Source organism: Nocardia barduliensis, from assembly GCF_013315795.1.
Lineage (GTDB): Bacteria > Actinomycetota > Actinomycetes > Mycobacteriales > Mycobacteriaceae > Nocardia > Nocardia barduliensis.
Window position 1 is genome coordinate 1 of record NZ_JABLTE010000027.1, and the last position, 56,930, is coordinate 56,930.

At 69.6% G+C, this 56,930-nt stretch carries 55 protein-coding genes (1 of these 55 running past the window's edge); 34 read left to right on the forward strand and 21 right to left on the reverse strand.

All coding sequences use genetic code 11. The annotated features are described in order from the left end of the window. The first annotated feature begins 183 nt into the window (after nucleotides 1-183). A complete protein-coding gene (gene secA / locus HOV91_RS14010; protein WP_174185820.1) occupies nucleotides 184-3,048 on the forward strand; it encodes a preprotein translocase subunit SecA in 2,865 nt (954 codons plus the stop codon). Nucleotides 3,049-3,136: 88 nt separating this feature from the next. Here secA and HOV91_RS14015 read toward each other — a convergent pair whose 3' ends face one another. Genes HOV91_RS14015 through HOV91_RS14025 form a run of 3 tightly spaced genes read right to left on the reverse strand, consistent with a single transcriptional unit; the run spans nucleotide 3,137 to nucleotide 6,160 of the window. Then, a complete protein-coding gene (locus HOV91_RS14015) occupies nucleotides 3,137-3,628 on the reverse strand; it encodes a hypothetical protein (RefSeq protein ID WP_174185821.1) in 492 nt (163 codons plus the stop codon). 10 nt (nucleotides 3,629-3,638) lie between these two features. Next, nucleotides 3,639-4,142, reverse strand: a complete 504-nt coding sequence (locus HOV91_RS14020) for a hypothetical protein (RefSeq protein WP_174185822.1) — start codon at nucleotides 4,140-4,142, stop codon at nucleotides 3,639-3,641. Beyond that, entirely contained in the window at nucleotides 4,139-6,160 is a 2,022-nt protein-coding gene (locus HOV91_RS14025) for a peptidoglycan DD-metalloendopeptidase family protein (RefSeq protein WP_246350083.1), read from the reverse strand. Before HOV91_RS14025 ends, HOV91_RS14020 begins: the two co-directional genes overlap by 4 nt. Nucleotides 6,161-6,433: 273 nt before the next feature. Here HOV91_RS14025 and HOV91_RS14030 point away from each other — a divergent pair, with 273 nt between their 5' ends. The 17 genes from HOV91_RS14030 to HOV91_RS14110 all read left to right on the forward strand — a co-directional run bounded on the left by HOV91_RS14030 (nucleotide 6,434) and on the right by HOV91_RS14110 (nucleotide 24,225). Further along, on the forward strand, nucleotides 6,434-7,048 hold the full coding sequence (locus HOV91_RS14030) for a helix-turn-helix transcriptional regulator (RefSeq protein ID WP_174185823.1): 615 nt from the start codon (nucleotides 6,434-6,436) through the stop codon (nucleotides 7,046-7,048). A 12-nt stretch (nucleotides 7,049-7,060) separates the two neighbouring features. Continuing rightward, nucleotides 7,061-7,684, forward strand: coding sequence for a Pvc16 family protein (locus HOV91_RS14035; protein WP_174185824.1), 624 nt, complete (start codon nucleotides 7,061-7,063; stop codon nucleotides 7,682-7,684). Continuing rightward, complete coding sequence (locus HOV91_RS14040; protein WP_174185825.1) at nucleotides 7,681-9,726, forward strand: ATP-binding protein; 2,046 nt, start codon at nucleotides 7,681-7,683, stop codon at nucleotides 9,724-9,726. The genes HOV91_RS14035 and HOV91_RS14040 overlap by 4 nt, the downstream gene beginning before the upstream one ends. Nucleotides 9,727-9,861: 135 nt before the next feature. Beyond that, nucleotides 9,862-11,991: a PASTA domain-containing protein gene (locus HOV91_RS14045; protein ID WP_174185826.1), complete on the forward strand. Its 2,130-nt coding sequence runs from the start codon at nucleotides 9,862-9,864 to the stop codon at nucleotides 11,989-11,991. Nucleotides 11,992-11,998: 7 nt separating this feature from the next. Further along, nucleotides 11,999-12,784: an eCIS core domain-containing protein gene (locus HOV91_RS14050; protein ID WP_174185827.1), complete on the forward strand. Its 786-nt coding sequence runs from the start codon at nucleotides 11,999-12,001 to the stop codon at nucleotides 12,782-12,784. Nucleotides 12,785-12,825: 41 nt separating this feature from the next. Then, complete coding sequence (locus tag HOV91_RS14055) at nucleotides 12,826-14,355, forward strand: phage tail sheath family protein (protein WP_174185828.1); 1,530 nt, start codon at nucleotides 12,826-12,828, stop codon at nucleotides 14,353-14,355. Between the two features lie 28 nt (nucleotides 14,356-14,383). Beyond that, nucleotides 14,384-14,827, forward strand: a complete 444-nt coding sequence (locus tag HOV91_RS14060) for a phage tail protein (RefSeq protein ID WP_174185829.1) — start codon at nucleotides 14,384-14,386, stop codon at nucleotides 14,825-14,827. Nucleotides 14,828-14,835: 8 nt separating this feature from the next. Next, nucleotides 14,836-15,261 carry a hypothetical protein gene (locus HOV91_RS14065; RefSeq protein ID WP_312884606.1) on the forward strand — a complete coding sequence of 142 codons (426 nt, stop codon included), beginning with the start codon at nucleotides 14,836-14,838 and terminating at the stop codon, nucleotides 15,259-15,261. Continuing rightward, a complete protein-coding gene (locus HOV91_RS14070; RefSeq protein WP_174185831.1) occupies nucleotides 15,258-15,413 on the forward strand; it encodes a DUF6760 family protein in 156 nt (51 codons plus the stop codon). Before HOV91_RS14065 ends, HOV91_RS14070 begins: the two co-directional genes overlap by 4 nt. Nucleotides 15,414-15,418: 5 nt before the next feature. Beyond that, on the forward strand, nucleotides 15,419-17,935 hold the full coding sequence (locus HOV91_RS14075; RefSeq protein ID WP_174185832.1) for a hypothetical protein: 2,517 nt from the start codon (nucleotides 15,419-15,421) through the stop codon (nucleotides 17,933-17,935). 21 nt (nucleotides 17,936-17,956) lie between these two features. After that, complete coding sequence (locus HOV91_RS14080; RefSeq protein ID WP_174185833.1) at nucleotides 17,957-18,394, forward strand: phage tail protein; 438 nt, start codon at nucleotides 17,957-17,959, stop codon at nucleotides 18,392-18,394. A gap of 1 nt (nucleotide 18,395) precedes the next feature. Beyond that, nucleotides 18,396-19,145 (forward strand): CIS tube protein, encoded by a 750-nt coding sequence (locus HOV91_RS14085; protein WP_174185834.1) that lies wholly within the window; start codon nucleotides 18,396-18,398, stop codon nucleotides 19,143-19,145. Between the two features lie 6 nt (nucleotides 19,146-19,151). Continuing rightward, nucleotides 19,152-20,978 (forward strand): VgrG-related protein, encoded by a 1,827-nt coding sequence (locus tag HOV91_RS14090; RefSeq protein WP_174185835.1) that lies wholly within the window; start codon nucleotides 19,152-19,154, stop codon nucleotides 20,976-20,978. 20 nt (nucleotides 20,979-20,998) lie between these two features. After that, nucleotides 20,999-21,280: a PAAR domain-containing protein gene (locus tag HOV91_RS14095; protein WP_174185836.1), complete on the forward strand. Its 282-nt coding sequence runs from the start codon at nucleotides 20,999-21,001 to the stop codon at nucleotides 21,278-21,280. Between the two features lie 4 nt (nucleotides 21,281-21,284). Further along, nucleotides 21,285-21,713, forward strand: a complete 429-nt coding sequence (locus HOV91_RS14100; protein WP_174185837.1) for a GPW/gp25 family protein — start codon at nucleotides 21,285-21,287, stop codon at nucleotides 21,711-21,713. Then, nucleotides 21,710-23,686 carry a putative baseplate assembly protein gene (locus HOV91_RS14105; protein WP_174185838.1) on the forward strand — a complete coding sequence of 659 codons (1,977 nt, stop codon included), beginning with the start codon at nucleotides 21,710-21,712 and terminating at the stop codon, nucleotides 23,684-23,686. The genes HOV91_RS14100 and HOV91_RS14105 overlap by 4 nt, the downstream gene beginning before the upstream one ends. Further along, nucleotides 23,683-24,225: a phage tail protein gene (locus tag HOV91_RS14110; protein ID WP_174185839.1), complete on the forward strand. Its 543-nt coding sequence runs from the start codon at nucleotides 23,683-23,685 to the stop codon at nucleotides 24,223-24,225. Before HOV91_RS14105 ends, HOV91_RS14110 begins: the two co-directional genes overlap by 4 nt. Here the strand turns inward: HOV91_RS14110 and HOV91_RS14115 are convergent. Continuing rightward, nucleotides 24,143-27,037, reverse strand: a complete 2,895-nt coding sequence (locus HOV91_RS14115; protein ID WP_174185840.1) for an AfsR/SARP family transcriptional regulator — start codon at nucleotides 27,035-27,037, stop codon at nucleotides 24,143-24,145. The two genes, HOV91_RS14110 and HOV91_RS14115, sit on opposite strands and share 83 nt — an antisense overlap. A 393-nt stretch (nucleotides 27,038-27,430) precedes the next feature. Between HOV91_RS14115 and HOV91_RS14120 the strand changes: the two genes are divergently transcribed. Then, nucleotides 27,431-27,808, forward strand: coding sequence for a YybH family protein (locus HOV91_RS14120; RefSeq protein WP_312884607.1), 378 nt, complete (start codon nucleotides 27,431-27,433; stop codon nucleotides 27,806-27,808). A 15-nt stretch (nucleotides 27,809-27,823) separates the two neighbouring features. Here the strand turns inward: HOV91_RS14120 and rsgA are convergent, their stop codons facing one another. The 3 genes from rsgA to HOV91_RS14135 form a co-directional block, all read right to left on the reverse strand. After that, the gene (gene rsgA, locus HOV91_RS14125) at nucleotides 27,824-28,705 is read right to left on the reverse strand and encodes a ribosome small subunit-dependent GTPase A (RefSeq protein ID WP_217440345.1); all 882 of its coding nucleotides are present in this window, start codon (nucleotides 28,703-28,705) and stop codon (nucleotides 27,824-27,826) included. A 116-nt stretch (nucleotides 28,706-28,821) separates the two neighbouring features. Beyond that, nucleotides 28,822-30,114, reverse strand: a complete 1,293-nt coding sequence (gene aroA / locus HOV91_RS14130) for a 3-phosphoshikimate 1-carboxyvinyltransferase (protein ID WP_174185842.1) — start codon at nucleotides 30,112-30,114, stop codon at nucleotides 28,822-28,824. A gap of 642 nt (nucleotides 30,115-30,756) precedes the next feature. Further along, the gene (locus HOV91_RS14135; RefSeq protein ID WP_174185843.1) at nucleotides 30,757-32,265 is read right to left on the reverse strand and encodes an aldehyde dehydrogenase family protein; all 1,509 of its coding nucleotides are present in this window, start codon (nucleotides 32,263-32,265) and stop codon (nucleotides 30,757-30,759) included. A gap of 165 nt (nucleotides 32,266-32,430) precedes the next feature. On the opposite strand from HOV91_RS14135, the gene HOV91_RS14140 reads away from it, so the two are divergent. After that, complete coding sequence (locus tag HOV91_RS14140) at nucleotides 32,431-33,219, forward strand: SOS response-associated peptidase (protein ID WP_174185844.1); 789 nt, start codon at nucleotides 32,431-32,433, stop codon at nucleotides 33,217-33,219. Between the two features lie 255 nt (nucleotides 33,220-33,474). Here HOV91_RS14140 and HOV91_RS14145 read toward each other — a convergent pair whose 3' ends face one another. Next, nucleotides 33,475-33,768 (reverse strand): hypothetical protein, encoded by a 294-nt coding sequence (locus HOV91_RS14145; protein WP_174185845.1) that lies wholly within the window; start codon nucleotides 33,766-33,768, stop codon nucleotides 33,475-33,477. Between the two features lie 72 nt (nucleotides 33,769-33,840). Beyond that, a complete protein-coding gene (gene ybaK / locus HOV91_RS14150) occupies nucleotides 33,841-34,335 on the reverse strand; it encodes a Cys-tRNA(Pro) deacylase (RefSeq protein WP_174185846.1) in 495 nt (164 codons plus the stop codon). A 173-nt stretch (nucleotides 34,336-34,508) separates the two neighbouring features. Here ybaK and HOV91_RS14155 point away from each other — a divergent pair, with 173 nt between their 5' ends. Then, complete coding sequence (locus tag HOV91_RS14155; RefSeq protein ID WP_498072313.1) at nucleotides 34,509-35,213, forward strand: sigma-70 family RNA polymerase sigma factor; 705 nt, start codon at nucleotides 34,509-34,511, stop codon at nucleotides 35,211-35,213. Further along, nucleotides 35,210-35,500 (forward strand): mycothiol system anti-sigma-R factor, encoded by a 291-nt coding sequence (rsrA, locus tag HOV91_RS14160; protein WP_438822659.1) that lies wholly within the window; start codon nucleotides 35,210-35,212, stop codon nucleotides 35,498-35,500. Before HOV91_RS14155 ends, rsrA begins: the two co-directional genes overlap by 4 nt. A 77-nt stretch (nucleotides 35,501-35,577) precedes the next feature. On the opposite strand, the gene HOV91_RS41240 is transcribed toward rsrA, so the two are convergent. Next, complete coding sequence (locus HOV91_RS41240; protein WP_022597109.1) at nucleotides 35,578-35,652, reverse strand: 50S ribosomal protein bL37; 75 nt, start codon at nucleotides 35,650-35,652, stop codon at nucleotides 35,578-35,580. A gap of 90 nt (nucleotides 35,653-35,742) precedes the next feature. On the opposite strand from HOV91_RS41240, the gene HOV91_RS14165 reads away from it, so the two are divergent. Next, the gene (locus tag HOV91_RS14165; protein WP_174185847.1) at nucleotides 35,743-35,958 is read left to right on the forward strand and encodes a biotin/lipoyl-binding carrier protein; all 216 of its coding nucleotides are present in this window, start codon (nucleotides 35,743-35,745) and stop codon (nucleotides 35,956-35,958) included. Between the two features lie 21 nt (nucleotides 35,959-35,979). Further along, nucleotides 35,980-37,494, forward strand: coding sequence for a sensor histidine kinase (locus tag HOV91_RS14170; RefSeq protein ID WP_174185848.1), 1,515 nt, complete (start codon nucleotides 35,980-35,982; stop codon nucleotides 37,492-37,494). A 429-nt stretch (nucleotides 37,495-37,923) separates the two neighbouring features. Here HOV91_RS14170 and HOV91_RS14175 read toward each other — a convergent pair whose 3' ends face one another. Together HOV91_RS14175 and HOV91_RS14180 are read right to left on the reverse strand one after the other, a co-directional pair. Beyond that, the gene (locus HOV91_RS14175; protein ID WP_011211115.1) at nucleotides 37,924-38,178 is read right to left on the reverse strand and encodes a WhiB family transcriptional regulator; all 255 of its coding nucleotides are present in this window, start codon (nucleotides 38,176-38,178) and stop codon (nucleotides 37,924-37,926) included. 252 nt (nucleotides 38,179-38,430) lie between these two features. Beyond that, a complete protein-coding gene (locus tag HOV91_RS14180) occupies nucleotides 38,431-39,375 on the reverse strand; it encodes a diacylglycerol/lipid kinase family protein (RefSeq protein WP_174185849.1) in 945 nt (314 codons plus the stop codon). A 196-nt stretch (nucleotides 39,376-39,571) separates the two neighbouring features. Between HOV91_RS14180 and HOV91_RS14185 the strand changes: the two genes are divergently transcribed. Continuing rightward, on the forward strand, nucleotides 39,572-39,997 hold the full coding sequence (locus HOV91_RS14185) for a hypothetical protein (RefSeq protein WP_312884609.1): 426 nt from the start codon (nucleotides 39,572-39,574) through the stop codon (nucleotides 39,995-39,997). Here the strand turns inward: HOV91_RS14185 and HOV91_RS14190 are convergent. Genes HOV91_RS14190 through HOV91_RS14215 form a run of 6 tightly spaced genes read right to left on the reverse strand, consistent with a single transcriptional unit; the run spans nucleotide 39,976 to nucleotide 45,512 of the window. Next, nucleotides 39,976-40,683: an endonuclease V gene (locus HOV91_RS14190; protein WP_312884610.1), complete on the reverse strand. Its 708-nt coding sequence runs from the start codon at nucleotides 40,681-40,683 to the stop codon at nucleotides 39,976-39,978. The genes HOV91_RS14185 and HOV91_RS14190 overlap by 22 nt on opposite strands. A gap of 5 nt (nucleotides 40,684-40,688) precedes the next feature. Continuing rightward, nucleotides 40,689-41,165, reverse strand: coding sequence for a GNAT family N-acetyltransferase (locus tag HOV91_RS14195; protein ID WP_174185891.1), 477 nt, complete (start codon nucleotides 41,163-41,165; stop codon nucleotides 40,689-40,691). 50 nt (nucleotides 41,166-41,215) lie between these two features. Continuing rightward, nucleotides 41,216-41,818 carry an acid phosphatase gene (locus HOV91_RS14200; protein WP_174185851.1) on the reverse strand — a complete coding sequence of 201 codons (603 nt, stop codon included), beginning with the start codon at nucleotides 41,816-41,818 and terminating at the stop codon, nucleotides 41,216-41,218. 48 nt (nucleotides 41,819-41,866) lie between these two features. Beyond that, complete coding sequence (locus HOV91_RS14205) at nucleotides 41,867-42,403, reverse strand: nitroreductase/quinone reductase family protein (protein ID WP_174185852.1); 537 nt, start codon at nucleotides 42,401-42,403, stop codon at nucleotides 41,867-41,869. Between the two features lie 40 nt (nucleotides 42,404-42,443). Next, a complete protein-coding gene (locus HOV91_RS14210; protein ID WP_174185853.1) occupies nucleotides 42,444-43,673 on the reverse strand; it encodes an Rv3212 family protein in 1,230 nt (409 codons plus the stop codon). 27 nt (nucleotides 43,674-43,700) lie between these two features. Beyond that, nucleotides 43,701-45,512 (reverse strand): DEAD/DEAH box helicase, encoded by a 1,812-nt coding sequence (locus HOV91_RS14215; RefSeq protein WP_312884613.1) that lies wholly within the window; start codon nucleotides 45,510-45,512, stop codon nucleotides 43,701-43,703. Nucleotides 45,513-45,920: 408 nt separating this feature from the next. On the opposite strand from HOV91_RS14215, the gene HOV91_RS14220 reads away from it, so the two are divergent. Genes HOV91_RS14220 through HOV91_RS14230 form a run of 3 tightly spaced genes read left to right on the forward strand, consistent with a single transcriptional unit; the run spans nucleotide 45,921 to nucleotide 48,619 of the window. After that, complete coding sequence (locus HOV91_RS14220) at nucleotides 45,921-46,778, forward strand: SCO6745 family protein (RefSeq protein WP_174185854.1); 858 nt, start codon at nucleotides 45,921-45,923, stop codon at nucleotides 46,776-46,778. A gap of 56 nt (nucleotides 46,779-46,834) precedes the next feature. Then, entirely contained in the window at nucleotides 46,835-47,890 is a 1,056-nt protein-coding gene (locus tag HOV91_RS14225; RefSeq protein ID WP_174185855.1) for an alpha/beta fold hydrolase, read from the forward strand. Nucleotides 47,891-47,917: 27 nt separating this feature from the next. Then, nucleotides 47,918-48,619 (forward strand): ferritin-like fold-containing protein, encoded by a 702-nt coding sequence (locus HOV91_RS14230; protein WP_174185856.1) that lies wholly within the window; start codon nucleotides 47,918-47,920, stop codon nucleotides 48,617-48,619. A gap of 4 nt (nucleotides 48,620-48,623) precedes the next feature. On the opposite strand, the gene HOV91_RS14235 is transcribed toward HOV91_RS14230, so the two are convergent. After that, complete coding sequence (locus HOV91_RS14235; protein ID WP_174185857.1) at nucleotides 48,624-49,457, reverse strand: helix-turn-helix transcriptional regulator; 834 nt, start codon at nucleotides 49,455-49,457, stop codon at nucleotides 48,624-48,626. Between the two features lie 102 nt (nucleotides 49,458-49,559). Between HOV91_RS14235 and HOV91_RS14240 the strand changes: the two genes are divergently transcribed. Then, a complete protein-coding gene (locus tag HOV91_RS14240) occupies nucleotides 49,560-50,099 on the forward strand; it encodes a YceI family protein (protein WP_174185858.1) in 540 nt (179 codons plus the stop codon). Nucleotides 50,100-50,345: 246 nt separating this feature from the next. After that, nucleotides 50,346-50,573 carry a DUF3107 domain-containing protein gene (locus tag HOV91_RS14245; protein WP_043730757.1) on the forward strand — a complete coding sequence of 76 codons (228 nt, stop codon included), beginning with the start codon at nucleotides 50,346-50,348 and terminating at the stop codon, nucleotides 50,571-50,573. Nucleotides 50,574-50,652: 79 nt separating this feature from the next. On the opposite strand, the gene fasR is transcribed toward HOV91_RS14245, so the two are convergent. Next, the gene (fasR, locus tag HOV91_RS14250; protein WP_040869167.1) at nucleotides 50,653-51,318 is read right to left on the reverse strand and encodes an HTH-type transcriptional activator FasR; all 666 of its coding nucleotides are present in this window, start codon (nucleotides 51,316-51,318) and stop codon (nucleotides 50,653-50,655) included. A 461-nt stretch (nucleotides 51,319-51,779) separates the two neighbouring features. On the opposite strand from fasR, the gene HOV91_RS14255 reads away from it, so the two are divergent. From HOV91_RS14255 to HOV91_RS14270, 4 genes are all read left to right on the forward strand, one after another. Then, nucleotides 51,780-52,775, forward strand: coding sequence for a DUF3152 domain-containing protein (locus tag HOV91_RS14255; protein WP_312884611.1), 996 nt, complete (start codon nucleotides 51,780-51,782; stop codon nucleotides 52,773-52,775). 139 nt (nucleotides 52,776-52,914) lie between these two features. After that, on the forward strand, nucleotides 52,915-54,099 hold the full coding sequence (moeZ, locus tag HOV91_RS14260) for an adenylyltransferase/sulfurtransferase MoeZ (RefSeq protein WP_174185860.1): 1,185 nt from the start codon (nucleotides 52,915-52,917) through the stop codon (nucleotides 54,097-54,099). Nucleotides 54,100-54,154: 55 nt separating this feature from the next. Beyond that, a complete protein-coding gene (locus tag HOV91_RS14265; RefSeq protein ID WP_043696695.1) occupies nucleotides 54,155-55,006 on the forward strand; it encodes a TIGR02569 family protein in 852 nt (283 codons plus the stop codon). Between the two features lie 320 nt (nucleotides 55,007-55,326). Continuing rightward, on the forward strand, nucleotides 55,327-56,496 hold the full coding sequence (locus HOV91_RS14270; RefSeq protein WP_217440349.1) for a CHAP domain-containing protein: 1,170 nt from the start codon (nucleotides 55,327-55,329) through the stop codon (nucleotides 56,494-56,496). A gap of 43 nt (nucleotides 56,497-56,539) precedes the next feature. On the opposite strand, the gene HOV91_RS14275 is transcribed toward HOV91_RS14270, so the two are convergent. Beyond that, a protein-coding gene (locus HOV91_RS14275) for a hypothetical protein (RefSeq protein WP_174185862.1) crosses the window boundary here: on the reverse strand, nucleotides 56,540-56,930 show its 3' portion. It continues 152 nt past the right edge of the window; only the last 391 of its 543 coding nucleotides appear in the window; the start codon falls outside the window, past its right edge — the gene reads right to left on this strand; its stop codon occupies nucleotides 56,540-56,542.

Sequence of the window (56,930 nt, forward strand, 5' to 3'; positions counted from 1 at the left end):
ACAAAGGGGCCGCGAACACCCAGCGCCGCAGGCGCTGGCAAAACCAACACAGCCAACACAGCTGCACATCGGGCAGACCATTACCATGAAACGTGCAGCGGATTCCGCGCAACCGCGTGGGCCGCACCGGCCCGGGGGCCGACGACACGTTTTGCCACACCGACCAGAGGACTGACGAGACCCGTGCCTGCGCTGACACTGACGAGGTTGCTACGGATTGGTGAGGGTCGCACCGTGAAGCGGCTCTCGCATTTCGCCGACCAGGTCCTCGCCCTCGAACCGGAGTACGAGGATCTCAGCGACGCGGAGCTGCGGGCCAAGACCGACGAGTTCCGTGAGCGCTACGCCGAGATGGTCGAGGAGGGCGAGAGCGATCCGCTCGGCCAGCTGATGGCCGAGGCGTTCGCGGTCGCGCGTGAGGCGTCTTGGCGCGTGCTCAGCCAGAAGCATTACAAGGTGCAGATCATGGGTGGTGCCGCGCTGCACACCGGCAATATCGCCGAGATGAAGACCGGTGAGGGCAAGACCTTGACCTCGGTGCTTCCGGCCTACCTCAACGCGATCAGCGGCGACGGCGTGCACGTGGTCACCACGAACGATTACCTGGCCAAGCGCGACTCCGAGTGGATGGGCCGCGTGCACCGGTTCCTCGGCCTCGAGGTCGGCGTGATCCTTTCCGGCATGAGCCCGGCCCAGCGCCGGGTGGCCTACAACGCCGACATCACTTACGGCACGAACAACGAGTTCGGTTTCGACTACCTGCGCGACAACATGACCCACTCGCTGGACGATTTGGTGCAGCGCGGGCACAACTTCGCCATCGTCGACGAGGTCGACTCCATCCTGATCGACGAGGCGCGTACTCCGCTGATCATCTCCGGCCCCGCCGACGCTTCCTCGAAGTGGTACGCCGAGTTCGCCCGCATCGCGCCGCTGCTGAAGAAGGACCTGCACTACGAGGTCGACATCAAGAAGCGCACGATCGGCGTGCACGAGGCGGGCGTGGAGTTCGTCGAGGACCAGCTCGGCATCGACAATCTCTACGAGGCAGCCAACTCGCCCCTGGTGAGCTACCTGAACAACGCGATCAAGGCCAAGGAGCTCTACACCCGCGACAAGGACTACATCGTCCGCGACGGCGAGGTGATCATCGTCGACGAGTTCACCGGCCGCATCCTGGTCGGGCGCCGCTACAACGAGGGCATGCACCAGGCGATCGAGGCCAAGGAAGGGGTGGAGATCCAGCCGGAGAACCAGACCTTGGCCACCATCACGCTGCAGAACTACTTCCGCCTCTACGACACGCTGTCCGGCATGACCGGCACCGCCGAGACCGAGGCCGCCGAGCTGCACCAGATCTACAACCTCGGCGTGGTACCCATCCCGACCAACAAGCCGATGGTCCGCGCCGACCAGTCCGACCTGATCTACAAGACCGAGGAGGCCAAGTTCTCCGCCGTGGTCGACGACGTCACCGAGCGGCACGAGAAGGGCCAGCCGGTGCTGATCGGCACCACCAGCGTCGAGCGCTCGGAGTACCTGTCCAAGCAGTTCACCAAGCGCGGCATCCCGCACAACGTGCTGAACGCGAAGTTCCACGAGAAGGAAGCGGAGATCATCGCCGAGGCCGGACGGCCGGGCGCGGTGACCGTCGCGACGAACATGGCCGGTCGCGGTACCGACATCGTGCTCGGCGGCAACCCGGACATCATCGCCGACATCCTGCTGCGCAAGCAGGGTCTGGACCCGGTCGAGACGCCGGAGGAGTACGAGCGCGCCTGGCTGCCCACGCTGGACCAGGTCAAGGCCCAGACCGCCGAGGACGCCGACGCGGTGCGCGAGGCGGGCGGCCTCTACGTGCTCGGCACCGAGCGGCACGAGTCGCGCCGTATCGACAACCAGTTGCGCGGCCGCTCCGGTCGTCAGGGCGATCCGGGCGAGTCCCGCTTCTACCTGTCGCTGGGTGACGAGCTGATGCGGCGGTTCAACGGCGCGGCGCTGGAAGCGATCATGACGCGGCTGAATCTGCCCGACGACGTGCCGATCGAGGCGAAGATGGTGTCCAAGGCCATCAAGAGCGCGCAGACCCAGGTCGAGCAGCAGAACTTCGAGATCCGCAAGAACGTCCTCAAGTACGACGAGGTGATGAACCAGCAGCGCACCGTCATCTACGGCGAGCGCAACCGGATCCTGCGCGGTGAGGACATGGAGGGCCAGGTCCAGGGCATGATCACCGACGTGATCACCGCTTACGTGGACGGCGCCACCGCCGAGGGCTATGTCGAGGACTGGGATCTGGACAAGCTGTGGACGGCGCTGAAGACGCTGTACCCGGTGAGCCTGGACTACCGCGACCTGGCCGGCGAGACCGAGGTCGGTGAGGCGGGCGAGCTGACCCGCGAGGAACTGCTCGAAGCGCTGCTGGACGACGCGCACGACGCCTACGAGCGGCGCGAGGCCGAGATCGATGGGCTCGCCGGCGAGGGCAGCATGCGCAATCTCGAACGCCAGGTGCTGCTGTCGGTGCTCGACCGCAAGTGGCGCGAGCACCTCTACGAGATGGATTACCTCAAGGAGGGCATCGGCCTGCGTGCGATGGCGCAGCGCGACCCGCTGGTGGAGTACCAGCGCGAGGGCTTCGACATGTTCACCGCGATGCTCGACGGCCTCAAGGAGGAGTCGGTCGGCTTCCTGTTCAACCTGCAGGTCGAGGTGCAGCAGCCGCAGCCGGAGGGTGTCGCGGTCGACGCGGGCCTGCGTTCGCCGGTCGGGGCCATGACCGCTCCGCGTCCGCTGCCGACCGAGGAGGCGCCCGCCGCGAACGGGCACGGCGCGCCCGCGGCTTTGCGTGCCAGGGGCATCGATGACACCGCCGCGCGCGGTTTCAGTTACTCCGGGCCCGACGAGGGCGGCCGGGCCGCGGTGCACAGCGACGCCGAAGAGTACGGTGCGGACGGCGGTCCGCAGCCCACCCGTCGCGAGCGCCGTGAGGCGGCCCGCGCGGAGGCCAAGGGCCGGCGCGGCCCGAAGTCCCGTCGCCGCCACTGATCCGCTGAATCACGAAGGCGCCCAGGGTTTCCCCTGGGCGCCTTCGTTTTCCGCATCGCCCTCTGCCGCAGCGGGACGCCGGTGCCGCTCAGACGACTTCGATCGAGGCTATGCGCCACCCCTGGTCGGTGCGTTGGACGAAGACGCGCGCGTCGAGGCTGGTGGTTTCGACGATCGTCCCTTCGGGTGTCTTGACCGCCTGGGTGATCATCACGAGCCGGTCGATGCGGTCCGCGGTGTCGGGATCGTGTTCGGTGCCCATGACCAGGACGGTCGCTTCCACGGTGGCGCGGTCGCGGGCCCACTGGTCCCATTGCGCGCCGGGGCCCCGTTCGGTGTTGTTGCCCGACTTGGCCGCCAGGTCCGTGGTGAGCCAGGGGGACGCGCGACGATAGGCGTCGGCGCGGCTCTGGTCGGGGCCGGGGCGCCAGGTGAACATGGTCTGCAACCCGGAGCGGATGGCGGCGATCGCCTCCTTGTCGCCCTCGTGCGCGTCGCTGCCTGCGTGGTCGGAGCAGCCGACGCCGAGGGCGGCGAGGATCAGCGCCGCGATCATGAGTGTGCACCGAAGGATGGACACGGCAATCTCCTCAGAAGCGCACCGCTCGGATGCGCCAGCCTTGTTCGGTCTCGATCAGTGTGGCCCAAGCGGTCAGGTCGATGGTGTCGATCGGGCGGCCGCCCGGCTCGGTGACGGTCTGGTTGATCAGCACGACGCGGTCGATCCGGCCGGGCTGGTCGGGTGGGTGCTCGTCGGTGGATACGTCGACCGCGACCCGCACCGCCGCGCCCGCCCTTGCCCAGGCGTTCCACTGGGTTTTGGAGCCGCCCTCGGTGCGGTCGCGCGCACGCGCCGCGAGCTCGTCGGTGAGGTAAGGACGGGCACGGGCATAGGCGTCGTCGGGGGACCTGTCGGTGGTAGGCCGCCAGCCGAACATCGTGGTGAAAGCGGCGCGCAACACCACGTGCGGGTCGGCGGTCTCGGCGGCGCCGAGCGGGGCGGGCAGCGGCAAGCCCGGCACGGTTGCCGCGCAGCCGCCCACCGCCAGCATGGCCAGCGCCGCGGCGCAGAAGCGCAACAGGTTTCGGGTCATGACATACTCCGGATCTTCGCGCCAGGGGGAATCGGCGCCTCCGCGACCTTGCCGTCCTCGGCCGACGCGTGGATCATCCTGCCGTCGCCGATAGCGATGCCGACGTGGCGCGGCACGCCGTTCGGTCCGAAGCCGGTGTAGACGAGGTGCCCCGGACCGGCGCGGTCGGCGGGCAACTCTTGCCCTTTCGTCCACTGCTGCTGGACGGTTCGGGGCAGCGTCACCGCGCCATCGGTCGCGACGTAGGCCACATAGGTGGCCAGCCCCGGTGAATCGAAGCCGCCTTCCGTGGGGCCTTTGGTGTTTCCGCCGCCCCAGATGTACGCGGCGCCGAGGTACTGCTCGACCGCTTGCACCGCCTTCGAGCCGGACTCGGCGCTCTGGCCCGCGCCTGCGGCGAAGTCGGTTGCCGCGAACTCGCGTTCGTACGCTCGGATCTTGCGCACGTAAGGTTGCGTCTGGGTGGTGTATTCGCCGCCCGACGGCATGCCGCGCGCGGCCTGTACCGCCCCGAACCCGGCGTTGTAGGCGGCCAGGGCCAGGTCGACGGCGTCACCGCGCAGCTGGCCGCCGGTGATCCCCGCCGAGGAGTCGCGCCAGTTCTTGCACATGAAATGCGCTTGCGCGACAACGGCGTCGGCGATGCTGTTGATATCGCTGCGGCCGTCGCCGTCCGCGTCGACCTTCCAGGTCTCCCAGGTGCCTGGCAGGAATTGCGCCGGTCCCATCGCTCCGCTGGATGACACCGGAGCCGTCGCGCCGTGCCGGAAGTTGTTCTCGGCTTTGAGCTGTCCGGCCAGCAGCGGCGCGGTGATGCCGCTGCCGGGACAGTCGGCGGCGCCTTTGCGCAGCCACGGCACGAACTCCGGCGGCACCTTGCCCGGAGCGAGTCCGGCGCCCGGGCGGACCGCGCAGTCGGCGATCGAGTGGGCCATCTTCAACGCCGATTGGTCGGCCGCCGGGGCGGCTTGGTCGAGCAGCGGAGCCGGGTCGACGAATCTGCCGTTCTGCAGCCTGCCGCCCTGCCACAGTTCGAAGTGCAGATGGGGACCGCTGGACGCGCCGTTGCTGCCGACGTCGGCGATGTGCTGGCCCGCCTTGACCACGTCACCGGTGGCGACGTGCATCCCGTCGTCGTACATGTGACCGTAGACGGTCGAGACCAGGCCGTCGGCGGTGGTGGAGTCGATGACGATCCAGTTGCCGAAACCCGTCGCCTGTCCCGCGGCCACCACCTTGCCGTCCAGCGCGGCGAAGATCGGCGTGCCGCGCTTGGCCGCCAGGTCCATGCCGCGGTGGAACTCGCCGCCGCGGTTGCCGAAGCGGGAGGAGACGGTGTAGCTGCCCTTCGCCATCGGCCCGTTGAGCACGACGCACGGTGGCGGCTGCGAAAGATCCAGTGGCAGAACGCGTTCCGGCGGACGGTAACGCACGGGGACCGGCGGCCGCTGCGGATCCGGCGAGGGAGGTGGCGGCGGGGGCGGCTCCGAGGTGGTCGTATCGGGCGCGGTCGTCGTCGGGCGGGTGGTCGTGGTCGTCGTGCCGGTCGTGCTCGTGGTCGTGGTCGTCGGGCACGGGACCGACGTCGCGGTGGCTGCGGTCGTGGTCGTCCGGCAGGTGGGCGGCGTGGACGGGCAAGCGGCTCGGCCTGCCACGTCCGTCGGAGCCACCGTGCCGCACACTGTCGTCGTGGTGGGAGCCGCTGTGGTTGCGGTGCCGGACGTTTCGGCCTGCGTGCTCGTGACGATCGAGGTGACCGCCGCGCCCACCGTGGTCGTCGGCGGTTGGAGCCGGGTGGTGGCAACCGATTGCGTGGTCACCGGTGCGGATCGTTCGGCCTGCGTCGGAACCGGGGTACCCGGCGGTTGGGACGCGATCGGCTGGGCCCAGGCACGCGCTCCGCGATCGGCGCCGAGCGGCGTTTGCGTGACGCAGACGAACACGATCGGCACCGTCACCGCTATGAGCAGCGTCAGGGTGCCGGACAGGCGGAGCTTTCCGCGTAGGTGTCGGAGCATCGTCGGTTCCCCCGGTAGACGAAGGCGGACGCCACACAGCGTCGCGCCGCCGCGCGAGTCCCGCATCCACCCGCAACGGCGACGGCTTCGACACACGGCGGCACCGGTGCCCGTCGTCGTGCTTTCCCACCTGCGTGGATGCCCGGAGGTACCGTGCCCGAACGGGCAACGACCTGCGCGTTTAGTCCTCGTTCAATGCACGGTTAGTGGTCCGCGCAGGCTCTGTGACAGGCGTCGGGCAGGGCCGGCGCGGAAGTAGCCGAGAGGTGCACGATGGACAGAACCGCGATCTATGTGGAAGCGCGCGACCCGATCTCGCGGGCGGGCCTGATCGCCCAGCTGCGGCCGCGCACGGAGATCCTCGTCGTCGACGACCCGGCACGCGCGGTGGTCGCGCTGGTCGTCGCCGACACGGTCGACGAACATACGTTGCGGACGCTGCGCCGTATGCAGCGAGACGGCAGGCGCCCGGTACTGGTGGCCGCCGATTTCGACGAACACGGTCTCGCGGCCGCCGTCGAAGCCGGAATCGCGGGACTGGTGCGACGCCAGGAGGCGACGTCGGAACGCCTGACGCACGCGGTCTGCGCTGCGGCGCGTGGCGAGGGGACCGTGCCGCCCGATCTGCTCGGCAGGTTGCTCGACCAGGTCGGACGGCTGCAGCGGCAGATGTTGCATCCGCGGGGCCTCAGTCTCACCGGCCTGACCCACCGGGAGATCGAGATCCTGCGCTTGGTCGCCGAAGGCGACGACACTGCCGAGATCGCCGCCAAGCTCTGCTATTCGCAGCGCACCATCAAGAACGCGCTGCACGACATCACCAGCAGGCTGCAGCTGCGCAACCGGTCGCACGCGGTCGCCTACGCGCTGCGCCAAGGCTTGATCTAGGGCGGTGGCACAGTGTTCGTCGAGGTGGACGAGGCGCTGCGGGCGCTGGTCGGCGCGGACGCCGTCGACCGTAACGAGGTCGACGTGGTGTTCGACGCGCCGACGAAGGAGTGGGCGGCACGGCGGAACGCGCCCACGGTCAACATGTTTCTCTACGATATCCGCGAGGATCTGCGGCGGCGCCAGCGCGGTCTGATCAACGAGTACGACGAGAACCGCGTGGTCGTCCGCAGGCACCAGGGGCCGCGCTATTTCAAACTCTCCTACCTCATCACGGCGTGGACGCAGCGGCCGGAAGACGAGCACCGCCTGCTGTCGGCGCTGCTGTCCTGCTTCCTGCGCCACGACTCGATTCCGGGTGAGTCGCTGAGCGGAACGCTGGCCGAGATCGGTCTTCCCGTGGCGCTGAACATCGCGTTGCCGCCGCCGGAGGACCGGTCGTTCGCGGACGTGTGGTCGGCGTTGGGCGGCGAGTTGAAGCCGTCGCTGGATCTGGTGGTCACCGCGCCCGCGGACGCCGGGCGGGCGGTACCCGCGGCCGTGCCCGCCCGCGCGGGTGTTTCGGTCGGCATGCAGGACCGGCACGGCCCGGCTGCCGACGCGCCGCGCGGCAAGCGGGCGGAGCGGCGACCGTGAGCGCCGCGAGCCTGCGCTATCTGCTCGCCCGGCTGGCCGTCATCGAGGCACGGGTACGGCGGGCTGTCGCGCAGCGCCGCGCGGACGATCCGCAACCCGACGACCCGTTTCGCGGGCTGTACCTGTCCGACGAGGCGGTCGAGCGCCTGCTGAGTTCGGCGCGTGCGCCGCTGTCCCCCGACCCGCTGGAGTCGCGGCGGGCCGGTGACGCGGAAGCGATCGCCGCCGCGGCGCGTGTGGAGGGCGAGCAGGTCCGCCTGGCCCGGGTGATCGAGGAATTCGGACTGGACACGTTGGACGCGGAGATCCTCCTGGTCGCGCTGGCGCCGGACGTGGACTCCCGCTTCGAATGGCTCTACGGCTATCTCAACGACGATGTGACGCGGCGTCGAGCGACCGTGGGACTGGCCCTCTCGCTGTGCGGCGTGCCCGCGGCGGCCGCGGCGGGACGCGCGCGCTTCAGCGCCGAAAGCGCCCTGGTCGGCGGCGGGCTCGTGACGATAGCGGAGACCGAACGCCCGCTGCTGGCGCGGATATTGTGTATACCCGACCGCGTGGTCGGTTATCTGCTCGGGGATGACACGCCCGCTCCCGAACTGTGCCTGGCGGTCGCACCCGCCCCACCCGAGCTGGACTACCCGGACCCAGGGCTGGTCGCCGCCCTTTCCCGTCGGCATGTGGTGGTGTACCTGCGCGAACGGCCCGGCGGCGGCGGTACGGCGGTCGCCGCGGCGGCGGCCCGCCGACTCGGTCGCGAAGCCTTGATCGTGGACCTGTCGCTGGTCGCCGACCAGCCGGGCACGATCGCGACGGCGGTGCTGGAGGCACGGCTGTGCGGCGCCGTGCTGGTGGCCGCGGGCGTCGACGGGCTCGCCGACCGGCCCGAGACCATCCGCGCGCTCGCGGACGCGCGGGCGACCGTGGTGCTGGTGGGCAGCGCGGTCTGGGACCCGGCCTGGGCCCGGCGTCAGCCGATACCGCTCGACGTGCCCGCCCCGAGCGCAGCGGACCGCTCCCGGATGTGGCGTGCCGTGCTCGCCGACCCACTGTCCGACGGGCTCGACGCGGCGGCGGCGACCATGCAGTTCGTGCTCACCCCGGAGCAGGTCGTGCGTGCCGCCGCCGCGGCGGCCGTGCGGGCCGAGCTCGCAGGACGTCCGGTGTCCGCCGAAGACCTGCGCTTCGGCGCCCGCGCTCAGAACGGAGCCGGGCTCGAGCGCCTGGCCCGGCGGATCGAACCGACGGTCGGCTGGCCGGATCTCGTTCTGCCGCAGACGGTTCTGAGCCAGCTGCGCGAGGTGGCGTTGCGCGCCCGGCAACGGACCGTGGTGCTCGACGAATGGCGGATGCGGCCGGGCGGCGGGCGGGGACGCGGCGTGACCGCGCTGTTCACCGGCGACTCCGGGACCGGCAAGACGATGTCGGCGGAGGTGATCGCCGCCGATCTGGGCCTCGACCTCTACACGGTGAACCTCGCGACCGTGGTGGACAAGTACATCGGCGAGACCGAGAAGAACCTGGAGCGCATCTTCGTCGCGGCGGCCGGGGTCAACGCGGTGCTGCTGTTCGACGAGGCGGACGCGCTGTTCGGCCGTCGTACGGAGGTGCGCGACTCGCACGACCGGTACGCGAACATCGAGAGCGCGTACCTGCTGCAGCGGATGGAGTCGTTCGACGGGCTCGCGATCCTGGCGACCAATCTCCGCGCCAACCTGGACGACGCGTTCACCCGGCGGCTGGACGCGGTGGTCAACTACCCGGCGCCGGACGAGGACGCGCGCCGCAGCCTGTGGGAACGCTGTGTCGGCACCAGGATTCCGCGCAGCGCCGACTTGGACCTGGACTTCTGCGCCCGCTCCTTCGAGTTGTCCGGCGGAAATATTCGTTCGGCGGTGATCACCGCGGCCTACTTGGCCGCGGGCGCCGGACGTGAGCTGTGCACCGCCGACCTGGTCGCGGGGGTGCACCGGGAATACCGCAAGCTCGGAAGGCTCACGCTGGCCAGGGAATTCGGTCCCTATCACGAGTCCGTGCGCCAGTAGCGCAAGCCTGCCCGCAAGGGCAGGCATCGGTGCCCGCACGGGCAGGAAGGACTTCCCTCGCGCCGTCACGTCGGCCGACTGTCCGCGTTGCCACTCCGGTCGATACTCGACTCACCCGACATGCGGAGGTGAGCCGTGCGCGATTGCTCGACCTGCGGGACGACCAATTCGCCAGATGCCGAGTTCTGCGTCAACCCGCAGTGCCGCACCTATCTGGGCTGGGCGACGAGCGCGGCCGCGGCGGTGCGCGAGCAACCCAGCGGAGCGCGTGCCGACACCCCCGTGACGGCCGGGGTGGCGCCGGGTCCGCCCGGGCCTGTCGGCGCACCGGCAGGGGCGCAGGGGAATCCGCAGCGCTACGGCGTTCACCTGGCCATCGAACAGAATCAGTTGACCGTCGACCCCGGCTCGGCGGTGGTCACCACGCTCACCGTGCACAACACCGGCACCCGAGTGGAGGAATTCGAACTCGGCGTCGCGGGCCCCATGCGCCCGTTCGCGCACCTCGAACCCGCGGTGCTGAGTGTCTTCCCGGACGACAGGGCCACCGCGGTGCTGCGGTTCGCGCCGCCCCGCGATCCCAGGACCCGGGCGGGGCAGGCGCCGTTCCTGGTCGGCGTCCGGTCCCGGGTGAACGCGCGGGTCTCCGACAGCGGTTCGGGCACGCTGACGATCGGCTCGTTCACCGACGTGCGGGCGGCGCTGCGGCCGGAGACCAGTCGCGGTCGCAAGGCCGGGACGCACACCGTCACCATAACGAACGCGGGCAACGTCCCGCTGGCGGTGCAGATCGTGCTCACCGACCGCACGGGCACGCTGACGTTCCAGCCGCCCCGGGCGGTCGCGCAGCTCACCCCCGGCGGGGCGGCGGATACCCCGGTGCTGATCGGGGGCGAGCGCAAATGGTTCGGGCGCACCGAATCACACGCGTTCACCGCGCAGGTCGATCGTGCCGACGGTGGCGCACCGGTCACGTTGAACGGCGTGCGCAACCAGGTGCCGGTCTTTCCCTGGTGGGTCCCCGTCGCCGCGGCGGTGCTGCTCGCGCTGACGCTCGCGGTGGTCGCGCTGTTGCCGGGGGACAAGGTCCCGAGCGTCGCGGGCAAGAGCAGGGCGGACGCCGAACGCGCACTGCAGGAGGCCGGGTACCGGCCGGTGTACGTCCCGAAGGTCGACGCCGGCATCCCCTTCGGGCAGGCCATCGGAACCGAACCGCGGGCGAACGAGGAACTCGACCGTGGTTCGCCGGTCAACTTGCACGTGTCGATCGGGCCGTGCGAGGGCGAATGCCTGATCGAGGTGCCCAATGTCTTGGGCCTGCCCCTGGCGGACGCGCAGAAGGCGCTGGAACAAGCGGAATTCGGCGTTCGGCATTTCGAGCAGCAGAGCCCGGAGATCGCCAAGGGCATGGTCATCGCGAGCACACCGGTGGCGGGCGAGCAGAAAGCCCGTGGCAGCGAGGTGGCCCTGGCGGTGTCGTCGGGCCCGGCGTCCACGCCCACATCGGCGGGCCCCACCTCGAGCGCCGGTCCCGGTGACGACAAGGGCGGGCCCGGCAAGGAAGGGACCGGCACGGACGGGACCGGCGAGGGCAAGGAGCAGGTGCCGGTGCCCGATGTAGCCGGGCTCCCGGAAGCGGAAGCGGTCGCGAAAATCCGGGAGAAGGGCTTGACCGCGACCACGGTCGGCAAGCCGGACGACACCGTGGCCAAGGGGATCGTGCTGGCTGTCGAGCCGGCAGCGAAAACCATGGTGGCCGCGGGATCAGCGGTCACGGTGACCGTGTCGAGCGGTCCCAAGCCGATCGAGGTGCCCGGTCTGGCCGGGAAGCCGAAGGCGGAGGCGATCACGAAACTGGAAGCCCTCGGGCTGAAGACCAAGGTCGGCGGGAAGGCGAGCGCCACGGTGGCCGCGGGCACCGTGCTGTCCACCGCGCCCGCGGGCGGGGCTCAGGTGCGGCCGGGGACCGAGGTCACCGTGGTGGTGTCCCAGGGGCCCTCCTGCAAATCCGGCTTCGTCTTCCGGTTGGCCGCTCCGGACGACCCGGTCTGCGTCCTTCCAGCGACCGCGGACCGCACGAAAAACGAGAACGAACAAGCCAAGTACCGAGTGAGCACCACCGACCACCGCTATGGTCCCGACACCTGTGTCCAGGGCTTCGTCTGGCGCGAGGCGGTGCCGAACGACCACGTGTGCGTTCCCACTCAGTCCCGCACGGACGCGGCCGCCGACAACGCCGCCGACAAAGACCGACACGTCAAGTGAGGCAATCATGCGAGAACACGAGCACGAGAACGTCGAGAGTGCGCTGCGGCCGAAGTCCGGCCGGGTGGCGGAGCCGGAGACCGCGCTGCAACTGCGGGCGGCGCTGTCGGGACGGCTGGAGGCGACCTCGCCCAGCGGACTGATCGACTTGCAACGCTCGGCCGGAAACGCCGGCACCGCGAAGCTGTTCGAGGACCCGTCACCGGTACACGAAGTCGTCGCCTCCGGCGGCGGGCGGCAGCTCGAACCCGAGGTGCGCGCCGACATGGAATCCCGATTCGGTCAGGACTTCGGTGATGTCCGGGTGCACACCGATGGCGCCGCGCACGAATCGGCGAAATCGGTACAGGCCCACGCCTACACGGTCGGTTCGAACATCGTGTTCCAGCGCGACGCCTACGACCCGTCCTCCGCGGCCGGGCGGCACACCCTCGCCCACGAGCTGACCCACGTGGTGCAGCAGCGCAACGGCCCGGTCGACGGCACCGACACCGGTGGCGGGCTGAAGGTCAGCGATCCGTCCGACCGCTTCGAACGCGAGGCCGTGGCCACTGCCGACCGCGTCCTGTCCACGCCCCCGGCCTCGCAGGCTTCCCCCGGCCACGAGGTTCAACGCTGCGCCGAACACCACGCCGTGCAGCGCACCGAGGAACCGGAAGAGGACGAGCCGACGGCCCAGACCTACGTGCAGCGCGCCGAGAGCGAGGAAGAGCGGAACGAGCTGCCCGATGAGGCAGTCTCCGTTTCCCGAACACACATCCCTTCGGCCGTACAACGTCCTCGCGCTTCGTAAGACGCTGTAGGAGCACAGTTCACCTCTAGCGAGGAGGCGTTATGCCGACCTATCTGTCACCCGGCGTGTATGTCGAGGAGGTGGAGGCCGGGTCGCGACCGATCGAGGGGGTCGGCACGGCGGTGGCGGCCTTCGTCGGGTTCGCCGCCGACGGGCCCTTCAACGAACCGACACTGGTCACCAACTGGAGCCAGTTCTCCCAGCGGTTCGGTGACTTCGTGGAAGGCAGCTATCTAGCGCACGCCGTGTACGGGTACTTCGCCAACGGCGGCGGCGCCTGCTATGTGATCCGGGTCGGACTGGACGGCAACGGCACGAGGCGCGGGGAGCTGCCCGCGGGCGTGCGGCAAGCGGAGCTGGGCGCATACCGGGTGACCGCGCGGGACTCCAGCGACGGCAGAGCCGACCTCACCGTCGAGATCAAACCGGTGGAGGGAGAGGCGGCATCCGAGGATCAGTTCTCGGTCGTGGTCAAACGCGGTTCGAAGGTGGAGGAGTCGATCGGACCGGTCACGATCAAGCGCGGCAAGGACAACGTGGTGACGGTCGTGCGGGCGCAGTCCAAGCTCATCACGATCGAGGAGACGGGTGGCGCCCAGGCCCGGCCGGACTTCGGATCGGTCACACTGGCCGCGCCTGCGCCGCCCCCGACCCCGGAGCGGATCTGCGCCGAGGACTACGTGGGCGACGTCGACGAGCGCACCGGGTTCTCCGGGCTGGCCGCGATCGACGAGGTCACGATGGTGGCGGTGCCCGACCTGATGAGCGCCTACGAGCGCGGGGCGATAGACCTGGAGTCGGTGCAGGCGGTACAGCAGGAGATGATCACCCACTGCGAACTCATGGGTGACCGGGTGGCGATCCTGGATCCGCCGCCGGGCCTGGGCCCACAGCAGGTCAAGGAATGGCGGGTCGAGAAGGCCGGGTACGACTCGAAATACGCGGCGCTGTACTACCCCTGGATCAAGGTGCTCGATCCGGCCGCCGGGACGGCGCGATTCGTCCCGCCGAGCGGTCACGTCGCCGGTATCTGGGCCCGCAACGACGAGTCGCGCGGGGTGCACAAGGCGCCGGCCAACGAGGTGGTCCGCGGAGCGCTCACGCTCGGCGTGCAGCTCACCAAGCCCGAACACGATCTGCTGAATCCCATCGGCGTCAACTGCATTCGTTCCTTCCCCGGGCGCGGCATCCGGGTGTGGGGCGCGCGCACGCTGTCTTCCGACCCGTCGTGGCGCTACCTGAACGTGCGGCGGCTGTTCAACTACCTGGAGGAGTCCATTCTCAACGGCACCCAGTGGGTGGTGTTCGAGCCGAACGACGACGCACTGTGGGCTCGCATCCGGCGCACGATCAGCGCCTTCCTGGTGAACGAGTGGCGTAAGGGCGCGCTGTTCGGCCTTACGCCCGACGAGGCTTTCTACGTCAAGTGCGACCGCGAGACGAACCCGGCCGAATCGATCGACATCGGGCAAGTGATCTGTGAGGTCGGTGTCGCGCCGGTCAAGCCCGCCGAATTCGTGGTGTTCCGGCTCGCCCAGTTCTCCGGCGGAACCAGCCTCGTCAACGAATGACCCGCAGCAGCACAGGAAGTAGGACATCATGGCGCTCCCCGATCTCGACACGTCGGTCGGCCACTCGTTCGGACTGGAAATCGACGGTGTGGTCATCAAGCAGATCTCCGAGGTCTCCGGCCTGAAGCTGGAACAGGACGTGATCGAGCTCAAGCAGAACACCGCCGACGGCAAGTACGTCGTGAAGAAGCTGCCCGGCCGGTACAAGGCGGGGGAGGTCACGCTGACGCGCGGTCTCACCGGCGACAACAGCTTCGAGAAGTGGGTCAAGGACAGCCGATTCGGCAAGATGGGCGCCGCGCGCAAGGGCGGCGCGATCATCGTCTACGACTACGAAGGCCAGGCGCTCAAGCGGTACAAGCTGACCAACGCGTGGCCCAAGTCACTGGAGATCGGCGCGCTGAAGGCGGGTGACACGAGTGTGCTCACCGAGAAACTGGTCGTCACCTACGAGAACATCGAGGTCGAATAGTGCGCCGCGTGCACAACGCCTCGGCCGCGGACGCGCCCGTCGCGAGCACGGCCCCGGCACCGGCGATGCGAACGGAATTTCCGTTCGTGCTGCCACGCGGCTACCTCGACCCCGCGGGCACCGTGCACCGCACGGGTGCGATGCGGCTGGCGACCGCGCGGGACGAGCTGGTTCCGCTGCGCGACGACCGGGTGCGCGAGAATCCGGCGTACCTGTCGGTGGTGCTGATCGCGCGGGTGATCACCCGGCTCGGCACGTTCACCGACATCCACGCCGGAATCGTGGAGGACCTGTTCGCCTCGGATCTCGCGTTCCTGCAGGACCTGTACCAGCGCATCAACGCCGAGGGGCACAGCCGCGCCGCGGTCAGCTGCCCGTCCTGCTCACACGAGTTCACCATCGACCTCGCGGGCAGCCGCGTGGGGGAATCGTGACGTACGGGGTCGACCCGCTGCTCGAGGAGATCTCGTACGTCGCCTACCACTTCCATTGGCCGCTGGGCGAAATCCTCGATCTGGAACATCCGGATCGGCGCCGGTTCGCCGATGAGATCGAGCGCATCAACACCAGAGTCCGAGGGAGGTGAACGGAATGGGGCTGTGGGATCGGCTGTTCTCCTGGCGTCGGCAGGACGGCGACGGATCGGTGCACGCCGGTGCAACTCGCGCGGGGGAGTGGCGGGACGCACCGCCGGTGCAGCGCGTCATCACCGACGTCGCGCTGGTCACTGCCCCAGCCCGATTCGAGTCGGCGCTGGTCTCTCGTCGCGATTTCTCGTTTCGCGGGCCGATCTCCCACGCCGTCGGCGGGGACGCGCCGTCCGGCGTGATCACCGGGCTGGCCACCCACCCCGGGGTGGTGCAGCGAAGGGATGACTCCGCCACCACCGCGCAGCGTGCTCGAATCGAGCCGCCTGCGGTCGAGACGCCGACCGGCCCCGATCGAGCGGTGACGCTTTCGAACGCGGCGTCGATGGTGTCGGCAGCAGGCGCGGTCGAGGTGCCGTTGCGCCGAATACCGCCCGATCCGCCCGCACCAGCTGTAGCGGCTTCCGACCGGACCTTCGCTGCGGTGCAGCGCGAGCCGGTTACCGATGCGTTCGAGGGCTCGATGCCGGACGATCGGGAACCGCCCGAGGCGCCCCGCGGTCGAGACGAAACGGACGACACCGATCGACGCGGCATGAGTCCGATCACCGATACCCCGGCGCGTTCCCTGCCGTCCTCGCCTCCCCGGATACAACGACAGGTCGCGAAAGAACCGGCACGGTCGCGGCGGTACGGTCTCGGCGCTCCGCTGCCGGAGGGCGAAGCCGGAACTAACACCGGGGCAATGCATTTCGCGCAGCTTGTTCCTGAGGCGCGGAGCGCCGCACCGGTAGATCGCGCAGCGGATGTGCAGCGCGCCGCTGAGGTACAGCGACCGATGGACTCGCGTGATGCTCTCGCGGGAGAACTCGACGCGCCCACCGAAACCGGGCAGATCGTCGGCCTGGCGGGGGCGGTGAGTACCACGCCCGCAGCCGACCAGGTGCGCGCCGCCCACGCACGCCATGTTGTCGACGTGCAGAGAACCACGGATGCGGGGGGTGAGGGCGGTCATGAAAGGCCCTCGAAGCCGCTGGCCGCGACGTACGAACCCGACCGTGCCGCCGATGTGACCGGCCCGGAGCGGATAGCTAAGCCGCCGACTGCGACGGACCCGACGCGCGTGGTTTCCACGCAGCGTGCCCCGGACGACCCACGGTTCACACTCCAGCGGGCAACGGAGAGCAGGATTGTGCCGGACCGAAATAGTCGCGCCGTGGCGTCCGAACCACCCGTGATCCAGCGCCGAACCGTCGTGGACCGGCATGGTGCCGCAGGGTCACACGCCGAGCTCCCAGCCCAGGGCGCGGATATCGACAGCGGTGGGCGAACGACGGCATCGCACGGTAGCGACAACCTGCCGACCAGCGGCGTCGAGGCGACCGGGCACTCGGCGGGGATGCGACTCGCTGGAACCCTCGGTGACACAGGCGAGTTCATGCCGGTCGCCGCTTCGATCGCCGGTCCGAGGTCGGAACCCGTTGCGGAGTCACACTTTCCCACAGCACAACGGCTGATCGGCGCGGAGGACGCGTCCGCCTCGTCCGCCGCATCAGGTTCGGCCGAGCCCGCGCACCGAGAACCGTCCGCGGTGACCGTCACCGCCGCGGCGCAGCACACCCACATCTCGCCCGACTCGCGCCCGTCGCGTACCCACAGCTCGGTGCAACGAGCGTCCGGCCGCACCCCGCTGGGTTCCTCCATCGGGCACGAACCGCAGCAACCGAGCCCCGGTTTCGCGGCACACGATCACACCGCTTCCGAACCGCTGCCGAGCGACCGCACCGGAATCGGCACTACCTCGTGGAACGCCCTGTCTACCGTGGCGTCCGCGTCGACGCCCCGCAGCATGCAGCGGATGACGGACCTCGTGTCCTCCCCTCGAACACAGCCCGGCGGGCATCCGATGTCGGCCCCGGCCAGCTCGCAGCGCACCGAACTAACGACTTCCCTACGATCCGGGACGTCAGCGCTTCAGCGTCGGCCCGCGCTCGCCGAGTTGCCGCGTGCGGCCACACCGCACCACATGGAGACGCCGAGTTCCGGAGGATTGTCCGGCAACGCGGATCCGCGAGTGCTCCAACGTGCGAGCCGCACACTCGGCACGCCCGATCTGTCTGCTACGGGCGGTAGTCCGGACGCGCATTCGTCCACCGAGGACCGCACGCCGCACTTTCCCGCCCATGTCGCCGCGATCACCGCATTCGACAGCGACGAACGGACCTACCTGCAGCGCACTCGGACAGACACCGGCGACCTGCCGGAAACTTCCGCCGAGACACCCGCCACGTCCGATCATGCGGCAGCGCACCCGACGGTCGAGCCCGCCACGACACCGCCCTCCGAGTCCGGAGCGACGCAGTCACCCGCGACTTCCGCACCCGCGTCTGCCGCCGGCGTCTCGCCGACCGACATCGACGGTCTCGTCGACCGCCTGTACGAGCCGATCGCCCGCAAGCTCAAAGCCGAACTGCGCCTGGCCCGGGAACGCGCTGGCACTGCCCTGGACCTCCCCCTCTGATCACGACCCGAGGAGCCGACCATGCCCACCGACCTCGACCCCGCCGTCAGCGTCTGTTTCGTCGTAACCATCGACAACATGAGCCTGGGCGCGTTCAACAGCTGCGAGGGCCTCGGTTGCGAGGTGGTGATGGAGCAGCGCGAGGAGGGCGGCAACAACGGATATGTGTGGCAGCTGCCGACCCGGATCAAGTTCAGCAACATCAAGCTGAGCCGCCCGGTCACCCCTGACACGGCCAAAGTCGCCGCGTGGTTCGGCAGCGTCGCGACCGGGGTGCGCGGCAAGACCGGCCAGATCAAGGCGATGACGGCCGACGGCACCGTGGTCGCGCAGTGGGGCCTGCTCGGCGTCATGCCGGTCCGCTGGACCGGTCCGTCGCTGAACGCGGAATCGCCCAAAGTCGCTCTGGAAACCATCGAGATCACCCATCACGGCTTCGTCGAGCCGGGGAGGGCGTGACATGCCCGCGCCGATCGCCTTCAGCGCCACCAGTGCCGGTGGCCCGCAATCCGGCGGCGGGCGGCCGAAGCTTCTGCACGCGTTCCTCGAGGTGCGCGACCCGCCCGTGGAGAAGGGCTCGCTGCAACCCGGACCGCGCCGGGGCCAGATCGACTTCCAGTTCAATCCGAAGGAACTGTCGGTCACCAAGTCGGCCAAGTGGAATCGCGACGCCCAGAAGGGAAGCAAGAAGAGCGGTGTGCCCGAGTTCAAGGGCGCCGACCCGGCCAAACTGACGCTCGAGATGTTCCTCGACGCGGGCGCGGAGCACGACACCAAGGTGGTGGACACCGTCGAGCAACTGTTCGCCTGCTGTGTACCGACCAACGAGAGCCACGACAAGAAGAAGGGCAGCCCGCCGTGGGTGATCTTCCACTGGGGCGGGCTCACCGGATTCACCGCGTACGTGAGCTCGGTCGCGGTCAAGTACACGCTGTTCACCCCCGGCGGGCTGCCGATCCGGGGCACCGCGACCGTCACGATCGAGGAGATCGCCGGTGACCAGGCCAAACAGAATCCGACGTCGGGCAGCCTGACCGCGCGCAAGGTGCACACCGTGGTCGCGGGCGACACCCTGGCCTCGATCGCGTGGCGCGAGTACGGCGACCCGACCCGGTGGCGCGCCGTCGCCCTCGCGAACGCGATCGATGACCCGATGCGGCTGCGCCCCGGCGCGGAACTGCTCATCCCCGCCGCGGAAGAACTGGGGTGACGCCCGATGCCCGCCCAGGATTTCACAAATCAGTTGCTCGTGCGGGTGGCGGGCGCGCCGTTGCCCGACGACGTCGCCGCGCTGCTCACCTACGCCATGGTGGACGACAGCCGCAGCGCGCCGGACCTGTTCGTCCTGCGCTTCCGGGATCCGCACCACGTGGTGCTGGCGAAGGCGAACATCGAGATCGGGGCGACGGTCGCGCTCAGCGTCGCCTCCAACGAGGCGAACACGCCGGTGCCGCTGCTCTCGGCGGAGGTCACCGCGATCGAGAAGGAATTCGACGGCACCGGCACCTTCACCACGGTGCGCGGGCTGGACAGATCGCACCGGCTGCAACGCGGCAGACGCGTAGCGAGTTTCGAGCACATGTCGGCCGCGGACGTGGCACGCCGCGTGGCGGAGGCCGCCGGCATCGAGGTGGGCCGTATCGACGCGAGCGGCGCCGTCGTGGAGCAGATCTCGCAGGGCAACGTGAGCGATTGGGAACTGTTGCGCCAGCTCGCCGCCGACATCGGCGCGGAGGTGGCGGTCACCGACGGGAAGCTCGACTTCGGCAAGCCGACCGCCGCGGCCACCGCGCCGGCGACCGACGCGAAGGCCACCGAGGAGCCGCTGGTCCTGGAATTGGGGCGCAATGTCCTGCGGTTGCGTGCACTGGTCACCTCCGCCGATCAGGTACCAGCGGTGCAGGTGCGCGGCTGGGATGTCACGCGGAAGAAAGCCGTGGTCGCCGAAGCGCCCGCGCGAACGACCAGCGCGGCCAACGGCGTCCGGCCGGATGAGTTGGCCCGGCTGTTCCGAGCGCCCGACCTGGTCGCCGCGCGGGTGCCGCACGGCACGCAGGGCGAGGTGGACGACGCGTGCAAGGCGCTCGCCGAACAGGTCGCCGGTGGGTTCACCGAGCTGGAAGCCCTGCTGCGCGGCAATCCCACCGTGCGCGCGGGCACGGCGGTGGCGCTGGCCAACGTGGGCAAACCGTTCGAAGGCAAGTATTCGGTGACCGCTTCCCGGCACACCTTCGACCCGGTCACCGGCTACACGACCAGTGTGATCGTCAGCGGGACCCGCGATCGCACCCTCGCCGGACTGACGGCGGGCTCGGCGCCGGGCGCTCGCCAGGCGCTGGGCGGGGTGGTGATCGGCCAGGTGAGCGACAACAAAGACCCCGAGAACATGGCCAGGGTGCGGGTTACCTTTCCGTGGCTGGCCGACAGCTTCGTCAGCGCGTGGGCGCGCACCGTGCAGCAGGGCGCGGGAGGGAGACGCGGCACGCTGTTCCTGCCCGAGGTCGGCGACGAGGTACTGGTCGCCTTCGAGCACGGTGACTTCCGCCGCCCCTACGTCGTCGGTGGTCTCTACAACGGCGTGGACGCGCCCCCCGAGGGGGAGGGCGATCTTGTCGACCGCGTCAGCGGTGCGGTGAACCGCCGTTCGATCGTGTCCCGGACCGGCCACCGCCTGGAGTTCCGGGAAGCGTCGGCGGGTGCGCAGGGCGTGCACCTCGCCACCGGGGACGACAAGCTGACCGTCGATTTGGACCGGAAGTCCACGACCATCTCCGTGCACAGCGACGGCACCGTGAGCATCGCCGCGCGCGACGGCGTGACGATCGACGCCGGCGCCGGGACGCTTCGGCTCACGGGCAACGACATCGCCATCGTCGCGAAGAGCGGCGTCAGCATCGACGGCGGCGCCGGTGCGGTGGACGTGTCCAGCACCGCGCAGGTGAAGGTGCAGGGCTCGACGGTGGCGGTGAACGGCAGCGCGAGTGCGGAACTGACGGCGGGCGCGACGGCGACCGTGCGGGCCGGCGTGGTCCGGATCAACTGACGGGAAGGGAAGTGGTGCAGATGCCACCAGCAGCACGGGTCGGTGACCCGACCGCGCACCCAGGTGCGATCGCGCCGCCCGGCGTGCCGACGGTCCTGATCGGGGGCATGCCCGCCGCCACCGTCGGAACCCCGCACGCGTGCTCGTTCCCGCCCCCGGCCGTGCACCCGCCCTCGGCCATCGCCGGGCCCGGCTGCCCGACGGTGCTGATCGGCGGCATGCCCGCCGCCCGGGTCGGCGATCTGTCCGCATGCGGCGCCCCGATCGTGCTCGGCTGCCCGACCGTGCTGATCGGCGGATAGCGCGATGGCCGAACAGTTCATCGGCGCCGGCTGGGCGTTCTTCCCGATGCGGACCGACCACACCGGCGCCATCGCCCTGGTGACCGCCGACCAGGAGATCAAGGAGAGCATCCGGCTGATTCTCGGCACGTCACCGGGGGAGCGGCCGATGCGGCCCGAGTTCGGCTGCGCCATCCATGAATTGGCGTTCGCGCCGGCCGACGCCGCCACCGCGGGGCAGATCGTCTACGAGGTGCGGGCCGCCTTGGAGCGGTGGGAGCCACGCATCGATCTCGACAGCGTGCAGGTGCGTTTCGACGAGGTGGACAACGGGACGCTCTACATCGACGTGCGCTACAGCATTCGCGGCCGCAACGATCCGCGCAATCTGGTGTTCCCGTTCTATGTCATCCCGTCGCACGCGGAGGACAACTACCCGGGAGGTGTGTCGTGACCCTGCCCGCCCCGAATCTCGACGACCGATCCTTCCAGGGGCTTGTCGACGACGCGAAACGTTATGTGCAGCAACACTGCCCGGAGTGGAGCGACCACAATGTCTCCGATCCGGGCATCACCCTGCTGGAAACCTACGCGATGATGGTCGACCAGCTGCTCTACCGGCTCAACCGGGTGCCCGACCGCCTCTACCTGAAGTTCCTGGAGCTGCTGGGCGTCGAGCTGTTCGCGCCGAGCGCGGCGACGGTGCCGGTGACGTTCTGGCTTTCCGCGCCGCGAGCCGAAGTCGTGGCGGTGCCGGCGGGCACACAGACCGCGACCGGGCGCGGGCAAGCCGAGCAGGCCGGGCACTGGCGCAGCGAAACGATCGAGCCGGTCGTGTTCGCGACCGTCGCCGATCTGCCGATCGTGCCCTGTTCGCTGTCCGCGGTCGCCACGGCCACGGTCGACGGCCCGGTGGTCGACTGCACCGACCGGCTCACCACCGGAGTGCAGTTCACCTGCTTCTCCCCGACGCCGAAACCCGGCGACACGTTGCTGCTGGGCCTGTCCGGTCCGGTTCCGTCGTGCGCGGTCGTGTTGCGCTTCGACTGCCGGGTGGAAGGCGTCGGCGTCGATCCGCTCCAGCCTCCGCTGGTCTGGGAGGCGTGGGACGGACGCGGCTGGGTGAACTGCGAACTCGAACACGACGGCACCGGCGGCCTCAACCGTCCTGGAGACGTGGTGCTGCACGTGCCGCCCACGCATCAGGCGTCGTTGATCCAGCGGCGCAGCGGCGGCTGGCTGCGCTGCCGCGTGGTACCCGCCGCGCCGGGGCAGCCGCCCTACACCGCCTCACCCCGGGTGTTCGAGGCGTCGGCTTTCACGATCGGCGGCACCGTGGACGCCCGCTACGCCGAGGTGGTCCGCGACGAGGTGATCGGAATGTCCGAAGGAGTTCCCGCGCAGCGTTTTCCGCTCGATCGGCCACCTGTGGTCACCGAGCCGGGTGAACGGGTGGTCGTCGAAGTCGCTGCGGGCAGCGGGTGGCAGGCGTGGGAGCGCGTCGAGCACTTCGGCGCGAGCGGACCGGACGATCGCCACTTCAGCTTGGACGCCGCCACCGGCACCGTCTGCTTCGGGCCCGGAATCCGGCAACCGGACGGCTCGGTCACCCAGTACGGCGCGGTCCCCCCGAAGGGCGCGCCGATCCGGGTGCCGGTGTATCACACCGGCGGCGGGCGGCGCGGAAATGTCGCCCCCGGAGCCGTGCGGTTGCTACGCAGCTCGCTGCCCTTCGTCACCCGCATCGAGAACCGCAAGCCGGGATCGGGTGGGGTGGACGGCGAAACGGTCGAGAACGCCAAGCTCCGCGCCCCGATGCTGCTGCGCGCCCGCGACCGCGCGGTCACCGTTCGCGACTACGAACTGCTTGCGCGCGCCGCGTCACCGCGCGTCGCCCGTGCCCGCTGCCTGGCCGGCACCGGCCCCGAGGCGGCGGTGGTCCGGGTGCTGCTGGTGCCGGACGTGGACAGCGACGAGCGGGCGGCCGTGCCGTTCGAGCGGCTGCAACCGACGGACGACGTGCTGCGAACCGTCGTGCGATACCTGGACGAACGGCGGATGATCGGCGCGCGCTTGGTCGTGGAGCCGCCCCGCTATCGCGGCGTCACCGTGGTCGCGGCCGTGCGCGCGCGGGCCACCGGCGACCCGTCCCGGGTGCGGGACCGCGCGATCCACGCGCTGAATCGCTACCTGCATCCGATCACCGACGGACCCGACGGCAACGGATGGCCGTTCGGCAGACCGGTGCAGGCCGGGGAGTTGTTCGCGGTGTTGCAGGCGGTCGACGGCATCGAGCAGATCGAGACGCTGCGCTTGTATCCCGCCGACCCGATCAACGGCACCCGTGGGGAGGCCGCCGAACGGATTACGTTGCCGCCCAACGGGTTGGTCTTCTCCTTCGAGCACCAGATCAAGGTGACGTCATGAGCAGGGGCACGGTCGCCGGACTGCCCTCGGCGCACCCGATCAGTGAATTCCTGCCCGGCATCTACCTCGACGACCCGCTCGTCCAGCGCTGGACCGCCGGAATGGACGAGCTGCTCGCACCGGTCTTCCTGACCCTGGACGGGCTGGACGCCTACGTCGACGCCGCCCTCGCGCCCGCGGACTTCCTGCACTGGCTGGCGGGCTGGGTCGACGCCGAGATCGATGAGCGGTGGTCGCTGCCGCGCCGTCGGGCGGTCGTCGCGGCAGCGGTCGCGCTGCACGCGCGCCGTGGCGCCGCCGCGGCCCTGCGGGACCACGTCCGGAGCACCTGCGGCTGCGAAGTCGAGGTGATCGACAGCGGCGGCGCGCGATGGTCCCGCACCCCGGATTCGGCCGCTCCCGGTTCGCCCACGCCGCGGCTGGTGGTCCGGGTGCCCGCTGATCACTGGGACGAGGTCAACCGGTCACGGATCGCACGTGCCGTCGAGTCGATGCGCCCTGCGCACGTCCCGGTCGAGCTGGTGTCGCAACAGACGTGAGCGGGTGCGCCGCGTCGACCCCGAGTTCGTCCAGGACGCGGGCGTAGTCGCGGCGCGCCTGCTGCGCGGCGGCGAGATCGCCCGCGCGATCGTAGGCCGCGATCAGCAGCCGCCACGCGCGATCGGAGTACGGGTCGACGCGCAGGCTGCGCAGCAGCGCCTCGACGGCCGCGGCAGGCTCGCCGCCGCGCAACTCGAGCTCGGCCAGCGCGGCGCCGGCCAGCGCGGCCTGAGTGCGGAGCCGGTCCCGTTCGGGCGCGACCCATTCGGCCGCGCCGTCGCCGGGCAGCAGATCGCCGCGGTACTCCGTGAGCGCGGTGGTGAGCGCGTGGTGCGCGGCGCCGTCGTCACCCATCCGCAGCGCGCGGTGGGCCGCGTCCACCGCGGCGGCGAAGGTGATCACGTCGGCGCTGCTGTCGCCGGGCAGCGCGATGGCGTAGGTCTCGCCTCGCCGCACCAGCAGTGTCGACTTCCCGCGCCCGATCTCGGGCTCCAGGAAATGGCGCACCGCGGACACGGTGACCTGGAGGTTCTGCCTGGCCCGTGCCGCGGTCAGATCGGGCCACAGCGCCGCGACCAGATCCTCACGGTGCACGGCCTGCCCGGCACGCATCGCCAGATACCGCAGTGTCGCCGCGGCCCGGGGGCGCAGCGTCTGACAGTCCAGAGCGAGGCCGTCGACTTCGACCTCGAAGGCGCCCAGGCACCGCACGCGCAGCCGGGGAGCGGGCACCTGCGCCGGGACGTCCGGCGGGTCCGCGCTCGCGGGCTCGGCCCGCCGCACGCGATCGGCAAGCGCGCCCGGCCAAGGCATCCCGATCTCGGCGGCGAGTGCCTTCGCCGCGGCGAGCCGGCCCGTGCCGGGAGCCGCGGGTAGGCCGCTCGCACCGAGCAGCGCGATCACCTGGGCGCCGGGAACACCCGTCGTCCGGGCGAACATCTCCGCGCGGGTGAGCATCGCGGCCGCGCCGGGCCGGTTCTCCAACAGTGTCGCGACTGCCTCGAACGCCAGCACCCAGGCCCGTGCGGTGTCGGCGTGCAGTGCGGCGTAGCGCTCGTCGGCCATCCGCCAGATCGCCGACGACGGCTCACCGGCGAGCAGTTCCCGGCACGCGGCGATGGCGACGGCCAGCGCCGCGCCCCACCGATCGCCGATGGCGTCGCACTCGTCGGCGACCTCGGTGGATCGCCGGGGCGCGCCGAGCATCGACAGCGCTCGGCACAGCCGTACCAGCGTGATCGCGCCGCCTCGCTCGGCGTCGCAGGCCAGGTGCTCGATCCGGGTCGTCGCGTCCTCGCCGCAGACCAGCGCGGCGACGGCGCCGATGAACTGGGTCCACAGATCGAGCAGCAGGGGCGCGCCGCTGTCCGCCGCCGCCTGGGCGCGGTGATAGGCGCCGTAGACGTGCCCGGCCAGCAGCAGTGCGCCGGCACGAGCGAAAGATTCACCGGGACCTTCACTTTCGTCCGTGACATAGTCGAGCGGGTGGCGCATCGTCGCCGCACGGAGCCGATCGATCCAATGCAGCTCCGGCCGGGCCGGAGCGTCCAGCCAGATGTCGACCAAGCGGCGTTCCCTGGCCACCGCGTCGCGCAGATCCGGTTCGGTGAACAGCTGTTCGGCGAGCCGGTAGCGCTGTGACGCTCGATGCAGCCGCCCGGCGGCGACCTCCCGGCGCGCGGTCGCCGTGCACAGCCACGGGTCGTCGTCGACCACCGCGGCGGGCAGGCCCGCGCACCAGACCGGGCTGTGCCGGTCGCCCGCGACCCGGTCGCCGTGCGCCTGCAGGAGTCGGGCCACGTCGGTCCATCGTTCCGCCCGCGCGAACAATCGCACCGCCTCGGCGTGCGCCGCTTCCTGTTCCAGTTGCGCCGCCGCCCGCGCGCACCAGCGCGCGGCCTCGGTGGTGCCCAGTTCCTCCTGCAACGCCGCGGCCAGATGGTGGCGCAGCACCTCGTGGTAGCGGTAGCTGTGTCCGTCGTCGTCGGAGCTGGTCATGGCTTGGCGCCGCTCCAGTTCGGCCAGTAGCGCCCCGGAATCCGTGCGACCGAGCAACAGATCGCAGCGCGGTGCGGTCACCGTCTCGAAAACATGCGTGCGGCGGAGGAATTCGCACAGTTCGGGGGGCAACTCGCCCAGAACGGTGCGGGCGAGATATCCGCGCAGGTAGCGCGAACGCCCGCTGAGGGCGTGGATGGCCGCGCGCCGGTCGCGCGCGCCCAGCGCCTGGGTGGCGAGATGGAACAGGTGCAATCCGGCGGCCCAGCCGTCGGTGTGCCGCGACAGCGCCGCCGCGTCCTCCGGCGGCAGTGGGCGGCCGTAGCAGTCGGCGAACAGCGCCTCTACCTCCCAGCAACGGAACCGCATGTCGTCACCGGAAAGAATGGTGACCCGGCCCAGTTCGGCGCGGACCAGATTGACGGTCGGACGCACGCGGGTGCCGAGCACGACCCGCATCCGTTCGCCCGTCGCGGCCGAATGCGCCAGGACGACACGTTCGAAGGCCGTTTCGGCCGGTCCGCCGACCACGAAATGGAAGTCGTCGACCACCAGCGTGCGCGGTCCCGTCGCCAGGGCGGCCCGAAGCCCGGCCGTGAAGCGCTGCGCGTCGGCGTCGTCCGGATCGGCGCGACACCACGCGACTCGCTCGCCGCACCCGGCCGAGTACTGCTGCATCAGCTGGGTTTTACCCGAGCCTGCCGGCGCGGTGATCACCGCGACGTCCGCGTGCGCGAGACGTTGCAGCAACCGTGCGCGCCGCAGTCCCAGCCCGCCCGCGCCGGACGGCGCCGTGGCTCCGGACATGCGCATGATTCGGGCCTCCCTCACGGACCACTCGGTATGGAACTCGCTAAGAATTCTGCGAGTGATCGTCGGAGTGATCCCGAGTAGCGAGCTACTCGTTTTCGCAGGTCGCTTCGGATCACCGCGACTGGCACGGCGTTTCGGGCCGAGGAGGTCTGTCATCATTGTGGCGTGTCGGGCCGTGACGCGCCCGGGATCGGGCAGGCAAGTGTGCCAGCGGATTTCGGTGCCGCCGGAGGCATGGTTTCCGGTGAGTAGCCCGCGCGCAGGTGTCGGTGGTGGCGACGTGCCGATGTCAGCCGGCCGGACCACGCCACCGCCTCGAGGTCATACCTCCGGGAAACGCGGCCGGTGCGCGGAATGCCCGCACCGCGGGGAAGACCGGCGTATCTTCCTGACGTGGACCGCGCAGCTGTCGAGGCATGGATCGCCGGCTACGAGCGAGCCTGGCGGTCGGCGGGCACCGAGCAGCTCGCCGACCTTTTCGCCGCCGACGCCGGGTATCTCGTCTCCCCCTGGGCGCGGCCGCTGACCGGTCTCGGCGCGCTCGCCGACTTCTGGGAGAGCGGCCGGGACGGGCCCGGCGAGCCGTTCACCATGCGCTCGAGCATCGTCGCGGTGGACGGGGACACCGCGGTGGTCCGGGTCGAGGTGGAATACGCGCGGGACACGCCCGCGCGGTGGCGAGACCTGTGGATTCTGCGCTTCGACGCCACAGGCCGCTGCACGTGGTTCGAGGAATGGCCGTTCGCGCCGGGACAGCCGGACGGTCACTGACTCCGCCGGTCCGGGCTACCAGGACTCGTTGGAGGTCAGGGCGACGAGCAGCCGCCGGATCGCGGCCACCCGGCGTTCCTTGCCGGGCAGCTCGTCCAGCGCGCACTCGGGATCGGCGGGCGGGCCGAGATGGTTGCAGCCGCGCGGGCAGTCCTCGATGGCGCCGGCCAGATCGGTGAAAGCGGCGATGACGTCATCCGGGGTGATGTGGGCCAGGCCGAACGAGCGCACGCCCGGTGTGTCGATGACCCAGCCGCCGTCCGGCAGCGGCAGCGCGACCGACTGGGTGGAGGTGTGCTTGCCCTTGCCGACGCCGGAGACCTCGCCCACCGCCCGCTCCGCGTCCGGGACCAGCCGATTGACCAGCGTGGACTTGCCGACGCCGGAGTGGCCGATCAGCGCGGCGAGTTGGTCGGTGAGCAGACTCAGCACCGGGTCGAGCGGATCGTCGATGCCGCCGTAGACGATGGTGAGGTCGAGATCGTCGAAGGCGGCGGCGAATTCGGATTCCGCGACCAGATCGTGCTTGGTCAGGCACAGCACCGGTTGCAGCCCACCGGCATACGCGGCGACCATGGCGCGCTCCACGAAACCGGTGCGCGGGGGTGGGTCGGCGAGCGCGACCACGATGAACAGGCGGTGCGCGTTGGCCACCACGATGCGCTCGAACGGATCGGTGTCGTCGGCGGTGCGGCGCAACACCGTTCGGCGGTCGGCGACCCGCACGATGCGGGCGAGGCTGTCCGGGCGTCCGGACAGATCGCCGACGATGTCGACCTGGTCGCCGACCACGATCGGGGTGCGGCCCAGCTCCCGCGCCCGCATGGCCACGATCCGGCGCTCCGGATCATCGCCGAGAACACACCCCCAGCGGCCCCGGTCGACCGAGACCACCATGGCAGGCTCGGCGTCGACGTGCTGCGGGCGGGTCTTGGTGCGGGGACGGGAACTACGCCCCGGCCGAATCCGGACGTCGGATTCGTCGTAGCTGGCCGCTGATCGTCTTCCCCGGCTCAGTGCGCCGCTCCCTCGTCGGAGAACGCGGGCTCGAGCATCCGCTCCCAGAGATCGACGAAGTTCGGCAGCGTCTTGGCGGTGGTCCCGATGTCCTCGATCTCGATGCCGGGCACCCGGAGGCCGAGAATCGCTCCCGCGGTGGCCATCCGGTGGTCGGCGTAGGAATGCCACTTGCCGCCGTGCAGCTCGGTGGGCACGATCTCCAGGCCGTCCTCGGTCTCGGTCACCTTGCCACCGAGCCGGTTGATCTCGGTGGAAAGCGCGGCCAGCCGGTCGGTCTCGTGCCCGCGCAGATGCGAGATGCCGCGCAGCACCGACGGCGAGTCGGCCAGCGCGGCCAGCGCCGCGACCGTGGGGGTCAGCTCGCCCACGTCGTGCAGGTCGATGTCTATGCCCGCGAGCCGGTCGGGGCCGTGCACGGTGAGCACGCCGTCGAAGATCCGCGCCTCCGCGCCCATGCGCACCAGGATCTCGCGGATCACGTCACCCGGCTGGGTGGTCAGCCGCGGCCAGTGCGGGATGCTGACCGTGCCGCCGGTGACCGCGGCCGCGGCCAGGAACGGGGTCGCGTTGGACAGGTCCGGCTCGACCTCCCAGTCCACCGCGCGGATCGGCCCGTGCTCCACGGTCCAGGTCTGCTCCTTGAAGCTGTCCGCGGGCGCCTGCACCCGCACGTCGGCGCGGCGCAGCATCTCCACGGTCATCTCGATGTGCGGCATCGACGGCAGCGCCTTGCCGTCGTGGTGCACCACCAGGCCCTCGTCGAAGCGCGCGGCCGACAGCAGCAGACCGGAGACGAACTGCGACGATCCGGACGCATCGATCGTCACGCGTCCGCCGCGCAGCGCGCCTTTGCCGTGCACGGTGAACGGCAGCGCGTCGCCGTCGACGTCGGCGCCGAGCGAGCGCAGCGCGTCCAGGATGGTGCGCAGCGGACGGATCCTGGCCTGCTCGTCACCGTCGAACGCGACATCGCCCGCCGCCAGCGCGGCCACCGGCGGCAGGAAGCGCATCACGGTGCCGGCGAGTCCGCAGTCGACCGTGCCGCCGCCCAGCGGCGCCGGAGTGACGGTCAGCGTGTCGCGCGCGCCTTCGATGTTCGCGCCGAGCGCGCGCAGCGCCGCGATCATCAGATTTGTGTCCCGGCTGCGCAGCGCACCGGTGATCGTGGAGGGACCGTCGGCCAGGGCGGCCAGGATGAGCGCCCGGTTCGTGATCGATTTCGATCCGGGCAGGGTCACGGTCGCGTGTACGGGGACCTCGACATGGGGCGCTGGCCAGAAGTTCACTCGTCCATCATCACACGGGTTAATTTGCCAGCGCCTGCGGCGCTGGGTGTTCGCGGCCCCCTTGTGGCTCGCGTCCGAGTGACCGCCGCTTGCTCCTTCGTCGCCTGCACGGCGGTCACTCGGACGCGAGCCGGGCCGCGAACGCGCATGCTCGGTCTCGCTTCGCTCGAAAGACGTGGTTGGGGTGCGCTGGGCGCGTAGTGGGGGAACTCGCTATCGGGTGCACGCGGTGGGTGGTTGCCGGGTTTTGCCGCGTGGTGCGCGGGCTGGTGATTTGACTCGAACGCTGCTTGTACGTCGCGGCGGTCGCTCGACGCGAGCCGAGCCGGGAGTAGCGGATTGCCCGGTCTCGCTTCGCTCGAAAGTCGTGGTTGAGGTGCGCTGGGCGCGTGGTGGTGAGAACTTGCTGTCGGGTGCACGCGGTGGGTGGTTGCCGGGTTTTGCCGCGTGGTGCGCGGGTCGGTGGTTTGACTCGAACGCCGCTTGCCCGTCGTCGCGGACGCGGCGGTCGCTCGAAGTGAGCCGGGCCGCGAAGTGGCAATGCTTGGTCTCGCTTCGCGTGAGAACGGGAGCTGGCGGATCGGCCCTATGGTGTAGACCGGGTACTCGATGACGTCGAGCACCCGGCCTCGGTGTGGGCTCTTACTTGTGGCGCCCGTGCAGGAAAGGAACGAGCTTGCGCAGCAGCTTCATCGTGGAGTCGGTGCGGCTGTAGCTCAGCAGCGCCATGCCGGGAACGGTGAAGCGCTGCACCGCGATCGAGTGCGGGCGGGCGAACTCGCGCAGGCCGGGCTCGCCGTGGATGCGGCCGATGCCGGAATCGCCGACGCCGCCGAAGGGCAGGCCGGGGATGGCGGCGAAGGCCAGCACGGAGTTCACCGAGGTGGCGCCGACGCGCAGCCTGCGCGCGATCTCCAGGCCGTTCTTCTTCGAGTAGACCGCCGAGGACAGCCCGTACTTGGAGTTGTTGGCCAGCTCGACCGCCTCGTCCACGCCGTCGACGGTGCGGATGGTGATGGTCGGGCCGAAGGTCTCCTCGGCCACCGCCTCGGAGTTCTCGTCGGTGTCGACCAGCACGACCGGTTCGATGAACGGCGCCTTGACCGACTCCGGTCCGCCGAGCACCGCGGTGCCACCGTTCTTCAGCGCGTCCTCGATGTGGCGGCGCACGATGTCGACCTGGCTCGGCATGGTCATCGGGCCGTAGGAGGCCTTGTCGCCGGAACCGGGCTTGACGTCGGTGAGGATGCGCTTGACCTCGGCGACGAACTCTTCGCGCACCGAGCGGTCCACGTAGACCCGCTCCACGCCAGCGCAGGTCTGCCCGCTGTTGGCGGTGGCGCCCCAGGCGACCGCGTCCGCCGCGGCCTTGACGTCGGCGTCGGCGGCGACGATCACCGCGTCCTTGCCGCCGCACTCCAGCAGCACGGGGGTGAGCCGCTCCGCGGCGGCGGCCATGATCCGCTTGCCGGTGGCGGTGGAGCCGGTGAACGCGATCTTGTCGACGTCGGAGCGCACCAGCGCCGCGCCGGTGTCGCCGTAGCCGTTGATCGTGATGAAGACGCCCTCGGGCAGTTCCGGATTGGCCTCGGCGAACGCGTCGGCGAGGAAGTTGCCGATGCCGGTGGAGTATTCGCTCGGCTTGAACACGACGGTATTACCCGCGGCCAGCGCGTAGGCGATGGAGCCGTTCGGGGTGTAGACCGGGTAGTTCCACGGTCCGATCACGCCGACCACGCCGAGCGGGCGCTGCTCGAGCCGGGCGCTGAAGTTCGACATCAGCGCGCCGGGGGAGACCCGCTTGGGGCCGAGCACCTTCTTGGCGTTCTTGGCCGCCCAGGAGATGTGCTCGAGCGCCAGCATCAGTTCCAGGAAAGCGTCGTCGAGCGGCTTGCCGTTCTCGGCGTGGATCAGCTCGCAGAACTTCTCCGAGTTCTGCACCAACCTGCTCGACCAGCGCAGCAGGTGCGTGCGCCGCTCGTCGAAACTCAGCGCGCCCCAGGTGGCGGCCGCCGCGCGGGCCTTGGCGACCGCGGCGGCCACCGCCGCGTCGTCGGCGATGACGTGCGTGCCGATCACCTCGCCTGTCGCCGGATTGACCGACGTCAGAGCCGTGTCGTGATCGGCTGGTTTGGTGTCGGTGGATGTCACAGTAGATCTCCTCTTGCCGTCTGCGGTGGACGGTCGATACGCAGGTCCGAGTGGACGGGCGGCCCGTCCTCCGATGAGAGAATGCTATGCCACAACTCTCAACAGGTCACCAGCTATGGACCAATTGTCTCCGACGATGTCGGTGGCGGATGGGACTATCGGGATATGTGCGGACGATATGCGACCACGACCAACCCGGGCAGGCTCGCGGTCGAGTTGGATGCGATCGACGAGACCGAGGCCGCTGACCAGAACTCTTTCACCAATTACAACGTAGCTCCGACGACGCAGGTTCTCACCGTGGTCGAGCGGCACGACCAGGGCCGGAAAGACGACGACCCGAAGCGCCGTATCCGGCGCATGCGCTGGGGACTGATCCCGGTGTGGACCAAGGCCGCCGAGCCCGGCGTCCCGGTCAAGGGGAAACCGCTGTTCAACGCGCGCGCCGACAAGGCCGCCACCACGCCTTCCTTCCGCGACGCGGTGAAATACCGGCGCTGCCTGGTGCCGATGGACGGCTGGTACGAGTGGGTCGTCGAGCCGAGCGCGGACAAGGGCGCGAAAGGCAAGGTCGCCAAGCATCCGTACTACATGGCCAATGCGGACGGTTCCCGTCTCTACATGGCCGGTCTGTGGTCGATCTGGCGCGACCGCTCCCAGCCGGAGAGCGAGCCGCTGCTGTCGTGCACCATCCTGACCACCGACGCGGTCGGCGATCTGACCCGCATCCACGACCGGATGCCGCTACCCATGCCACAGGAGCACTGGGCGGCGTGGCTGGACCCGGATCACCCGGCACCCGCGAGTCTGCTCGAGACGCCGTCCGAGGAAGCGGTCGCCGCAATCGTCCCCCGACCGGTACCCCCGCTGGTCAACAGCGTGCGCAACAACGGCCCGGAACTGCTCGCCCGAGTGGAGGACCAGAAGGAGCCCGAGCAGATCAGTCTGCTGTGAGCGTCCGCTGTCCAACCGTCCGCGCCGTTGCGCGCACGGCGGTCTCCCGGCCGGTGTCCTGATTCGAGTTCGACGACTACGCGCCCAGCGCACCTCAACTACGTCTTTCGAGCGAAGCGAGACCGAGCATGCGCCGTTCGCGGCCCGGCTCGCGTCCGAGTGGCCGCCGCGTCCGCGACGAAGTCGCCAGCGGTGGTCGCTCGGACGCGAGCCATGAGTGGGCCGCGAACACGCCGCGACGAAGTCGCGGCCGAACTACATCGCGCACTTCACGCTAGGTGAGGCGATGTTCAGCCCGCATTTGATGATTCCGGCGACCAGATCGATCAGCTTGGTGGTGACGTTGCCGCTGAGTTTCTCGGCCTTCTCGGCCTTGTCGTCACTTTTCGAGCCTTGACCGTCGAAGTCGAATACGGAATCGCTGACGTGGGTGATGTTCGGTGCGGCGGCGACCTCGGGTGCGAGGAGGGTCGCCGAACCGAGAGCCAGGAAGAGAGCTCCGGACAACGCGACGATCACGGTGCGCAAACGCTGGTTCGTGGACATCATTCGCATCACATCCTCGAGTCGGTTCGATCTGGCCAGTTCAGTAACGCACAGATCGCGGCGATGGTGGCCGAATTACGCCGATGTCACGGGCGCGGTCACCGCGGCGGTGAGCCGGATCAGGTCGGCGGGCGCGAGTTCGATCTCCAGGCCGCGTCGTCCCGCGCTGCACAGCATGCGGTCCCAGGCCAACGCCGAGTCGTCGATGACGGTGGGCAGCGGTTTGCGCTGACCGAGCGGTGAGATGCCGCCGAGCACGTATCCGGTCGTCTTCTCCGCCCGTGTCTTGTCCGCCATGCTCGCCTTCGGCGCGCCGAGCGCGGCGGCGGCGGCTTTGAGCGACAACGTGTTCGGCACCGGAAGCACGGCCACCGCGAGCGAACCGGTGGACAGTTCGATGACCAGTGTCTTGAAGACCTGCTCGGCCACGATCCCGAGTTCGCCGGCCAGCGCGTCGACCGCCTCGGTGCCGTAGGAGTCGGCGCGTGGATCGTGCTTGTAGGCGTGTACGCGGTGGGACACCTTCGCCTGGGTCAACGCGCGGATCGCCGGAGTCGAGCCTGCTGCCATGGCCGAAACCTTAGCGGCGGCGCGGGGAACACCCGAAGCCTCGCGCATGTTGTAGCCGGTACATCGCGCTCGGAATGATTTCCACCAGCGTGAGCAGGCTCTATGGAGACGTGAAGGAGATGCCTGTGCCCGTACTGCTCGACGACCACCCGGTGGGGACCGCGGTGTCCCCGATGGAAGGCGGCTTCTCCCTCGATATGCCGTTGCCGGTAGATTTGGCAGGTACGGCGATCGAAGGGACAGGTGTGACGAGCGACGATGACGTGGTGGCCGACGATGTCGCTGCCGTCGACGATGCCGAGCTGGCACAGCGGTTCGAGCGGGACGCGCTCCCGCTGCTCGACCAGCTCTACGGCGCCGCGCTGCGCATGACCAGGAACCCGGCGGATGCCGAGGACCTGGTCCAGGAGACCTACGTCAAGGCGTATCAGGGGTTCAAGTCGTTCCGGGAGGGCACCAACCTGCGGGCGTGGCTGTACCGGATCCTGACCAATACCTACATCAACTCCTACCGCAAGAAGCAGCGGCAGCCCGCGCAGTACCCGACCGACGAGATCACCGACTGGCAGCTGGCCGCGACGGCGGAGCACACCTCGCAGGGGCTGCGCTCGGCCGAGGTCGAGGCGCTGGACGCGCTGCCGGACGACGACATCAAGGCCGCGCTGCAGGAACTGCCGGAGGAATTCCGGATGGCGGTGTACTACGCGGACGTCGAGGGCTTCCCGTACAAGGAGATCGCCGACATCATGGGCACTCCCATCGGTACGGTGATGTCCCGGCTGCATCGGGGCCGGAAGCAACTGAAGGGTTTGCTCGCCGACGTGGCGCGCGAGCGTGGATTCAACCGTTCGGGGGAACGCCAGGAGGTCAAGCAGTGAGTACCGAGCGGGACCCCGATATGGAGCTCGACTGCACGGCGGTGCTCGCCGACGTGTGGTTGATGCTCGACGGGGAGTGCGACGAGGCGACCCGTGCCCGGTTGCAGCACCACATGGAGCACTGCAGCCCCTGTATCGAGGCCTACGGCATCGAGGAGAAGATCAAGGGTTTGCTCAGCCGCAAGTGCGGGGGCGACCGCGCGCCCGATTCGCTGCGGGAGCGCTTGACGATCGAGATCCGCCGGAAGGTCGTCGCCAGGGAAACTTCGGTAGAGACCTCGGATTAGCCGGTCGGTGCGACGCGAGCGGCACGCCTTCCAGCTGGAAGTGCGTGCCGCTTCGTACTTTCGGCCGAGCGTGGCGCTCAGGCGTTGGGTCGCTTGCCGTGGTTGGCTGCGTTCCCCTTGCGGCTACGCTTCTTACGTCCGCGCTTACCCATGAGTAGTCTCCCTTCTGGTTGAAGGCCATTGTTTCATGTGTGGTTGGCTGTACCGTCAGCGGATACAGGCCAACGAGTGAATGGGGTGCCATGGCTGAGGAAGTGCTCGCCGAGCTGGTGTCGGTCGTCTACCAGGTGGTCGTCAAGGAGGGTGACGAAGTCCAGGAGGGCGACACCCTGGTGATCCTCGAGTCGATGAAGATGGAGATCCCGGTGGTCGCGGAGTGCAGCGGCACCGTGACGTCGGTCGGTGTCAAGGAAGGCGACGCGATCAAGGCGGGCCACCTGATCGCCGTCATCTCCTGATCGATGGCGCGGTAGATCTGCATGGCGACCCTGAGCGAGCTGCTGGCCGAGCACACCGACCTACCCGGCGTCGCCGTGGATCATCTGCAGCGCGTAGTGGGCGATTGGCAGCTGCTGGCCGATCTGTCCTTCGCCGATCTGCTGCTGTGGGTCGGTGCCGGCCCGGTGGCGGAGGGCGCCGACATCGTGTGCGTCGCGCAGTGCCGTCCCACCACTGCTCCCACCGTGCATCAGGAGGACCTGGTCGGCACGGTCGCCTTGCGCGAGGATCATCCGCTGGTGTTCGAGGCGCTGATGACCGGCGTGACCGTGCGGGCCGACAGGGAGGTCGAGGCCTCCGGCGTCTACCACCCGCACCCGGTGCCCGCGGTCCGCGAGGCGATTCCGGTGCGCTGCGGTGACGACGTGATCGCGGTGCTGAGCCGGGACATCGATCTGCAACGCTCCCGGGCCCGCAGCCAGCTGGAGAGCGCGTACGTGGCGTGCGCCGACGACTTGTGCCAGATGATCGCCGACGGCACCTTCCCGACCACCGAGGACCGCGCGGCCACCCATTCCAGCCCGCGCGCGGGGGACGGTTTCATCCGGCTCGACACCGAGGGCATCGTGGTCTACGCCAGCCCGAACGCGCTGTCGGCCTACCACCGGATGGGCTTGCAGGCCGACTTGGCCGGTCAAGACCTCGCGGTCACCACGCGCTCGCTGATCACCGATCCGTTCGACGCGCAGGAAGTGGTCGGCGACATCCAGGCCGCGCTGGCCGGCCGGACCGGCCGCCGGATGGAGGTCGAGGCGCGCGGTGCCACCGTCCTGCTGCGCACCCTCGTGCTGCGCCCGCACGGCGAACTGGCCGGCGCGGCCGTGCTGGTCCGTGACGTCACCGAGGTCAAGCGGCGCGATCGCGCGCTGCTGAGCAAGGACGCCACCATCCGGGAGATCCACCACCGGGTCAAGAACAATTTGCAGACCGTCGCCGCGCTGCTGCGCCTGCAAGCCCGCCGCACCGAGAACGAGGAGGCGCAAGTCGCGCTCACCGAGTCGGTGCGCAGGGTCACCTCCATCGCGTCGGTGCACGAGATGCTGTCCATGTCGGTGGACGAAGAGGTCGATCTCGACGAGGTCGTCGACCGGTTGCTGCCGATCATGGCCGACGTGGCCACCGTGCACACCACGCGTATCAAGGTGCGCCGCGCGGGCTCGCTCGGCGTCTTCTCCGCCGAACGCGCCACGCCGCTGGTGATGGTGCTCACCGAACTGGTGCAGAACGCTATCGAGCATGCCTTCGATTCGGGCGAAAACGGCACGGTGACAATCCGTTCCGAGCGTTCGGCTCGGTGGCTCGACGTGATCATCAGCGACGACGGCCGCGGTCTGCCCGCCGGATTCAGCCTGGAATCCTCCGACCGGCTCGGCCTCCAGATCGTCCGTACCCTGGTCACCGCCGAACTCGGCGGTTCCATCGGACTGCACCCCGGGGCCGATATCGGCACCGATGCCGTCCTGCGCGTTCCGCTGGGCCGTCGCTCCGGCCGCTGACCGGGGGTGCCGGATCCGCCGCGCTGCCATTCCGGTCGCATCGATCCTGTTGCTCGGAGGTCGCGAGCGGCCGCTACTCGGTGCTGTTCGCGGCTCGCGTCGTGCGGCTGCCCGAATGTCCGTATCGAGTGGAATGCGAGGGTGTCGAATCGATTCGCGACCACCCCGGTCCGCTCGGAAACCCACCACCTTCCCATAAGTCGCGCGCATCGGCGAGCCGAAACGCGGCCGGTCGCGCCGAAATCCGCGCTGCGGCTATTGCCCTACCACGTAAGGGTATTGATCCGGCTTTCGTTTCCGGCGATGCGAGACCGAGTATTTCCAGTCGGCGGTCGGCGCATATAAACAACACAGCCCGGCACCTTTGGGTGCCGGGCTGAAATGCGTTACCGGGCCGGGCTGAATGGCCCGGTAAGGCCGGTCGTCTGATCAGACGACGGTGCGGGTGCGGGTGCGCGCGTTGCGACGCTTCAGCGCCCGGCGCTCGTCCTCGCTCATACCACCCCACACGCCGGCATCTTGTCCGGACTTCAGGGCCCAGGACAGGCAGTCAGCGGTTACGGGGCAGCGAGCGCAGACCAGCTTGGCATCGGCAATCTGCGCGAGCGCCGGACCACTGTTACCCACCGGGAAGAACAGCTCGGGGTCCTCATCGCGACAGATGGCCTTGTGGCGCCAGTCCATTCCTCTGCTCCTTTGCTGGGCGCCGCACAGGGCGCCTATGGTTTCTGGTTCGTTCACTTGTGCGACTCGAATGTTTCCGCACGGTTGCTTGTGAATGCTTTCACGAACACCGTAGATGTCAATAGGCACGCGGTGCACCGTGGGGAAGGTCACGCTCCAAAGGCCCCCGCACGGGGAGCCTGCCCGGTCCTTTGTACTCGCTCCACCTGCTTTTCGCAGCACAACTGCGATGTTTTTCGCGGCGTTTCGCCCTCAGTGCGGGTGTGGCGCGACCACGGCGAGGATGTCGGGCACCGCCGTGAAATCCACCACGTTGCGCTTCCCGATGAAGTCGCCATCGATTTGCAGGCCGATGGGTTCGGTGGACTCGATTCGTACGGTCGGAACGTCGTCTTCACGAAATAAATTGCGCGACTTGGGATTTCCGTTGGCCGCCAGAAGTTGCCGCGCGAGCAGCAGGGTGGGGGCCACGGCCATGGAGCGCACCGCGAACACTCCGAGACCCGTTTCGAACCGGGTGCCGGGGTTGGTGTGCACCGGCGTGGCGTTCAGGTAGGTCCAGGGTGTGGTGTTGGTAACGAAGGCGTAGTGCACCCCGTCCACGGGCGTGCGGCCCGGAATTTCCACCCGCACGCTCGGTTCCTTGCGCTTGGCCAGGAAGAATTGTCGCACAGTTGTTCGAACATAACGCGCCGGGGTGGCGGTGCGGCCGCGGGCGCGGCTGGCGTCGATCGCCTCGCAGACGTCGGCGTCCAGACCGACCCCCGCGCTGAAGCAGAACCACCGGTCGTCGGCCAGTCCCAGGCCGATCCGGCGGTCGGCGGCCAAGGTGAGCAGGTCGATGAGCTGATTGGTCGCGGTCACCGGATCGGGGGAGATGCCGAGCGCCCTGGCGAAGACGTTCGCCGAGCCGCCGGGGATCACGCCGAGCCGCGGCAGCCAGGCCTGGCCGTCGTCGAGGACGGGCAGCGGCAGGAAGCCGTTGATGGTCTCGTTGACCGTCCCATCGCCACCGTGCACGACGATGAGGTCCATCTCGTTGGTCGCCGCCCACTGCGCCAGTTCCGCGGCGTGGCCGCGGTGCTGGGTGTGCGCAACGGTCAGCTGGGTGCGGCTCTCCAGCGCGTGCGCGAGTAGGTCCCGGGTCGCCGGTGTGGTCGAGGTGGCATTCGGGTTCACGATCAGCAGCGTCCGCACGGTGGCAGCCTAGTTGGCGGCCGACGTGCGCCGGAAAAGCGGCGAGCGGCGCCCGGCGCGCCGCTGTCCCCGGCCGGACGCCGGGACGACGACGCGCGGCGGGCGAGTCGTAGGCTTGCCGCGTGAACGAGCGTCAGCGAGGGAAGCGTGGACACCGTGCGCTATCGGGCACGACCGAGCCGAGTGCCTGCGAGGCGTGGTCGTGAGCGAGAAGGGCTCGGCGGCGCAGGTGGTGCCGACGACGGTGCGGGCGGCAGGCGCTCTGGTGACTCTCGAGGGGGTCGTCGCCGTCGGCGTCGCGATCGTGCTGATCGCGCGCGGGCTGCTCGGTTACGACCAGACCGCGACGAGCGGGTACGGCACGGCTGCCTGGTTCGGCATCCTCGGCGGCGCGGTGCTGGCCGCGGGCGTGGGGCTGCTGCTGGGGAAGCGCTGGGGTCGCGCCATCGCCGTCATCGCGCAGCTGCTGCTGCTCCCGGTCACCTGGTCGCTGCTCACCGATTCGCATCAGCCGGTCTACGGAGCGCTGCTCGGGGTGGTCGCGGTCGGCGCGCTGGTGCTGCTGTTCGCGCCGCCGTCGACGCGTTGGATGGCCCAGGACTACGGGGCCGAGCCGGAATAGTCCCCGCTCGCCGCGCGCAGGGCGGCCCGGCAGAGCTGGTCGGCGAGCCGGGTGGTCTCCGGTAGCCGGTAACGCGGGGTCAGCGCGAGCACCTGCGCGCAGGCGGTGTCGAGGTCGATGCGATGCCCCACGGAGACGAACACCGGCTTGACGCCGGTTCTCGTGCGCAGGGCGCGTCCGACCACCGCGCCGTCGATCGTGATGTCGGTGGACGCGCCTCGTTCGGGCCCCGGCTCGGCGTACTCGCCCCACACGGTCTTCGCGACGCCGATGGTCGGCACCCCGGTGAGCAGTCCGAGGTGGCAGGCGAGACCGAAGCGCCGCGGATGCGCGAGCCCTTGCCCGTCGCAGACCAGCAGATCCGGTGCGCTGTCCAGCTTTTCGAGGGCGGCGAGGGTGGCCGGGATCTCCCGGAAAGCGAGCAGACCGGGCACGTACGGGAAGTCGGCGACGCCGTGCGCGACGGCGGAGGTGACCGAATCCAGGGTGTGCGCCGACAAGACGACGACGGCCGCGGCGACGGCGCCGGTGTCGTCGTAGGCCGAGTCGAGTCCGGCCACCGTGCGGAACCGCGTGCCCGGCGGGGTGACCGCCGAGACCAGCGGCCGCAGTTCGTCCTGCAGCGCCATGGCCGCTTCGGCAGTGGTGGGCCAGGCCTCGGAAACCGGCGGCGGGAACCAGGACACGCGCGCTACCGCGCGTCGGCCGCCAGCGCGCCGAGCGCGTCGCCGGCGAGCCGGTAGCCGGCCCATTCGTCCTGGACCACGGCTCCGATCGACTCGTAGAAGTCGATCGAGGGCCGGTTCCAGGTGAGCACCGACCAGGCCACGCGGCTGTAGCCGTGGTCGACCGCCTCCTTCGCCAGGGCCGCGAGCAGCGCCTTGCCGTAGCCCTTGCCCCTGGTCTCCGGCTTGACGTACAGGTCCTCCAGGTAGATGCCGTGCACGCCGTCCCAGGTGGAGAAGTTGAGGAACCAGATGGCGCAGCCGAGCAGATCCGGCCCGTCCGCCACCACGTGCGCGAATACCTTCGGCTCCGGCCCGAACAGCGCCGCGCGCAACTGCTCGGCGGTGACCGTGCACTCGTGTCTGGCCTTCTCGTATTCGGCCAGGTCGTAGACGAGCTCGACCAGGGCGGGCAGGTCCGCCGCGACGGCGCGGCGCAGCACGGCGCCGCCGAGGTCGACGGCGGTGGGGTCGGCGGTAGGGCCGAGTCGGGTCACAGTGACGCTCCGTGGGGTACCAGGTTGTGCGCGCGAATCGTGCGCGCGTCGTGTTCGTAGCCGAGCACGGTCAGCGCGCCGGTCGACATGGCGAAGCGGCGGCCCTCCCTGAGCTCGAATTCGGCCCAGCGGGCGATCAGCGCGCGGGAGAAGTGGCCGTGCCCCACCAGCACGATATCCCGCTCCGGCAGGGTCGGTGTCACGGCGGCCAGCACCCGGTCGGCGCGTTCGCACACCTGCCGCGCGGTCTCACCCTCCGGCGCCGGGTGGGTCCAGATGGTCCAGCCGGGCACGGACTCGCGGATCTGCGGGGTGGTCAGGCCCTCGTAGGCGCCGTAGTCCCATTCGGCCAGGTCGTCTTCCACGGCGCCGTCCAGCCCGGCCAGCTCCGCGGTGCGCATCGCGCGCAACCGTGGACTGATGCGCACCAAGGGGTTTCGCAATCCCAGCGTGGCGAGTAAGGCGCCCGCGGCCCTGGCCTGCTGCTCACCGCGCTCGGTGAGCGGGAGATCGGTGCGGCCGGTGTGCCGCCGCTGCGTGGACCAGCTGGTCTCGCCGTGGCGGAGCAGCACGACGCGGGCGTCATCGAGTGCGGACATGTCTCCATGATGGTGCACCGGTGATCATGGTGCCGCACGCACCGGGGATCAGGCGTCCGACGCCATACCCGCAACCGGGCCGAGCGGTTCACCGATCTCGAGCACCACCAGCGGCAGCGGCCGCGAAACCTTGGCCTGATAATCCGCGAGCAGCGGATTGTTCGCTGCCACCCAGCCCGCGAATTCGTCGTACTCGGCGCCGTCGAGTGCCCGCGCCGTGCCTCGGTACACGGTGTTCCCGAACTCGATGGTGACGTTCGGATCGGCTTTCACGTTGTGGTACCAAGCCGGGTACCTGTCCTCGATGAACGAACTCACATACAGCGTTTCGCCGCGGCGCAACAGGCCGAGCGGCACCACGTGGCGCTTGCCGCTCTTGGCGCCGGTGGTGGTGAGCAGCACGAGTTCACTCCCTGCGTAGGCGCCGCCGACCTGGCCCGCGCTGTCGCGGAACTCCTGGATCACGCCGTCGTTCCACCGGGCGATGTCTTCGTCGGAGTACTCCTGGTTCCACGGCGCCTTGGGATCGTCGTAGGACGTGATCGCGGGCTTCGATCCGGTTGCGGCGGCTTCGGTTTCGCTCATCACCTCAGTCTGCCCCGAGGCACCGACAGATTCGGCGGCGTCAGCCGAAGGCGTGCAGTTCTCCGTCGCGCCGCTCGAGTACGGTCGTCCCGATCACCGTGAGGGAGATGGGACTACCGGTATAGCCGGGTCGTTCCACCGGGATGCGCCCCACTTCGGCTCCCGAGGCGGGGTCGAGGACGGCGAGCGCGCCCGTGGTGGGCAGCAGCAGTCTGCCCGCCATGAGCGCGGGTGATCCGAGGGCTCCGCCCGCGGTCCACAGGGGGTCGAATGTGCTGCCGTTCAAAGCGATCACGCTGTTGCCGGTGAAGACCAGATAGGCCGATCCGATGCGGGTGGTCGTGGTCGTTTCGCTCAGCGGGGCCGAAAGCTGATGCACGACAACGGGGTTGCCGTTCCCGTCGTAGACGGCCAGGCGCGGCGGCAACGGCTCGGCGCCCTGCTCGATACCGGGGAAGTAGAGCACGATCCGGCTGTCGGACACCGCGACCACCCGGGCCGCGGCCGAATCCGCGCCGGGACCGGTCAATACGTGCGAACCGTACTCCTCGGGCACGGTGTTGTCCTTGGGAGCCGGATTGAGCACGGTGAGCCGGACGGCCGGGTCGGCGGGGCAGCGCTCCAGCACGGCGAGCCGAGAGGGACTGGAACCGGCCGACAGCAGCGTGCAGCCCTTGCGCGGCTGGGTCTTGACGTTCACCGGTGCGTCGACGAATCCGTACTCCACGGTGCGCACCAGGTCCGAGCGCCACATCTCCAGCCGCTGCCGCCCCTGCGCCAGCAGGTAGGTGCCGTCGACCGACAGCCGCACGTCCCGGTCCATGTAACTGCTGCGGGCCGTGCGGCGAGCGCCGCTGTCGCCGGCCAGCATCGTGGCTTGGCTGCAGCCGCGCTCGTCGCGGTAGACCGCGACCACCATGCCGTACTGCACCTCGGTCCCGCACAGCGGCAGGTCCCGCCGGTACTTCCAGAGCTGGTCGCCGGTGCGTGGATCGCGCCCGGTGACCGTGTCCCCGTCGGCGGTCACCGCGGCGCCGCCGGATACCAGCGCCCGCGCGCTCGCGCCGTCCGGCGCGCGCCACAGTTCCCGCAGCGAGGCCGGCAACTGGTCGGCCGCGGCCGGGGTCGGCACGGTGGACGACGCGGTCACCGATTCGGTGCCGTGCGCGTCCCCGCGCACCCACACCACGGCTCCGGCGACCACGACGAGCACCGCGATCACGACTGCGGAGATGATGTCGGCGCGCGTCCGCCGCTCGGGTGCGAGCACGAGTGCGAGACTAGCCGATCCGGGCGATCAGGCCGACGCTGCTGCCGCGGGCTCGGCCGCGCTCCCGGTGTCCTCGGCCGCGGCGTCGCCCTCGCCGGAACGGCGGCGCCTGCGCCGACGGCGAGCGGGCCGATCGGCCGTGCCGGTCTCGTCCGACCCGACGGTCTCGTCCGACCCGACGGTCTCATCCGAGGTGACGGTCTCGTCCGAGGTGACGGTCTCGTCCGAGGTGACGTCGTCGTCCGAGGCATCGGCGCTCGACTCGTCGCCAGCGGCGCTGTCGGTCGACTTGCGCCGCCTGCGCCTGCGGCGGGCGGGCTTGTCGGCCGCGTCGCCCTCGGCTTCCGCCTGCTGAGCGGGCGTGGCCTCCGCGCCTGCGGTCGACTCGCTGTCGTCCGCGTCGGCGACGTTCGGTGTGCCGTCGATCGGCTGACCGGCGCGGGTGCGCCTGCGGTTGCGCTTGCGCGGGGCGCGGGCCGGGCGTTCGACCACCACCGCCTCGGGGTCCCGTTCCGGTTTCGCCTGACGGATCACACCGGTCACGCCCTCGGGAATGCCGAGATCCGCGTACAGGTGCGGCGAACGCGAGTACGTCTCGACCGGCTCGGGGATGCCGAGCCCGAGCGCGGTGTCGATCGCCGACCAGCGGTTGAGTTCGTCCCAGTCGATCAGCGTCACCGCGACGCCGGTGCGTCCGGCCCGGCCGGTCCGCCCGATCCGGTGCACGTAGGTCTTCTCGTCCTCCGGGCACTGGTAGTTGATGACGTGGGTGACGTCGTCGATGTCGATGCCGCGCGCCGCGACATCGGTCGCGACCAGCACGTCGATGGCGCCCTTGCGGAACTTGGTCAGCGCTTTCTCCCTGGCGATCTGTCCCAGGTCGCCGTGCACCGCGCCGACCGCGAACCCGCGCTCGGCGAGATCGTCGGCCACCTTCTGCGCCGTGCGCTTGGTGCGCGTGAAGATCATCGTGGCGCCTCGGCTCTCGGCCTGCAGGATGCGCGCGATCAGCTCGCTCTTGTCCAGGGCGTGGGCGCGGTAGACGAACTGCGCGGTGCGGTCGTGCACCGCGGAATCGTGCGGCTCCTCGGCCCGGATATGCGTGGGGCGGGTGAGGAAGGTGCGTGCCAAGGTGATGATCGGCCCTGGCATGGTCGCCGAGAACAGCATGGTCTGGCGCTTGTCCGGGACCATGCCGAGGATGCGCTCGATGTCCGGGAGGAAGCCCAGATCGAGCATCTCGTCGGCCTCGTCCAGCACGAGCACGCCGATCTTGCCGAGGATCAAATGCTGCTGGTCGGCCAGGTCCAGTAGTCGGCCTGGCGTGCCGACCACCACGTCGACACCCGAGCGCAGCGCCGCGATCTGCGCCTCGTAGGGGCGGCCGCCGTAGATCGACGCGACGCGCAGCGGACCCTTGTGGTTGGTCAGGTACTTGCTCGCGTTCTCCAGATCCTTGGTGACCTGGATGCACAGCTCGCGCGTCGGCACGATGACCAGCGCTCGCGGTGTGCCGTCCAGCGGCGTGGTGCCGGTGTCCGCGGTCGCGATCCGGTGCAGCAGCGGCACGCCGAATCCGAAGGTTTTGCCCATGCCGGTGCGGGCCTGACCGATGAGATCCTCACCGGCCAGCGCCAGCGGCAGGGTGAGTTCTTGAATGGCGAAAGTACGTTCGATTCCGATCTCGCCGAGCGCGCGGACGATTTCCGCGCGCACGCCCAATTCGGCGAAAGTCGGGGGGGTATGCGTTGCGTCCAGTTCGGCCGTCAACAGCGTCTCCGCCAGACCTGGTTCCTGATCGACTGTGATCTTGCTCAGGGTTCGTGCCTTCCTCGTAATCACGTCCCGCGCGCACGAGGTGGGGCGGACCGGGCGGTCCACGACGACCACGACTCCGCAGGCGATACTCCACCCGGCCACGCTCCGGATGTCGGGCGCCTGCCGCGAAAAGCGGCGGCTACCTCGCAAAACATCGGCGCGGCGCACTGGTGACGCGGATTTGGTGCGCGCACATTTTCCTGTCCAACGAAACTTCGCACTCGAGACCGGTCGGCGGTCGTAGCGGCGTCCCCGCGGTGTGCGTGAGCGCGACGTCCGGCAACTCTGTCGAGCGGAACTTTTCGTTGTCCGAGGAGATTGTAGCGTGATATTGTGCGTCGCTCGAATTGCCACCGCGGCGCGCTATCGGAAATCCGCCGAACCGCGGTGTCCTTTCGCCGCGCCCGGCCGCGACGTACGCTGCGCCACATGGGAATTCATCCGGCGCGGCAAATCTGGGCGACGCTCGAACCGCTACACGATGTCGTCTATTTCGGAACCGGCGTCAAGGAGGCGGGCGTCGGGATCGGCTTGCGCGGCTACTGGCAGACCTACTTCGCATTTCGCGCCGCGCCACTGGGTGCGGTGACCCCCGCGACGGTGCTGGCGACCTTCGCCGGATTCCACCCCGACATGGTGCGTCGCGCGCTGCCGGAGGCGTGGGAGCGGGCGACACCGCAAAGCTGTCTGGCCGCCCGGCTCGACTTGGCCACCGGACTGCTGCGCGGCGTCGGCGCGGGCGACGCGGTGTGTGGCCGCGCGGTCGAGTTGCTGGCGCCGGTCCAGCGTGCGGCCGATCCGACCGGGCGGCCCCTGTTCGCGGCGAACGCCGCCCTGCCGCTGTCCGCCGATCCGGTGGCCGCGCTGTGGCAGTTGACCACGTCGCTGCGCGAGCATCGGGGCGACGGCCATGTCGCCGCCTTGGTCACCCACGGCCTGAGCGGACGTCAGGCGCTGGTCGCGCAGGTGGCCGCGGGCAAGGCGCCGGAATCGGTGATGCGGCCCGCGCGCGGGGTGTCGGAAGCGGAATGGGCGGCCGCCTTCGACGAGTTGCGCGCCCGGGGCGTGGTCAGGGGAGAGCCGGGGACGCCGATGCTCACCAGCAGCGGCGCGGACTTGCTGGCCGCGGTGGAGGCCGAGACCGACGAGGCGGCGTGGACCGGAGCGCTGGCGGTGCTGTCGGCCGACGCGATCACCGAGTTGACCGCGTCGCTCGCGCCGCTGGTGCGCGGCGTGCAGGAGACGGTGGTTCCGCCGCTCAATCCGGTGGGCATGGGGCCACGGTAGCGCCGCCGGGGAGTTGCCTGTTACCGGCGGTACCGACATATGAGACTCTTTTCCGCGTGAGCCTTGCCGACACTGTCACCCTCGCCGCGCGCAACGCGTGGGCATTGACCTTCGGCTCCGGCATCGAGGCGCCGGACCCGACCGCATCGACGGTTCTGTGGGACCAGCCGCACCGGCAGCTGCGGCGGTTCGAGCGAGCGAACGGGGAGGTCGCGAAAGCGGATTCGGCCGTCTTGCTGGTCCCGCCGCTGGCCGCGCCCGCCACCTGTTTCGACCTGCGGCCCGATCAGAGCCTGGCGCGGTTCCTGCTGGAGATCGGCCGCAGCCCGTACGTCATCGACTACGGGGAGATCACCTTCGGCGACCGCAGGATGGGCTTCGAGGACTGGATCGATGACATCCTGCCCGAGGCCGTGCTGCGCACCAGCGCCGATCGCGACGGACAGGCGGTCGATCTGGTCGGCTGGTCGCTCGGCGGCACGCTGGCCCTGCTGACCGCGGCGGCGCACCCCGAGCTGCCCATCCGGTCGATCACGGCCGTCGGCTCGCCGCTGGACTACGACCTGATGACCGGCGTTCCGCAGCTGCGCGCCGTCGCGAAACTCACCGGCGGCCGGGCCACCTCGACCGTGGTCCGGGCGGCAGGTGGCGTTCCTGCGACACTGACTCGAATCGGCTACAAGGTCACCGCATGGGATCGCGAACTGACCCGGCCGTGGTTCGTCGCGAGCAATATCGCGCGCACCGAGGCGCTGGCGAAGATGGAGACGATCGATCGGTTCATGGCCGAGATGCCCGGGTACCCGGGGCGTTTCTACGGCCAGCTGTGGGGCCGGTTCATCCTCGCCAACGACATCGGTCGCGGTGTCGTCGTGCTGGGCGGACGCCGCATCGAGCTGGCGCGGGTGACCGCGCCGGTCCTGCTGGTCGGCGGCCCCTCCGACGTGATCACCCCGGCCCCCGCCGTGGCGGCGGGCGCCCGTGTGCTCACCGGAGCGGCGACCGTCCGCTACGAGACCGCGCCGGGCAGCCACCTGGGCATCCTGGCCGCCCCGACCGCACGGGACACGACATGGAGTTATCTGGAGAAGTTCCTGGCCGAAACCGCGTGAACCCCGCCGAGTATTACGCTGGGGCGCATGGGAGCACAGTCACCTGCCGCGTTAGGTGTTTCGTCGACCGACCCAGCAAACCTCTCCATCCCCGCGAGCCATCCCGGCGTCACCGATCTTTTCGCGGTGCTGGCCTACGGCGAGATCTCCGCGTTCTACCGGCTGGCCGAGGAGGCCAAGCTGTCGCCGACCCTGCGCGGGAAGGTGGCGGTCGCGAAGATGGCCGCGGCGGAGATGGAGCATTTCAAGACGCTCGAGGCCGCCCTCGCCGCGCGCGGCGCCGAGGTCTTCGACGCCATGGCGCCGTTCGTGCGCGCACTGGACGACTATCACACCTCCACCGACCCGTCGACGTGGCTCGAGTCGATGGTGAAGTTCTATGTCGGTGACGGCATCGCGGCGGACTTCTACACCGAGATCGCGGGCGCGCTGACTCCCGATGTCGCCGCGGTGGTCCGTGACGTGCTCGCCGAGACCCGCCACTCGGAGTTCGTCGTCGAGGAGGTGCGCCGGGCGGTCACCGAGAGTCGCTCCGAACGCGACCGGCTCACGCTCTGGGGCAGGCGACTGCTCGGTGAGGCGATCACGCAGGCCCAATACGTCATGGCGCAGCGCGACGAACTCACCGATCTGGTGCTCACCGCCACCGGCGATCTCAACGGCATCGCGGCGCTGATCGAGCGGATGCAGGACAGTCACGCCGAGCGCATGGCGGTACTCGGCATCTGAGCGGTTACTCGTTGGCCGCGCGGTTGGGCACCAGCCGCAATCCGGGCGCGTGGATACTCGCCCGCTCGGCCAGCCAGATCACCACGCTCTGATCGCGGTCGGCCTCCAGCGTCTCGAACGGTACTTCGACCATGCCGTGCACGGGATGGTCCAGGTGCAGCGTGCCCGAGGCGGACGTACCGACTCGATGTGGTTTCCAGCGCTGCGCGAAATCCGGGAGGGCGCGCAGCGCTTCGATCGTCTCCAGCAGCGAATCGTCGCCCGGCCAGTGCAGTTTGGCGCGGCAGAGCGCGGCGGTGAAAGTGTCGGCGGCCTGCTCCCAGTTGCGCAGCACGCGCCGCGCCGCGGGGTGCGTGAAGGTGTACCAGGCGAGGTTGGGTTGCGGCTCGTCCAGCAGACCCAGCGGGGCGACGAAATCGGCCCACGCCTGGTTCCAGCCCAGCACGTTCAGCCTGCGGCCGACGACGAAGGCCGGCGTCGGCTGCAAGGCGCGCAGGATCGTCTCGATCGTCGGAGCCACCTGTTCCTCGGCGGACTCGTTCCCCGGGCAACGGCCTTCGTTGCCCGAGGCGAGCGCGAGCATGCTGAAGTACTGGCGATCGTCGCCGCGCAGCAGCAGCGCGTCGGCCAAGGCCTCGATCACCGCGACCGACGGGTTGGTGTCGCGCCCCTGCTCCAGCCGGGCCAGGTAGTCGGCGCTCACTCCCGCGCGGACGGCGACTTCTTCCCGCCGCAGACCCGGGGTCCGGCGGCGTCCACCCTCGGGCATGCCGATATCCGACGGCCGCAATTCGGCGCGCCGCGCGATGAGGAACTCCGCGAATCCGTTACGAGCCATGCGTCCCATCGTGCCCGGTCCGGGCACGGTTATCCGCGCCCTGTCAGGTCCAGGATAACGGCGGTCTGGCTACCGGACCGCGGTCCGGTCATTGTCGGAGGTATGACATCTACCTCGGAATCCACCACGCTGAAATCCGGATCGTGGGCACTCGACGCCGCGCACTCCTCGGTCGCCTTCACCGTTCGCCATCTCGGCATCGCCAAGGTGCGTGGCGGGTTCACCCGGTTCGAGACCGAATTCGTGGTCGACGAATCGGGCGCGGCCACCATCGGCGCGACGATCTACCTCGACTCCTTCGACACCGGCAACCCCGACCGTGACGCGCACATCCGCACCGCCGACTTCCTCGACGTCGCCAATCGCCCCACGCTCACCTTCCGCGCCACCCATCCGGTCGTCGTCGCCGAGACCTTCGAGGTCCAGGGCGAGGCCACCCTCGGCACCATCACCAAGCCGGTCACCTTGGATGTCGAGTGGGGCGGCGTCCAGGACTTCGGCCCCACCGGCGACCGGCACGCCGGCTTCTCCGCCACCGGCACCATCAAGCGCACCGACTTCGGCGTCGGCGGCGCCATGCCCGGCATGCTCAGCGACACGGTGAAAATCGAACTCGAGATCCAGCTCATCGAGCCCAAGTAAGCCCCACCCAGACGGTGTTCGCGACAAGCGAACACCGTTCGCCCAACCAATCCGAAAAGAAACGCCCCAACTGATCTAGCAGGTACATGGGTAACTCACCGGGCACGCCCGAAACCCACGTGCCCCCCAACGTAAGCCCTGAACGGACTGCCGCGGCACTCACTGGTACGGCCTGAATACTCGGCGAGGCGGCACAGCACTAGCCTGGACTCGACAGCACAGGACTCTCAGGTTCGGAGGTTGGCCGTGGAGGTCAAGATCGGTATTTCGGATAGCCCGCGCGAGCTGGTGATCAACAGCGCGCAGACCCAGGACGAGGTCGAGGCGCTGGTGTCCGGTGCGTTCGGCAGCGACGGCGGGGTCTTGTCGCTCTCCGACGAGAAGGGCCGCAAGTTCCTGATCCAGGCGGCGAAGGTCGCCTACGTCGAGATCGGCTCGACCACCGGCGGTCGCGTCGGTTTCGCCGCCGTCTGATCCCGGCCCCGGCCGCACACGCAGCGAGCCCCTGCCCCCGATCGCTCGGGGACAGGGGCTCGTTCGTCGTGGTACCAGTTCAGTCGATCGGGTGCAGCGGCACGTGCTTCAGGCCGCCCCAGGCGAGCGAGACGGTGGTGTCGACCGCCTCTTCCTTCGGGATCGGCCGATCGGCCTCCAGCCAGTACCGCGCGGTGAACTGGCTCGCGCCGACCAGACCGACGGCCAGGATGCGGGCCCGGTAGGGGTCGAGGCCCGAGTCGTGGGCCACCAGGTCGAAGACCGCGTCCACGCACGCCTCGGTGGCCTGCTCGACCCGGCGCTGGACCTGCGGTTCGCTGGTCAGGTCGGACTCGAAGACCAGCCGGAAACCCTGCATCTCGTTGTCCACGAAGTCGAAGTACGCCTGCACCGCCGCGCGGACGCGCTGCTTGTTGCTGGTGGTGGAGCGCAGCGCCTGACGGACGCTGGACACCAGCATGTCGACGTAGTTCTGCAGCACCGCGAGGTAGAGCTCCAGTTTGCTGCTGAAGTGCTGGTACAGCACCGGCTTGCTCACGCCCGCGCATTGCGAGATCTCGTCCATGCCCGCGGCGTGGTAGCCGCGCTGCACGAAGACTTCGCTTGCCGCCGCGAGTAGCTGTTGACGTCGCTCGTCGCGTGGAAGCCGGGTACCGCGTTTGGCGGGTGCCATGGCCTCGGACGACGATCTACGGGACGTCATCCGGTCCACGAGGTCAGTCATTTCGGCTCTCCCAGTCGATTCCCCGGCAAAAGGGGTGTGCACCGGGTTATCCCATGAACGATACCCGGTTGTCGCCCGCCCGCGGATCGGGGCCGGGCAACTCGTGCCACCCGCAGAGCATTGTCGCACCGACCGCGCCGCCGATGTGCCCGTGAGTGGGGATCCGCCGCTGTGAGACTCTGGTGCGCGTGACCGACCCCCCGGACCGACCACCCGGCGGGCGGCGTGGTGCGCGCCGCCCGGCTGGCTCCGGCGCGCCCGGTTCCGTAGGGTCGGACCCCATGGCGAGAACCTGGCCAGAGGCGCGAACCAGCGGTGCGGCTCGAACGGGCGCAGCCGAGCGGTCCGGGACAGGCGGCGGATCCCCTGGTCGCCGGGGGACGAGTAAGCGCAAGCACGTCGAAGCGTCCGAAGACGCTGCCCCGCCGCCCGAAGCGGATCAGCAACCGGAGCGGGACGAAGTGGAGGTCTACGACCCGCTCGGTCTCTATTCGCACCGGGCCGACCGGTCCCACCAACCGCTGCGCGCCAGCTGGGACCCCACCGCACCGGACGAAGGCAGAGCCAGGGGGCGGCCGGAGCGGGACGCCAAGAAACAGAGCGCGCTCGGCAGATTCGTCTCGACCTACGGTTGGCGGGCATACGCCCTTCCCGTCCTGGTCGCGATCACCGTCTTGGTCGCCGTCGACGCGATCCGCGCGACCGACCCTCGCAGCGCCGCGGGCCCGGACCCGGGGCTCGGCCGGCTCAGCCCGGTCACCGCGACCGCGGGCGTGATCGGCGCTCCGCCCGGTGACGGGCGCTTTCCCACCGATCTGCCCGCCGGGGCACTGCCCGAAGGCGGCGCTTTCGCCGAGACCGGCGGTGGCGCCTGGCGCGTGGTGCCCGGCACGACCGCCCAGGTCGGCGCAGGAACCGGCACGGTCTTCCGCTACACCGTGGAGATCGAGAACGGCGTGGACACCTCCGGCCTCGGCGGTGACGAGGCCGTCGCCAAGATGATCGACTCCACCCTCGCCAATCCGAAGAGCTGGGCGCACGACCCCAAGTTCGCTTTCCGCAGGGTCGACCAGGGCGACGCGGAGTTCCGCATCTCGCTCACCTCACGCGGTTCCAGCCGCAAGGAATGCGGCTTCGACATCCCGATCGACACCTCCTGCTACAACGCCGACAGCCGCCGCGTGGTGCTCTCCGAAGTCCGCTGGGTGCGCGGCGCGCTCGCCTTCGAGGGCGATATCGGGTCCTATCGGCAGTATCTGATCAATCACGAGGTCGGCCACGCCATCGGCTACCACCAGCATCAGCCGTGCGAGACCGACGGCGGGCTGGCGCCGGTGATGATGCAGCAGACCTTCGGCACCGAGAACAACGACATCGCCGCCCTCGATCCGCACGGCGTGGTCCCGATGGACGGCAAGCGCTGCCGGTTCAACCCCTGGCCCTACCCGCGCGGGTAGGGCGGTTGTCGCGGGCGTCGGTGATGCGGAACGATGGCGGGGAAGAACGGTCCGGTCGTCGGTGTTGCAGTGTTGACCAGCCCGCAAAGGGCGCAATGCCGCCGCAGCGATCGGCCAAGCGATTCGAGGAGTCCTGGACGTGTCATCACCCAAGTCCCTGCCGCCACTTGTCGAGCCGGCCGCGGAGCTGACCAGGGATGAGGTAGCCCGCTACAGCCGACACCTGATCATCCCCGATCTCGGCGTGGACGGGCAGAAACGTCTGAAGAACGCCAAGGTGCTGGTGATCGGAGCCGGTGGCCTCGGCTCGCCCGCCCTGCTGTATCTGGCCGCCGCGGGCGTCGGCACGCTCGGCATCGTCGAGTTCGACGAGGTCGACGCCTCCAACCTGCAGCGTCAGATCATCCACGGGGAGTCCGACATCGGCCGCCCGAAGGCCGACAGTGCGCGCGATTCGATCCTGGAGATCAACTCCGGCATCGATGTCCGGTTGCACAAGATCCGGTTGGAACCGGAGAACGCGGTCGAGCTGTTCGGCGAGTACGACCTGATCGTCGACGGCACCGACAACTTCGCCACCCGCTACCTGGTCAACGACGCAGCGGTGCTGGCGGGCAAGCCGTATGTCTGGGGCTCGATCTACCGCTTCGAAGGCCAGGTCTCGGTGTTCTGGGAGGACGCGCCGGACGGACGCGGCATCAACTACCGCGACCTGTACCCGGAGGCCCCGCCGCCCGGCATGGTCCCGTCCTGCGCCGAGGGCGGCGTGCTCGGCGTGCTGTGCGCCTCGATCGGATCGGTGATGGTGACCGAGGCGATCAAGCTGATCACCGGCATCGGCGAGCCGCTGCTCGGTCGGCTGATGGTGTACGACGCACTGGACATGAACTACCGGACCATCAAGCTGCGCCGCGACCCGGAGCGTCAGCCGATCACCGAGCTGATCGACTACGAGGCGTTCTGCGGCGTGGTGTCCGACGAGGGTCAGGCGGCCGCGGCCGGGTCGACCATCACCGCGCGCGAGCTCGAGGAGCTGCTGGCGTCGGGCAAGCCGATCGAGCTGATCGACGTGCGCGAGCCGGTCGAGTGGGACATCGTGCACATCGAGGGCGCCAGGTTGATCCCGAAGGACCGCATCCTGTCCGGCGAGGCGCTGGCCGAGCTGCCGCAGAACCGCCCGATCGTGCTGCACTGCAAGACCGGCGTGCGTTCGGCCGAGGCCCTGGCCGCGCTCAAACGCGCGGGTTTCTCCGACGCCACCCACTTGCAAGGCGGCGTGATCGCCTGGGCCAACCAGGTGGACAAGTCGCTGCCGGTGTACTGAGCCGAACACGGCGCGCCGGAGGCGCGCCGAAACAGACACCACGTACCGTACGGCCGTGACTTCTGTGGAACCTCCCGAGCACGTGCGTGCCACGTTCGGTCTGCGCGAAGTGACCCCGGTTTCGCTCGGCGACTGGGAAGGCGGCTGGCGTTTCGGTGACGTGGTGCTCAGTCCGGTCGCCGACCACGCGCGCGCCGCGTGGTCGGCCAAGACCCGGGAGACGTTGAAGGTGGACGGCCTGCGGCTGGCCCGGCCGGTGCGGGCGACCGACGGCCGCTACGTGGTGTCCGGCTGGCGAGCGGACACCTACTTGGATGGCGCTCCCGAACCGCGGCACGACGAGGTGGTCTCCGTCTCGCTGCGCCTGCACCAGGCGACGGCGAATCTGGAGCGGCCGCGTTTCCTCGCGCAGCCGCCGGTGGTGCCGTGGGTGGACATCGATGTGTTCGTCGCCGCCGATCGCGCCGCCTGGGAGCCGGTGCCGTTGCGCAGCCTGCGCGCGGGTGGCGCGGCCCTGTCGACATCACCGGACGGGCGGCGCAGCCTGGAATTGATCGGCCAACTGGCTACCCTCCGCAAACCCGTGCAGACGCCGCCGCAGCTGGTGCACGGCGACCTGTTCGGCACCGTCTTGTTCGCGGGCGGGCAGATCCCTGGTCTCACCGACATCACCCCGTACTGGCGGCCTGCGCCCTGGGCGGCCGGCGTGATCGTGGTGGACGCGCTGGCCTGGGGCGGCGCGGACGACGGGTTGATCGAACGCTGGGCCGACCTCCCGGAGTGGCCGCAGATGTTGTTGCGCGCGGTCATGTTCCGGCTCGCCGTGCACGCGCTGCATCCGAGGTCCACCCCTCAGGCGTTCCCCGGCCTGGCGCGCACGGCGGACATGGTGCGCCTGACTCTCTGAGTCTGCGTACGGGCTTTCGCGGAGCCCGACGCGGCAAGCACTGCCACCGGCGGCCTTGCGCGTTCCGCTGGCAACGCGTCGCAGCGAATCCGCTCACCCTAGAGGAGCGACCGGGCGTCGAATACGGGATCGCCCAGCGGTTTGTCGCCGAGGGCGCTCGCGACGTCGGCGCGTGAGTTGCCAATGTCGGGAATGCCCGATACTCGCGGTAGTGCATGTGTGCCGCATGCGCCAGCAGACTCTCGCCGAGAGAGGTTACGGATGTTGTTTGTTGTCCCGCGGATGTCGGCCGCGTGGACCGCGCCGGGTGGAGGGCAGGCATGACAACCCTCGCGGATATAGATCTCGAAGACCTTCCGCATCCGAAGTATGCCAGCGGCGGTCTCAATGCGGTCGTGGACGCCGCGAACGCGTACATGCAGAATGCGGTGCTGCTGTTCGCGTCCGGTTGGGACGGCGGACAGCCGGACATGATCGCTTGGCTGGCAGATCAGAAACTGCTGAGCGCGGACGGCCGTGAGCTCACCAAGGACGGGGCCCAGACACTCGATCCGGGATCATCGGTGCTGACCGGCAAATACGACGACAAGCGCGGTGCGATCCTGGACAAGGCGTCGAAACTGCGAGCACAGAACAGCGGCGTGAACGAACGCGCCATCGCGAGCTTCGACACCTCGAACAAGGCGTTCCAGGATGTCGAAGGAATCGTGGCCGGGCTCAAAGCCGAGCTCGGTCGCGAACCCGGTGAGCACCAGCTCACCAGGCTGCCCGATGGCAACCTGCATCTGACCCCCGCCGAAGAGAACCGGTTGTTGCAGCTGATCTTGGAGGGCGTGGACCGTGTGCACAGCACGATCGAGGACGCCGACAGCGGCATGCGAAGAAACGCGGGCAATATCTACGAGATGATGCCGGATCTGCCGCGCAATCCCTATGGCAACGCGCCCGATGCCGGGTCCCGGGCTCCGTGGGCGCCGACCGCGAGCAATGCCAGCTGGACCCAAGGGAACGGAACTCGGAACGACATCCTCGCGAAGGCCGAGGAACAACTGGCGCTCGGTGTCACCGAAAGGGGCGGCAACAATGTCCCGATGTTCCGCGGCCCGGATGGCAAGTGGTACAAGGCCCCGTACAACATCAATGACGCGTGGTGCGCCGCTTTCTCCACCTGGACGTGGGAGCAGGCCGGCTACAACGTCGACTGGACCAACCCGAACTACGTGCCCTCCATCTGGAACGACGCCAAGCACATGGGGTTGGCGGGGAATATCGCGAGTGCCAAAGAAGGGGACATGATCATTTTCGACTGGGAGGGTGACGGAACTCCCGACCATGTGGGAATCGTGAAATCCGTGGATCCCAACACCGGCAAGATCACCACCATCGAAGGAAATTCCAGCGATCGGTTGCAATCCAACACGTATGACGGAAACGCGAGATCGCTGGTCGGTGTGGTCAGGCCGCCGTCCAACGACACCGCGAGGGTCTGACGGTTCCTCCCCCGCGGCATCGGACCGTCCGGGACCGAAGGCATCAGTGCGACCGTAGTCGAGCTATGGCGGCGTGGTTGGCGTGTGGGTCCAGCGTTATCGCCGCCGCCCACACATGCGCTGCGACGGCACGCTGGTCGAAGAGGGTGATCCAGGTGTCGACGGATCGTCGGGTGTCCTTCACCCAAGTGGGCGTCGCCCCGAGTTCGGGCAGGTGGAGGTACGTCAGCGCGGTGTAGGCGCGTGCTCGGGCGTCGAAGATCGTTGCCGCGCACATGGTGTCGGCGGTGACGCGTTCGCTCATGCGGCCCGTCGCCGCGGCCTGTATCGCGTCCGGGGGGACGCCCTCGGCGCCGGTGAACATCTCGCCCACCGTCAGGTAGGCCAGCCCGAACCCCCACATGCGGCCCGCGAACCTCCGGATCAGCCATTCG

Coding starts and splice junctions, on each gene's coding strand:
- HOV91_RS14230 (WP_174185856.1), top strand. CDS start 47,918: ATGGGAGCACAGTCACCTGCCGCGTTAGGTGTTTCGTCGACCGACCCA.
- HOV91_RS14140 (WP_174185844.1), top strand. CDS start 32,431: ATGTGCGGACGATATGCGACCACGACCAACCCGGGCAGGCTCGCGGTC.
- rsgA (WP_217440345.1), bottom strand. CDS start 28,705: ATGGTGGTCTCGGTCGACCGGGGCCGCTGGGGGTGTGTTCTCGGCGAT.
- HOV91_RS14050 (WP_174185827.1), top strand. CDS start 11,999: ATGCGAGAACACGAGCACGAGAACGTCGAGAGTGCGCTGCGGCCGAAG.
- HOV91_RS14200 (WP_174185851.1), bottom strand. CDS start 41,818: ATGTCCGCACTCGATGACGCCCGCGTCGTGCTGCTCCGCCACGGCGAG.
- HOV91_RS14165 (WP_174185847.1), top strand. CDS start 35,743: ATGGCTGAGGAAGTGCTCGCCGAGCTGGTGTCGGTCGTCTACCAGGTG.
- HOV91_RS14055 (WP_174185828.1), top strand. CDS start 12,826: ATGCCGACCTATCTGTCACCCGGCGTGTATGTCGAGGAGGTGGAGGCC.
- HOV91_RS14145 (WP_174185845.1), bottom strand. CDS start 33,768: ATGATGTCCACGAACCAGCGTTTGCGCACCGTGATCGTCGCGTTGTCC.
- HOV91_RS14030 (WP_174185823.1), top strand. CDS start 6,434: ATGGACAGAACCGCGATCTATGTGGAAGCGCGCGACCCGATCTCGCGG.
- HOV91_RS14115 (WP_174185840.1), bottom strand. CDS start 27,037: ATGCGCATGTCCGGAGCCACGGCGCCGTCCGGCGCGGGCGGGCTGGGA.
- ybaK (WP_174185846.1), bottom strand. CDS start 34,335: ATGGCAGCAGGCTCGACTCCGGCGATCCGCGCGTTGACCCAGGCGAAG.
- HOV91_RS14090 (WP_174185835.1), top strand. CDS start 19,152: ATGCCCGCCCAGGATTTCACAAATCAGTTGCTCGTGCGGGTGGCGGGC.
- HOV91_RS14025 (WP_246350083.1), bottom strand. CDS start 6,160: ATGCTCCGACACCTACGCGGAAAGCTCCGCCTGTCCGGCACCCTGACG.
- HOV91_RS14270 (WP_217440349.1), top strand. CDS start 55,327: ATGACAACCCTCGCGGATATAGATCTCGAAGACCTTCCGCATCCGAAG.
- HOV91_RS14075 (WP_174185832.1), top strand. CDS start 15,419: ATGGGGCTGTGGGATCGGCTGTTCTCCTGGCGTCGGCAGGACGGCGAC.
- HOV91_RS14095 (WP_174185836.1), top strand. CDS start 20,999: ATGCCACCAGCAGCACGGGTCGGTGACCCGACCGCGCACCCAGGTGCG.
- HOV91_RS14205 (WP_174185852.1), bottom strand. CDS start 42,403: ATGAGCGAAACCGAAGCCGCCGCAACCGGATCGAAGCCCGCGATCACG.
- HOV91_RS14020 (WP_174185822.1), bottom strand. CDS start 4,142: ATGACCCGAAACCTGTTGCGCTTCTGCGCCGCGGCGCTGGCCATGCTG.
- HOV91_RS14155 (WP_498072313.1), top strand. CDS start 34,509: ATGGAAGGCGGCTTCTCCCTCGATATGCCGTTGCCGGTAGATTTGGCA.
- fasR (WP_040869167.1), bottom strand. CDS start 51,318: ATGACTGACCTCGTGGACCGGATGACGTCCCGTAGATCGTCGTCCGAG.
- HOV91_RS14110 (WP_174185839.1), top strand. CDS start 23,683: ATGAGCAGGGGCACGGTCGCCGGACTGCCCTCGGCGCACCCGATCAGT.
- HOV91_RS14175 (WP_011211115.1), bottom strand. CDS start 38,178: ATGGACTGGCGCCACAAGGCCATCTGTCGCGATGAGGACCCCGAGCTG.
- HOV91_RS14170 (WP_174185848.1), top strand. CDS start 35,980: ATGGCGACCCTGAGCGAGCTGCTGGCCGAGCACACCGACCTACCCGGC.
- HOV91_RS14240 (WP_174185858.1), top strand. CDS start 49,560: ATGACATCTACCTCGGAATCCACCACGCTGAAATCCGGATCGTGGGCA.
- HOV91_RS14235 (WP_174185857.1), bottom strand. CDS start 49,457: ATGGCTCGTAACGGATTCGCGGAGTTCCTCATCGCGCGGCGCGCCGAA.
- HOV91_RS14100 (WP_174185837.1), top strand. CDS start 21,285: ATGGCCGAACAGTTCATCGGCGCCGGCTGGGCGTTCTTCCCGATGCGG.
- HOV91_RS14220 (WP_174185854.1), top strand. CDS start 45,921: ATGGGAATTCATCCGGCGCGGCAAATCTGGGCGACGCTCGAACCGCTA.
- HOV91_RS14085 (WP_174185834.1), top strand. CDS start 18,396: ATGCCCGCGCCGATCGCCTTCAGCGCCACCAGTGCCGGTGGCCCGCAA.
- HOV91_RS14060 (WP_174185829.1), top strand. CDS start 14,384: ATGGCGCTCCCCGATCTCGACACGTCGGTCGGCCACTCGTTCGGACTG.
- HOV91_RS14080 (WP_174185833.1), top strand. CDS start 17,957: ATGCCCACCGACCTCGACCCCGCCGTCAGCGTCTGTTTCGTCGTAACC.